This is a genomic window from Rothia sp. ND6WE1A, from assembly GCF_001683935.1.
Lineage (GTDB): Bacteria > Actinomycetota > Actinomycetes > Actinomycetales > Micrococcaceae > Rothia > Rothia amarae.
Map to the genome: position 1 here is coordinate 1 of NZ_LXTU01000027.1, position 57,671 is coordinate 57,671.

Annotated in this window: 54 protein-coding genes, 1 tRNA gene, 1 pseudogene and 1 riboswitch (1 of these 57 running past the window's edge); of the genes and pseudogenes, 18 read left to right on the plus strand and 38 right to left on the minus strand. The window is 51.6% G+C overall.

Features of this window, described 5'->3' with window-relative positions:
- Both A7E48_RS11090 and A7E48_RS02855 read left to right on the plus strand, forming a co-directional pair.
- A pseudogene (locus A7E48_RS11090) lies at positions 1 to 744 on the plus strand (hypothetical protein); the annotation flags it as partial.
- Between the two features lie 727 nt (positions 745 to 1,471).
- A complete protein-coding gene (locus tag A7E48_RS02855) occupies positions 1,472 to 1,711 on the plus strand; it encodes a hypothetical protein (protein WP_068169179.1) in 240 nt (79 codons plus the stop codon).
- Positions 1,712 to 1,781: 70 nt separating this feature from the next.
- On the opposite strand, the gene A7E48_RS02860 is transcribed toward A7E48_RS02855, so the two are convergent.
- From A7E48_RS02860 to pcrA, 8 genes are all read right to left on the minus strand, one after another.
- Entirely contained in the window at positions 1,782 to 3,041 is a 1,260-nt protein-coding gene (locus tag A7E48_RS02860) for a dicarboxylate/amino acid:cation symporter (RefSeq protein ID WP_068169180.1), read from the minus strand.
- Positions 3,042 to 3,226: 185 nt separating this feature from the next.
- Positions 3,227 to 4,144, minus strand: coding sequence for a succinate--CoA ligase subunit alpha (sucD, locus tag A7E48_RS02865; RefSeq protein ID WP_068169183.1), 918 nt, complete (start codon positions 4,142 to 4,144; stop codon positions 3,227 to 3,229).
- Between the two features lie 39 nt (positions 4,145 to 4,183).
- Complete coding sequence (sucC, locus tag A7E48_RS02870) at positions 4,184 to 5,350, minus strand: ADP-forming succinate--CoA ligase subunit beta (protein ID WP_068169186.1); 1,167 nt, start codon at positions 5,348 to 5,350, stop codon at positions 4,184 to 4,186.
- Positions 5,351 to 5,649: 299 nt separating this feature from the next.
- On the minus strand, positions 5,650 to 6,528 hold the full coding sequence (locus A7E48_RS02875; RefSeq protein ID WP_068169189.1) for a CAP domain-containing protein: 879 nt from the start codon (positions 6,526 to 6,528) through the stop codon (positions 5,650 to 5,652).
- A 166-nt stretch (positions 6,529 to 6,694) separates the two neighbouring features.
- Positions 6,695 to 7,345 carry a sarcosine oxidase subunit gamma family protein gene (locus tag A7E48_RS02880; RefSeq protein ID WP_068169192.1) on the minus strand — a complete coding sequence of 217 codons (651 nt, stop codon included), beginning with the start codon at positions 7,343 to 7,345 and terminating at the stop codon, positions 6,695 to 6,697.
- An 81-nt stretch (positions 7,346 to 7,426) separates the two neighbouring features.
- Positions 7,427 to 8,020 carry a CAP domain-containing protein gene (locus A7E48_RS02885; protein WP_068169195.1) on the minus strand — a complete coding sequence of 198 codons (594 nt, stop codon included), beginning with the start codon at positions 8,018 to 8,020 and terminating at the stop codon, positions 7,427 to 7,429.
- 23 nt (positions 8,021 to 8,043) lie between these two features.
- Positions 8,044 to 8,670, minus strand: coding sequence for a CAP domain-containing protein (locus A7E48_RS02890; protein ID WP_158004389.1), 627 nt, complete (start codon positions 8,668 to 8,670; stop codon positions 8,044 to 8,046).
- Positions 8,671 to 8,777: 107 nt separating this feature from the next.
- Positions 8,778 to 11,342: a DNA helicase PcrA gene (gene pcrA / locus A7E48_RS02895; protein ID WP_369796754.1), complete on the minus strand. Its 2,565-nt coding sequence runs from the start codon at positions 11,340 to 11,342 to the stop codon at positions 8,778 to 8,780.
- A 343-nt stretch (positions 11,343 to 11,685) separates the two neighbouring features.
- On the opposite strand from pcrA, the gene A7E48_RS02900 reads away from it, so the two are divergent.
- Positions 11,686 to 12,366: a hypothetical protein gene (locus tag A7E48_RS02900; RefSeq protein ID WP_068169205.1), complete on the plus strand. Its 681-nt coding sequence runs from the start codon at positions 11,686 to 11,688 to the stop codon at positions 12,364 to 12,366.
- 67 nt (positions 12,367 to 12,433) lie between these two features.
- Here the strand turns inward: A7E48_RS02900 and A7E48_RS02905 are convergent, their stop codons facing one another.
- Both A7E48_RS02905 and A7E48_RS02910 read right to left on the minus strand, forming a co-directional pair.
- Positions 12,434 to 15,712, minus strand: coding sequence for a type ISP restriction/modification enzyme (locus A7E48_RS02905; RefSeq protein WP_068169208.1), 3,279 nt, complete (start codon positions 15,710 to 15,712; stop codon positions 12,434 to 12,436).
- Between the two features lie 187 nt (positions 15,713 to 15,899).
- A tRNA-Arg gene (locus tag A7E48_RS02910) sits at positions 15,900 to 15,972 on the minus strand.
- A gap of 92 nt (positions 15,973 to 16,064) precedes the next feature.
- On the opposite strand from A7E48_RS02910, the gene A7E48_RS02915 reads away from it, so the two are divergent.
- Positions 16,065 to 17,036, plus strand: a complete 972-nt coding sequence (locus A7E48_RS02915) for a DUF4031 domain-containing protein (RefSeq protein WP_068169209.1) — start codon at positions 16,065 to 16,067, stop codon at positions 17,034 to 17,036.
- Here A7E48_RS02915 and A7E48_RS10725 read toward each other — a convergent pair.
- From A7E48_RS10725 to A7E48_RS02930, 3 genes are all read right to left on the minus strand, one after another.
- Positions 16,972 to 17,202: a hypothetical protein gene (locus A7E48_RS10725; protein ID WP_083147156.1), complete on the minus strand. Its 231-nt coding sequence runs from the start codon at positions 17,200 to 17,202 to the stop codon at positions 16,972 to 16,974. The two genes, A7E48_RS02915 and A7E48_RS10725, sit on opposite strands and share 65 nt — an antisense overlap.
- Positions 17,203 to 17,470: 268 nt before the next feature.
- The gene (locus A7E48_RS02925) at positions 17,471 to 18,088 is read right to left on the minus strand and encodes a C40 family peptidase (RefSeq protein WP_083147157.1); all 618 of its coding nucleotides are present in this window, start codon (positions 18,086 to 18,088) and stop codon (positions 17,471 to 17,473) included.
- Positions 18,089 to 18,092: 4 nt separating this feature from the next.
- Positions 18,093 to 18,241: riboswitch (cyclic di-AMP (ydaO/yuaA leader) on the minus strand.
- A gap of 417 nt (positions 18,242 to 18,658) precedes the next feature.
- Positions 18,659 to 19,351 carry a metal-dependent transcriptional regulator gene (locus A7E48_RS02930; protein ID WP_068169214.1) on the minus strand — a complete coding sequence of 231 codons (693 nt, stop codon included), beginning with the start codon at positions 19,349 to 19,351 and terminating at the stop codon, positions 18,659 to 18,661.
- A gap of 185 nt (positions 19,352 to 19,536) precedes the next feature.
- On the opposite strand from A7E48_RS02930, the gene serC reads away from it, so the two are divergent.
- The gene (gene serC / locus A7E48_RS02935; protein WP_141669358.1) at positions 19,537 to 20,715 is read left to right on the plus strand and encodes a phosphoserine transaminase; all 1,179 of its coding nucleotides are present in this window, start codon (positions 19,537 to 19,539) and stop codon (positions 20,713 to 20,715) included.
- Between the two features lie 21 nt (positions 20,716 to 20,736).
- Here serC and A7E48_RS10730 read toward each other — a convergent pair whose 3' ends face one another.
- A complete protein-coding gene (locus tag A7E48_RS10730; protein WP_083147158.1) occupies positions 20,737 to 21,366 on the minus strand; it encodes a DUF3027 domain-containing protein in 630 nt (209 codons plus the stop codon).
- 107 nt (positions 21,367 to 21,473) lie between these two features.
- On the opposite strand from A7E48_RS10730, the gene A7E48_RS02945 reads away from it, so the two are divergent.
- The 4 genes from A7E48_RS02945 to A7E48_RS02960 all read left to right on the plus strand — a co-directional run bounded on the left by A7E48_RS02945 (position 21,474) and on the right by A7E48_RS02960 (position 24,565).
- Positions 21,474 to 21,710 (plus strand): hypothetical protein, encoded by a 237-nt coding sequence (locus A7E48_RS02945; protein WP_068169217.1) that lies wholly within the window; start codon positions 21,474 to 21,476, stop codon positions 21,708 to 21,710.
- Between the two features lie 108 nt (positions 21,711 to 21,818).
- A complete protein-coding gene (locus A7E48_RS02950; RefSeq protein WP_369796753.1) occupies positions 21,819 to 22,523 on the plus strand; it encodes a response regulator transcription factor in 705 nt (234 codons plus the stop codon).
- Positions 22,524 to 22,586: 63 nt separating this feature from the next.
- The gene (locus tag A7E48_RS02955; protein ID WP_068169221.1) at positions 22,587 to 24,068 is read left to right on the plus strand and encodes a cell wall metabolism sensor histidine kinase WalK; all 1,482 of its coding nucleotides are present in this window, start codon (positions 22,587 to 22,589) and stop codon (positions 24,066 to 24,068) included.
- A gap of 206 nt (positions 24,069 to 24,274) precedes the next feature.
- Positions 24,275 to 24,565: a WXG100 family type VII secretion target gene (locus A7E48_RS02960; RefSeq protein WP_068169223.1), complete on the plus strand. Its 291-nt coding sequence runs from the start codon at positions 24,275 to 24,277 to the stop codon at positions 24,563 to 24,565.
- Positions 24,566 to 24,612: 47 nt separating this feature from the next.
- Here the strand turns inward: A7E48_RS02960 and A7E48_RS02965 are convergent, their stop codons facing one another.
- Positions 24,613 to 25,518, minus strand: a complete 906-nt coding sequence (locus A7E48_RS02965; RefSeq protein WP_068169228.1) for an RNase H family protein — start codon at positions 25,516 to 25,518, stop codon at positions 24,613 to 24,615.
- A gap of 99 nt (positions 25,519 to 25,617) precedes the next feature.
- Between A7E48_RS02965 and A7E48_RS02970 the strand changes: the two genes are divergently transcribed.
- A complete protein-coding gene (locus tag A7E48_RS02970) occupies positions 25,618 to 26,415 on the plus strand; it encodes a 4'-phosphopantetheinyl transferase superfamily protein (RefSeq protein WP_068169232.1) in 798 nt (265 codons plus the stop codon).
- Here the strand turns inward: A7E48_RS02970 and A7E48_RS02975 are convergent.
- Complete coding sequence (locus A7E48_RS02975; RefSeq protein ID WP_233125950.1) at positions 26,412 to 27,326, minus strand: isochorismate synthase MenF; 915 nt, start codon at positions 27,324 to 27,326, stop codon at positions 26,412 to 26,414. The two genes, A7E48_RS02970 and A7E48_RS02975, sit on opposite strands and share 4 nt — an antisense overlap.
- A gap of 281 nt (positions 27,327 to 27,607) precedes the next feature.
- On the opposite strand from A7E48_RS02975, the gene A7E48_RS02980 reads away from it, so the two are divergent.
- Positions 27,608 to 28,105 (plus strand): DinB family protein, encoded by a 498-nt coding sequence (locus tag A7E48_RS02980; RefSeq protein WP_068169239.1) that lies wholly within the window; start codon positions 27,608 to 27,610, stop codon positions 28,103 to 28,105.
- Between the two features lie 49 nt (positions 28,106 to 28,154).
- Here A7E48_RS02980 and A7E48_RS02985 read toward each other — a convergent pair whose 3' ends face one another.
- Complete coding sequence (locus tag A7E48_RS02985; protein WP_068169241.1) at positions 28,155 to 28,748, minus strand: TetR/AcrR family transcriptional regulator; 594 nt, start codon at positions 28,746 to 28,748, stop codon at positions 28,155 to 28,157.
- 155 nt (positions 28,749 to 28,903) lie between these two features.
- On the opposite strand from A7E48_RS02985, the gene A7E48_RS02990 reads away from it, so the two are divergent.
- Entirely contained in the window at positions 28,904 to 29,548 is a 645-nt protein-coding gene (locus A7E48_RS02990) for a GNAT family N-acetyltransferase (protein ID WP_068169244.1), read from the plus strand.
- Here A7E48_RS02990 and rlmC read toward each other — a convergent pair.
- The 6 genes from rlmC to A7E48_RS03020 form a co-directional block, all read right to left on the minus strand.
- The gene (gene rlmC, locus A7E48_RS02995; RefSeq protein WP_068169248.1) at positions 29,545 to 30,687 is read right to left on the minus strand and encodes a 23S rRNA (uracil(747)-C(5))-methyltransferase RlmC; all 1,143 of its coding nucleotides are present in this window, start codon (positions 30,685 to 30,687) and stop codon (positions 29,545 to 29,547) included. The two genes, A7E48_RS02990 and rlmC, sit on opposite strands and share 4 nt — an antisense overlap.
- Positions 30,688 to 30,769: 82 nt before the next feature.
- On the minus strand, positions 30,770 to 31,900 hold the full coding sequence (locus A7E48_RS03000) for an SGNH/GDSL hydrolase family protein (RefSeq protein WP_068169250.1): 1,131 nt from the start codon (positions 31,898 to 31,900) through the stop codon (positions 30,770 to 30,772).
- A 137-nt stretch (positions 31,901 to 32,037) separates the two neighbouring features.
- Positions 32,038 to 32,760 carry an MFS transporter gene (locus tag A7E48_RS03005; protein WP_068169255.1) on the minus strand — a complete coding sequence of 241 codons (723 nt, stop codon included), beginning with the start codon at positions 32,758 to 32,760 and terminating at the stop codon, positions 32,038 to 32,040.
- Between the two features lie 171 nt (positions 32,761 to 32,931).
- Positions 32,932 to 34,560 (minus strand): chaperonin GroEL, encoded by a 1,629-nt coding sequence (gene groL / locus A7E48_RS03010; RefSeq protein ID WP_068169257.1) that lies wholly within the window; start codon positions 34,558 to 34,560, stop codon positions 32,932 to 32,934.
- A 285-nt stretch (positions 34,561 to 34,845) separates the two neighbouring features.
- Complete coding sequence (locus A7E48_RS03015) at positions 34,846 to 35,472, minus strand: LytR C-terminal domain-containing protein (protein ID WP_068169261.1); 627 nt, start codon at positions 35,470 to 35,472, stop codon at positions 34,846 to 34,848.
- 50 nt (positions 35,473 to 35,522) lie between these two features.
- Positions 35,523 to 35,810 (minus strand): DUF3263 domain-containing protein, encoded by a 288-nt coding sequence (locus A7E48_RS03020; protein ID WP_233125952.1) that lies wholly within the window; start codon positions 35,808 to 35,810, stop codon positions 35,523 to 35,525.
- 50 nt (positions 35,811 to 35,860) lie between these two features.
- Between A7E48_RS03020 and A7E48_RS03025 the strand changes: the two genes are divergently transcribed.
- On the plus strand, positions 35,861 to 36,541 hold the full coding sequence (locus A7E48_RS03025; protein WP_068169264.1) for a uracil-DNA glycosylase: 681 nt from the start codon (positions 35,861 to 35,863) through the stop codon (positions 36,539 to 36,541).
- Here A7E48_RS03025 and A7E48_RS03030 read toward each other — a convergent pair.
- The 11 genes from A7E48_RS03030 to A7E48_RS11300 form a co-directional block, all read right to left on the minus strand.
- A complete protein-coding gene (locus A7E48_RS03030) occupies positions 36,519 to 38,519 on the minus strand; it encodes a threonine/serine exporter ThrE family protein (protein WP_141669359.1) in 2,001 nt (666 codons plus the stop codon). The two genes, A7E48_RS03025 and A7E48_RS03030, sit on opposite strands and share 23 nt — an antisense overlap.
- A 45-nt stretch (positions 38,520 to 38,564) precedes the next feature.
- Positions 38,565 to 40,364, minus strand: coding sequence for a threonine/serine exporter ThrE family protein (locus tag A7E48_RS03035; protein WP_068169271.1), 1,800 nt, complete (start codon positions 40,362 to 40,364; stop codon positions 38,565 to 38,567).
- Positions 40,365 to 40,408: 44 nt separating this feature from the next.
- Positions 40,409 to 41,509: a peptidoglycan bridge formation glycyltransferase FemA/FemB family protein gene (locus tag A7E48_RS03040; protein ID WP_068169331.1), complete on the minus strand. Its 1,101-nt coding sequence runs from the start codon at positions 41,507 to 41,509 to the stop codon at positions 40,409 to 40,411.
- A 212-nt stretch (positions 41,510 to 41,721) separates the two neighbouring features.
- Positions 41,722 to 42,000 carry an HPr family phosphocarrier protein gene (locus A7E48_RS03045; RefSeq protein ID WP_068169273.1) on the minus strand — a complete coding sequence of 93 codons (279 nt, stop codon included), beginning with the start codon at positions 41,998 to 42,000 and terminating at the stop codon, positions 41,722 to 41,724.
- A 104-nt stretch (positions 42,001 to 42,104) separates the two neighbouring features.
- Positions 42,105 to 43,802, minus strand: a complete 1,698-nt coding sequence (gene ptsP, locus A7E48_RS03050; RefSeq protein WP_068169275.1) for a phosphoenolpyruvate--protein phosphotransferase — start codon at positions 43,800 to 43,802, stop codon at positions 42,105 to 42,107.
- A gap of 64 nt (positions 43,803 to 43,866) precedes the next feature.
- Entirely contained in the window at positions 43,867 to 45,912 is a 2,046-nt protein-coding gene (locus tag A7E48_RS03055) for a fructose-specific PTS transporter subunit EIIC (RefSeq protein WP_068169278.1), read from the minus strand.
- Positions 45,913 to 46,014: 102 nt separating this feature from the next.
- A complete protein-coding gene (locus A7E48_RS03060) occupies positions 46,015 to 46,977 on the minus strand; it encodes a 1-phosphofructokinase family hexose kinase (RefSeq protein WP_068169281.1) in 963 nt (320 codons plus the stop codon).
- On the minus strand, positions 46,974 to 47,765 hold the full coding sequence (locus A7E48_RS03065) for a DeoR/GlpR family DNA-binding transcription regulator (RefSeq protein WP_068169283.1): 792 nt from the start codon (positions 47,763 to 47,765) through the stop codon (positions 46,974 to 46,976). The genes A7E48_RS03060 and A7E48_RS03065 overlap by 4 nt, the downstream gene beginning before the upstream one ends.
- Before the next feature lie 115 nt (positions 47,766 to 47,880).
- Positions 47,881 to 48,381, minus strand: a complete 501-nt coding sequence (locus A7E48_RS03070) for a VanZ family protein (protein WP_083147160.1) — start codon at positions 48,379 to 48,381, stop codon at positions 47,881 to 47,883.
- The gene (locus A7E48_RS11295) at positions 48,381 to 48,977 is read right to left on the minus strand and encodes a histidine phosphatase family protein (protein WP_233125955.1); all 597 of its coding nucleotides are present in this window, start codon (positions 48,975 to 48,977) and stop codon (positions 48,381 to 48,383) included. The genes A7E48_RS03070 and A7E48_RS11295 overlap by 1 nt, the downstream gene beginning before the upstream one ends.
- Positions 48,978 to 49,016: 39 nt before the next feature.
- Positions 49,017 to 49,661: a histidine phosphatase family protein gene (locus tag A7E48_RS11300; protein WP_233125957.1), complete on the minus strand. Its 645-nt coding sequence runs from the start codon at positions 49,659 to 49,661 to the stop codon at positions 49,017 to 49,019.
- A gap of 113 nt (positions 49,662 to 49,774) precedes the next feature.
- Here A7E48_RS11300 and A7E48_RS03080 point away from each other — a divergent pair, with 113 nt between their 5' ends.
- Positions 49,775 to 50,494 carry an HAD family phosphatase gene (locus tag A7E48_RS03080; protein ID WP_068169288.1) on the plus strand — a complete coding sequence of 240 codons (720 nt, stop codon included), beginning with the start codon at positions 49,775 to 49,777 and terminating at the stop codon, positions 50,492 to 50,494.
- A 2-nt stretch (positions 50,495 to 50,496) separates the two neighbouring features.
- The gene (locus A7E48_RS03085) at positions 50,497 to 51,201 is read left to right on the plus strand and encodes a hypothetical protein (protein WP_068169292.1); all 705 of its coding nucleotides are present in this window, start codon (positions 50,497 to 50,499) and stop codon (positions 51,199 to 51,201) included.
- A gap of 308 nt (positions 51,202 to 51,509) precedes the next feature.
- Here A7E48_RS03085 and A7E48_RS03090 read toward each other — a convergent pair whose 3' ends face one another.
- The 4 genes from A7E48_RS03090 to A7E48_RS03105 form a co-directional block, all read right to left on the minus strand.
- The gene (locus tag A7E48_RS03090) at positions 51,510 to 52,214 is read right to left on the minus strand and encodes a methionine ABC transporter permease (RefSeq protein WP_083147161.1); all 705 of its coding nucleotides are present in this window, start codon (positions 52,212 to 52,214) and stop codon (positions 51,510 to 51,512) included.
- Entirely contained in the window at positions 52,211 to 53,269 is a 1,059-nt protein-coding gene (locus tag A7E48_RS03095; protein ID WP_198924117.1) for a methionine ABC transporter ATP-binding protein, read from the minus strand. Before A7E48_RS03095 ends, A7E48_RS03090 begins: the two co-directional genes overlap by 4 nt.
- Positions 53,270 to 53,386: 117 nt before the next feature.
- On the minus strand, positions 53,387 to 54,253 hold the full coding sequence (locus A7E48_RS03100; protein WP_068169295.1) for a MetQ/NlpA family ABC transporter substrate-binding protein: 867 nt from the start codon (positions 54,251 to 54,253) through the stop codon (positions 53,387 to 53,389).
- A 290-nt stretch (positions 54,254 to 54,543) separates the two neighbouring features.
- Positions 54,544 to 56,265 (minus strand): long-chain-fatty-acid--CoA ligase, encoded by a 1,722-nt coding sequence (locus A7E48_RS03105; RefSeq protein ID WP_068169298.1) that lies wholly within the window; start codon positions 56,263 to 56,265, stop codon positions 54,544 to 54,546.
- An 88-nt stretch (positions 56,266 to 56,353) separates the two neighbouring features.
- Between A7E48_RS03105 and A7E48_RS11095 the strand changes: the two genes are divergently transcribed.
- The 3 genes in view from A7E48_RS11095 to A7E48_RS03115 are tightly spaced (at most 33 nt apart) and all read left to right on the plus strand, a layout consistent with a single transcriptional unit that may run on beyond the window.
- Positions 56,354 to 56,500, plus strand: a complete 147-nt coding sequence (locus tag A7E48_RS11095; RefSeq protein ID WP_158004390.1) for a hypothetical protein — start codon at positions 56,354 to 56,356, stop codon at positions 56,498 to 56,500.
- A 1-nt stretch (position 56,501) separates the two neighbouring features.
- A complete protein-coding gene (locus tag A7E48_RS11465) occupies positions 56,502 to 57,110 on the plus strand; it encodes a sugar O-acetyltransferase (RefSeq protein WP_304441047.1) in 609 nt (202 codons plus the stop codon).
- 33 nt (positions 57,111 to 57,143) lie between these two features.
- Positions 57,144 to 57,671, plus strand: the 5' portion of a protein-coding gene (locus A7E48_RS03115; RefSeq protein ID WP_068169301.1) for a hypothetical protein. 501 nt of this gene lie beyond the right edge of the window; the window shows 528 of its 1,029 coding nt (coding positions 1-528); it begins with the start codon at positions 57,144 to 57,146; the stop codon falls past the right edge of the window.

Genomic DNA, 57,671 nt, shown 5'->3' on the forward strand with positions numbered 1-57,671 from the left:
CTTATGTCCCCCTCCCTTACTCGTCGCCAGGTTGCCAAAGGCGCTGTCTGGGCAACTCCCGTTGTTGTTGCTACCGCTGCGGTTCCTGCCTATGCGGGCTCACGCACCTGCAACCTTGATGTACTTGGTGCTGGTAGAACTTCCTTTGATTACGGCGAACGAAATATTGACCAGGCTACTAATCGTACCGATGGATACGTGAACATTGATGACGGGCGTCTTAGAGTTATCGGGCTAAATGACGGAGAAACGGTAACTTCAATTAGCTACTCTATTCAAGTTGAGGTCGCCAATGCTTCCCGTACGGCAGGCATTGATCAGGGCTACGATGACCCCAATACCAGCACAGTTGAGGTCAACGACTCCGGTTTAGGAGATGGCTGGCAACTGGACGGCGGAGAACAGAGTCAGACCATAAGCACCACGCTGAAGGATGGTTCCTCCAGGGAGTACGACATGTGGACAGTCTGGTTCTCAAACAACAGCAATCCCGGTACTTACTCAACCGATCAAAATGGGTGCAATGTATTTGATTCCACTAATGTTGTGACCCGTAATGGCGGTTTTTCCATTCATTACCCCGATTTTGTTGGCTATACAGGGAATGCACAGCAAATCGTGGTCAACCAGGTCACGCGATTCACCATCCTTACTTCCCAAAACCGACGCATCACCTATTATGGCTACCTTTTTGATAACTCCACTACCAACGGAACCGTCACTAGAACCACGACAGTTATGTAATTAGAGAAGAATCAAACATAATTCCATTGTTTTATGAATGATGCTTAAACCACTCATTTTTCTTTTGTTTTCTTGACATGGGGTTTAAGAAAACACAATATAGAAATAACGTCGCCTAAAAATCGGTGCTTCATTCGAAAGAATGAAGCACCGATTTTTTATCCCTCTTTTGTCTAATATACCCATAACACCCCACAACGTAGGTTTAATCATGCACCCAGTTCTTGAGGAAATAGAGATTCCTCAGATCTGAAGACTTTTCTTCCATAACGGTGAGTACGTTATGGGACGCGATCTTGCGCTTCACCCAAATAGGGGAAAATTATTATGAGCATTAATCGTCAAGGGCACCGCATGAGCAGCACCCGTCGTCATCGCATCTGCATCTGCATCTGCATCTGTACCTGCATACGCAGCTTCCCAAAAGCAAGCAGTATTTCTTGGGCAGATTTTGGGTCACCAAGACCACTCTTCACCCGTGAAGCCTAATGCGGCACCACTAAGGCGTACTACGGCACCATTGACTTCAATACCGTTGCCGGAGCTAACGGAAACCCTGCGGGCTTCGCCGTTATGGCAGGCCCGGTACAAACACCACTGAAGTCACCACTGTGAATCTTTCACGCTTCGTCTTGAAGGTTGCCTTCCCGCCGGAGTAATCTCCTCGTTCACCGTAACTTCAGAGTCCCACACCGTCTCCTCGCCAACCCGAGCAACTATCGACGGCGTGGTATCAGACGCCTTTACTTTCACCTTCACCGGTACCAAAACTGGAAAGAGCCTTGCCGAAGGATTGCCCGCTCCCTCACGGGCAGGTAGCATTCTACAGACCGTTGTAAACTTCAACCCCAGCGTATGGGCGTCTCTCTTCGATCACTACTACGTGCAGTTCTCGGAAACTTTCACGACCGCTAACGGATATTCAGAAGACTTCACTTCAGGGTGGATTTATACTCAGGTGAAATAAAACATCACCCCATATAAATAACCCGGGAGCAACTCGTGGTTGCTCCCGGGTTATTTATTTTAAGCTGGCTTTATCCTTCTTTGATTTTCTCGATATAAGCATCTGGATCAAAAGGCACATAATCCTCGCTGGGAGCTTTGCGGCTATCGCGCTCGTCCAACTTGCTACCTAAGATTCGATCCACCACAAGGGCAATAGCGCCGTCACCCGTGACGTTCGTAGCAGTACCAAAGGAATCGAGTGCTATATAGGTGGCGATCATCAACGCCACCTGCTGCTCGCTAAACCCAAGCATGGACTGCAAAATGCCCACCGCTGCCATAATGCCGCCACCAGGTACACCAGGAGCTGCAACCATCACTACGCCGAGCATAAAGATAAAACCAATCCACTGCCCCGTCGTCAACCCAATATTCTGAGTAAAAGCAATCGCCATCGCAAAAGCAGTAATCTTTGAAGTCGAGCCTGCCAAGTGGATAGTGGCGCACAGAGGAATAACGAAGTTAGCGATGGGATGGCGCACACCATTCTTCAAAGTTTGACGCAAGGTAACCGGAATAGTTGCCGCCGAAGACGAGGTTCCTAACGCCGTCAGGTAAGCGTCCTTCATGTTCCACAGTGCTTTAACGGGATTTACCCTCGCTACCGCACCGGCAACTCCAAACTGCGTACCCAAAATAACAACTTCAAGAATAAGAAGAACCACTACTACCGTAAGCAAAGTAGAGATAACCTGAGCTGCTTCACCAGACTGCGTAAGGTTCAAAAAGATACCAAAGATATGAAGAGGCAACAGCGGAATAACCACCCGCGAAATCAGCGCTGTAATAATTTCGCGAAACTCCAAGAAACCACGGCGTAATACGCCGCGAGGCATAATGGACAGACCAATACCTATGACAAAAGAGAGCACGAGCGCCGTCATCACTTCAAAAGGGGCAGCGATCTCGATGGTGAAGTATCCAGAAGCTGCAGCCAACGATTCTTCAGAAGCCTTCACATCTGAGAAAGTTCCCGGATTCAATAAACTCGGAAAAAGCCATGCGCACACAATATAGGTGAGCACACCAGAAAAGATGGTAGAAGCATAAGCTAGAGCGGCTGTGAGCCCAAGCCATTTTCCTGCTCCTCGCCCCAAATCACCAATCGCAGGTATAACCAGGCCAACGATAATCAGCGGCACCGCGAAGTTGAGAAACTGCGAAAAGATATCGTTATACGTGTAAAAAACACGCGAAAGACCGGTGGGGAAAAACTGCCCGCAGACCAAACCTAAGATAATCGCCACAATAACCCAGGGCAAAATCCCATATTTTTTGAGAGCACTCATAAAAAATCAATCGTTCGGAAACATGTAATTATCAAATTTTGTCACATTCCCGGTTGCGCCGGGAATTTAGGGTCGGGTATGTTCAAATACTGGTTCAGCCAAAGCCTTGCGCATAAAGAAAATCCCCGGGCTCATTCTTAGAGAACGAGCCCGGGGATTTTCTAAAATCTAAACTGATTTAGAGGCTACTTGCCTGTCATCAGTTCGCGCATGAGCTGAGCAGCCTCAGAAGGAGTTTTACCAACCTTCACGCCTGCAGCTTCAAGAGCTTCTTTCTTAGCCTGTGCTGTACCAGAAGAACCGGAAACAATCGCACCAGCGTGGCCCATGGTCTTACCCTCAGGAGCGGTGAATCCAGCTACATAGCCAACAACAGGCTTGGTGACGTTTGCCTTGATGAACTCAGCTGCGCGCTCTTCAGCGTCGCCGCCAATTTCACCAATCATGACGATGCCTTCGGTCTCTGGATCAGCTTCGAAAGCTTCTAGCGCGTCAATGTGAGTGGTACCGATGATGGGGTCGCCGCCGATGCCAATCGCGGTGGTGAAACCGAGATCGCGCAGTTCGTACATCATCTGGTAGGTGAGGGTACCCGACTTGGAAACCAAGCCCAGCTTGCCCTTACCGGTGATGTTACCAGGGGTGATACCAACATTGGACTGCTCGGGGCTGATGATGCCGGGGCAGTTAGGTCCGATAATGCGGGTAATCTGCTTACCGTTTGCATCGGTCTTGGACTTAGCATGTGCCCAGAACTCAGCTGAATCCTGTACGGGAACACCTTCGGTAATGACGACGACGAGGGGAACCTCAGCGTCGATTGCCTCGATAACGGCATCCTTGGTGAATGCCGGGGGAACGAAAACGATCGAAACGTTCGCGCCGGTCTTCTCAACAGCTTCAGAAACTGAACCGAAAACGTCGAGCTCTACTTCGTTGCCCTCTTTGTTGGTGTGGGTAACGGTAGTGCCAGCCTTGCGTGCATTGACGCCGCCCACAATGTTAGTTCCGTATGCGAGCATACGAGCGGTGTGCTTTGAGCCTTCGCCGCCGGTGATGCCCTGAACGATGACCTTGGAGTCCTTGTTCAAAAAGATAGACATATCTATATACCTTCTAAATTCTAAAAATTATCGGCGAATTTACGCGTTGTGAGCGAGCTCAGCAGCCTTGTCAGCACCGGAGTCCATGGTGTCTGCCTGGTGCACGAGGGGGTGGTTAGCGTCGTTAAGGATCTTGCGACCTTCTTCAACGTTGTTGCCATCTAGGCGTACTACGAGAGGCTTGGTAGCCTTGTCGCCGAGAATCTCCAGAGCCTTCACGATACCGTTTGCTACGGCGTCACATGCGGTGATGCCACCGAAAACGTTAACGAATACAGACTTAACCTGCTCGTCGTTGAGAATGACGTCGAGGCCGTTAGCCATGACCTCAGCGGATGCGCCACCGCCAATATCGAGGAAGTTAGCGGGTTTTACGTTGCCGTGGTTCTCGCCAGCGTATGCAACGACGTCGAGGGTAGACATAACCAAGCCTGCGCCGTTACCGATGATGCCGACTTCGCCGTCCAGCTTCACGTAGTTGAGGTCGTTTTCTTTTGCCTTAGCTTCCAGGGGGTTCTCTGCTGACTTGTCAACGAGAGCCTCGTGGTCCTTCTGGCGGAAATCAGCGTTGTCGTCCAAGGAAATCTTGCCGTCGAGAGCAAGGATCTTGCCGTCGCCGGTCTTCACCAAGGGGTTAACCTCAACGAGAGTTGCGTCTTCTTTGTCAAAGACCTCACCAAGAGTTACGAGAACTTCGGCAACCTGATCCTTGATATCTGCAGCGAAACCAGCTGCTTCAACGATTTCCTGAGCCTTTTCAGCGTCCAAGCCCTTAGCAGGATTGACCTCTACCTTAGCGAGCGCCTCGGGACGTTCCTTAGCGAGGGTTTCAATGTCCATGCCGCCCTCTACCGAGCACATTGCAAGGTAGGTGCGGTTGGAGCGGTCGAGCAGAATGGAGAAGTAGTATTCTTCCGCGATGTCTGCGCCCTGGGCAATCATCACACGGTTGACAGTGTGACCTTTGATGTCCATGCCCAGGATCTGCTGTGCGTATTCGAATGCTTCGTCTGCGGTCTTAGCAACCTTAACGCCACCGGCTTTGCCGCGGCCACCGACCTTTACCTGAGCCTTGACAACGGTGACGCCGCCAATCTTCTCAGCAGCTGCTTTTGCTTCTTCTGGAGTGGAGGCAACGATGCCCTGAAGTACGGGAACGCCGTGCTTCTCGAACAGATCGCGTGCCTGGTATTCAAACAGGTCCACTGGATTCCTTCTTCGTCGAAGTGTTGCTGACTGTTTCGGTGTCAGCTCTCTTACCTGAGAAGTCTGGTGCTGAGCCTCTCTGACTGAAGGTGTTTTTGTAAAAACGACCTTCAGTCAGAGAGGCAGACCACTAAACTTCTTTCGCTTGCAACTTTAGCGGAAATTAGGCGGTAGTGAGCAACTTTGCAGGTCTAACTCACGTTCTTGGCGAACATTAAGAAATTTTTATTCGAAATCTGTTGAGTTGCCCCCGCTCCCGGCTGGGAAAGCATCTAGAAATATTTCTAGATGCTTTCGTTTTAGAAGGATGTCCAACTTTGAGTGGCTTGGTTGGAGTACCAACCATAATCTGAGGCTGGGAATGAACCGCAGGGTGTGAAGTTATCCCATGCGGTGGGGGTCGTCCAGTTATCTGCGCCTACCCAGTTATCCCATGAATCGTGGTCAGTCCAGTTGGCGGGAATGCTCCATTCAGCAGGAATAGACCAATTTGCAGGAGTAGTCCAGGAATCGTCTGCTGGTACTTCCGGAGCTGGTGGAGTTACCGGCTTAGCGGGTGTACTAGGTTTTGCCGGAGTTACCGGCTTGGTCGGATTGACGGGCGCAGTCGGCGTAGTGGGCTGAGCAGGTGTATTCACGTTATCTGAAGCTGGTAAAACGCCCTCTGCATATCCCGCAAAATTCTGGGTGTAGTAAGGGGTGCCGTCTGCTCCGTAAGCAATACCAATACCGATATGAGTCGCTTTAGGATCGGTCATATTGCGGTAGTGTCCTGGAGAATTACGCCATCCAGTAGTTACCTGCCCAACCGAGTACCCCGCAGCCACATTTTCTGAAGCGGTGATCCACCCCTGGGGAAATTTACTCGCAAAGTTATCGCAGTGCGCCATATATCCCTGCGCTGCCTGCTGCTGAGAGCACCCCTGAGCCACGCTATTCAAGACATTGCTTAGTTTGAGAGGAGGAAGACCAGCTTCTGCTCGCACGCGATTTGTCTCTTTGAGAATCTGTGCCCTAGCAGCTACAACATCTGAAGTTGCAAAGGTTGACGCCGAGGAGAGAACCGCTGGTTTTTCTTCGATAGAAGAAGCTTCTTGAGCGTTGGCGACGCTCAAGGAACCTACACCTACTAAAATAGCTGGGGCAACGGCGAGGCCGCGAAGCAGTGAAGATGACATGTCATCTCTCTTTCAAAGTAGTCGATCGTTGACGAGTTACCTTTGAAGTCTAGAGAGGACTCACACTTCGAATAAAGCTCCATTTGTGCTGGTCAGACGCTACAAATGCTTCTAGTCGTCCCTAAAACTACACCTGCTGTTCGCTCAATATTTGCTCTGTGGCGCTTTATGCGTCTTTAACTTCCTCAATCGCGTCGAAGACTGACACCACCACGCCCGGGGTATGAGAGTTGCGGGGAACCATAAGATATTGGTGCTCACCAATACGCCACAGCATTACTTCTGATTCTCCGACGTTACAACGCCAAGCGCTGCCCTCTCCAAAGAATTTAGGAGCGTTTTCTTCAAAACTCACAGTTCGGGCGAGAACTTCTGCGATGTCGGAACCGGCAAGTTCAAGCACCGACCGGTTGAACGAGACGTCTAGAACTAACCCGGGATCTTTGCCCAGGGCGCTATTGAGCGCGCGTCCCAGCTTTGCAGGATCTACCTGGCTGACCACCAAAAAAGTATCTTCATGCACCCATAGGCACGCAACAACTTTGCGGGTACCAAAGAAAATTTCCTGGGCCTTTTTATCACCGGATACTTTGCCGGGAGCTTTGGGTAGCTCAGCACCCAAAACTTTCTGCATACGGCGCGCAGCCTCAGAATAAGGGTCTACTTCAATACGCATCAAAGTCAAAGAAGGGACTTCTTGAATCTGGAGATTGTTATCGCTCAGACGATCCATGTCTTCGGCAAATTCAGACGCGGTGGAAGGAGCAATTCCTTCTTCAAGATCTGTATGCGGGAGAGGAACGGAGGTTGTTGTCATATCAATATGACGGTTTTACCCCTCCGTTCCTCACGCTAAATATTTAGTTTTTCATCGGAAAGATTGCGCTATCGGCTGTGCTTACATAGGGAACATAGTCGGTGGCAATTCTTCGTCCTCAGCCGAGGTAGTTGCACCGGGGTAAGCAGCGTAGGTGATGACGATTTGAACATTGGATTTATCCAGAGGATCAACCGGTCGAAGAGCAAACCCTACGTGGGTGTACTTGGGATCAAGAATTTTTGCCCGCTCGCTGGTCCGCTTCATCAACTTATTATCAACTGCATCGTATGCCGAAACGCCGAAAGAAGTTGATTGTGAAGCGCTCTTCCAACCTTTGAGCATAGAAGGTGAATTGAAGTTGTAGCAGGAGTATTCCAACCCGGAAGCTGCACGAAGGTTCAAACACTCACTTGAGACAGAATTCAACGAATTGCTGTACTTTAGAGCGGGCAAGCCTGCGGCTTCACGTTGTGCATTGATTTGGCTCAACATAGCCATTTGACCGTTGATGGTGTCGCGGTAATCCCATTCGGGGTTCCACCACATCGGTGAGATAGCGATATCGCTATCCTTCTCGATCTGGATGGGAGCGGCTTGAGCGGATGCTGCACCGAAAACGCCCAGTGCAATGCTGCCCATGGCAAAGGTTGTAGCAATTTTGGATAGTTTCATAGTTTTTCCTCAAACAGTAGTCGTTATCCAGCCCAAGAAGTACGGGGGAGATTGGAGTCATCTTGCGGGAATACTGTGTTCTCGGAGTAAGAAGCAAAAGTGATTACAAAGCGTTTATCTCCCGGGGCAAGATAACCCATGCTGGAACCTACGTGGGTGAGATTAGGGTCGAGAATCTTTGCACGCCCTGAGGGAGTTGCCATTAGCTGAGGGACGACCTCATCAATCTGAGCTGCACGAACCACAGATTGACCTGCCCCCTTGTACCCCTGCACCATAGGCGAAGTGAAGTTATAGCAAGGGCGATCTAGCTGGTAAGGACTCTGAAAAATCTGACCCAGGCAGTTATTGGACGTCCACGACAAAGTGTTGCTGTATGTAACGGGCTTGAGTCCGTGCTGAGCTCTTACCTGATTGATATCTTCATAGATTCCGATTCGTGCGTGGGCAACATCCCAGATAGTCATGGGTATGGGTTCAGTAGGTGCAAAAGAGCCCTGGGATGCAGGAGCTGAAGGAGTTCCTGTAAAACCTCCGGTAAAAGCTGCCTGGGCAGGAGCAATACTCAAAACAGCAAGAGCGGCTCCAGAGAAAGCGACGGTGCATTTCTTGGCGAGAGACTTCATCACAATTCTTTCGATAGAGGTCAAAAGTGACCTTTTGTGGTTTAAATTTCAGTTATCCGTACAACTGATACTCATCACTCTAAAAAGAATTTTGCCTAGTCAACTTATACTTAAGTACAAATTTTTAGCTTCTATTCAATCTTCTTCAGGGGCGCATAGCGCAACAGAAGCCGCTTCACTTCACTCGCGAATTTCACCTTGGCAACCGTCTTATCCCCAGCACCTTCCACAGCAATGACGCTGCCTTCACCAAAGGTCGAGTGCTCAACCCGATCACCCACGTTCAGCAACGGAATTTCCTTCTTTTGCTGAACTCGAGCTGCGTTCTGACCGCGTGCGGCAGCTTTCAAGCCGTAAGCTGCCGAGCCGTTGACTGCACTGGTAGACGGCTCTGCCGAACGCCGTCGCTCCCCCGCGCCGCCAGCAGGCGAGTCAAAGCGCTGTAAGTAAACTGAGTTGCCCCAAGAGGGCCCAGTCGAAGCGCCAAATCCGCGATTACCAAAACCTCGGTCAGTGCCAGCACCACTCATCCGCGAACCCATCATGGTACCCAGGCGCTTCCATTCGATGAGTTCTTCAGGAATTTCTTCCAAGAAAGGGGATGGCGGGTTGAACTGGCTCTGTCCCCACATCGAACGGTTTTCCGCGCGAGTTAGGTACAGGCGTTCACGAGCGCGGGTCAAGCCCACGTACGCCAGGCGACGTTCCTCGCTCATTTCCCCCTCATCGGTCAGGGCGCGCTGATGGGGGAAAAGCCCGTGTTCCATACCGGTCAAGAAAACCACGGGGAATTCCAGACCCTTAGCGGTATGCAACGTCATCAGAGTAACTACGCCCTGCGAGCGCGCTTCTGCAACCTCAGCGGCGATTTGAGCGGCGGTGGGGCCTTCGCCGCCGTCGGTTGCCCGGGGTTTATTGGGGATCTGGTCAGCGTCGGCAACCAGCGCCACGTGCTCGAGGAATTCTTCAAGTGTGGAACCTGGATTTTCAGTTTCAAAATCGCGTACAGCATCGACTAACTCGGACAGGTTCTCTACGCGTGATTCGTCTTGGATATCATTTGACTCACGAAGCGCCTGCAGATAGCCGGTTTGCTCTAGCACAGCTTCGAGGCAGGTTGCAGCGGATTCTGTGGCCGCCAGCTGCGCTAAGTCATCGACCATTTGCACAAAAGCAACAATTTTCTTCTGAGCGGCGGCACCTAAACCAGGGACGTCATGAACGGCGCGCAACGCCGCCATGAAAGAAGTTCGCTGTTGTTGGGCGAAGTCTGCAACTTTACCTTCAGTGGTAGTGCCAATCCCTCGTTTGGGTTCGTTGAGAATACGACGTACGTTGACATCGTCGTCAGGATTCACCAGCATGCGCAGGTAGCTCAACGCGTCTTTAATTTCTTTTCGTTCGTAGAAGCGTGTTCCGCCGACCACCCGGTAGGGATGGCCCATGCGCATGAGCAAGTCTTCAATGGTTCGGGACTGCGCGTTAGTGCGGTAGAAAATCGCGATATCACCGGGGGCAACATCAAAATCATCGCGAAGTCGGTCAATCTCCTGGGCGATAAATCGCGCCTCAGCGTGCTCAGATTCGGCGACGTAGCCGGTAATCTTTGCACCGTCACCCGACGCCGTCCACAGCTTTTTAGGGCGGCGGTCCTTGTTACGCTCAATCACAGCGTTAGCTGCGCTCAAGATATTTTGGGTGGAACGGTAATTTTGTTCCAGCAAGATAGTGCGAGCGTTCTTGTAATCCGTCTCAAAATCAGTGATATTGCGAATATCAGCGCCACGGAAGGCGTAGATGGACTGATCTGAGTCACCCACTACCGTCAGTTCGGCAGGTTCAGCTGACGAAGGATACGGAGTCTGCTCGTTTGAATTTTTCGGGTTGGTACCGACCAGCTCTCGCACCAGCGCATACTGGGCGTGGTTGGTGTCCTGGTACTCATCCACCAGAATATGGCGGAAACGACGGCGGTAATACTCGGCTACCTGAGGGTAAGTACGGAGGAGGTGTACGGTTTGCCCAATGAGGTCATCAAAATCTAGCGAATTAGCTGCTTTGAGCCGCTCGGTATAACCCTTATAGACGTTATTAATCGCCATATCCCAGGGGTTGGAGGGATTCATATTCCGTGAGAAATCGTCAGCATCAACCAGTTCGTTCTTGAGCTGGCTAATCTTGTTCTGCAGAGCCTTAGGAGCAAACTTCTTAGGGTCAAGGTTCAATCCCTTAGCCACCAGGGTAATCAAGCGAAGCGAATCGGCGGAGTCATAAATCGAGAAAGTGGATTTCAAACCCAGCGCTTTTGCTTCGCGGCGGAGTACGCGCACACAAAAACTGTGGAACGTAGAAATCCACATTTGTTTAGCACGAGGGCCAATAAGCTCTTCGATGCGTTCTCGCATCTCAGCTGCCGCTTTATTGGTAAAGGTGATAGCCAGAATCTGCCCTTGATGCGCCCGTCCGGTCGCCAGCAGATAGGCAATACGATGGGTGAGCACACGGGTTTTACCTGAACCCGCGCCAGCAACAATCAGAAGTGGTGAGCCACCATGGATGACAGCTTCTTTTTGCTGCTCATTCAGTCCCTCAGTTAGATGCTCCGCGACTGGCGAGCCGTGATCCCATTCGGACATCGCCGCGGGTGCGTACATGTCATCCATGCCGTAGCCGCCCACCTGGTAGGCAGGGGGCATAAAGTCAGCTGTTGCAATATCGTCGGGGACGTCGAAGTTCGGCATGGGCTCTTCGGTGGGTTCCCACTCAGGTTCATCGTCTGCAAAGGGCTCGATGAAGTCAGGTTCGTCTGCGCTCCCCCCGCTCGCTGAATGGGGCAGGGCGGCATGGGTAGACGCCGCGTCTTCTGCCTGGGGCGACCGCGGGGGCATAAAGCTGTCTTCTTCATCAAATAGATAGTCCATCGCATACCCAGTTTAACCCGAACGTTTATTCGAAGAGCAAGACTTTCGCCGCAGACAAACACCTAAATGTTCCATAATGGTGAAGACAGAGTTTTATAGACGGAGTGGTGATTCTTGCATGGGTCTTTCAAAAGGTCAGAAAAAACGTCTCTATGGCAACAATATTGAAGCTAAAACAACGATTGCGCCGCCTGCTGAGACGGCGCACAAAGCCCGCACTCAGTCTGTACGCCATGATTCTGTTGAAGCTAACCCGGAATCCGGCAAATCCTTCATGTTCGCTGGCGTGGCTTTTGTGATTGCTGTTTTACTCATGCTTTATTACTATCTGTGGGTGTTGCCGGAGATGAGCGAGCGAGCAGGAACTACTATTTCGGAACTGAAATTCTGGTTTGATCAACAGCATGCATTAGCCGTAAACCAGGGGTTGGGGCGTGACATGCTGGTGCAATACCAGTACATCCATCGCTCCTCCGGGTTGATTTTCCCCTTGATTTTTGCTGGCGCGTGGGTAGCTATGATTTCTGCTTCGCAGTTTGCCAAAACTGTTTCGCGGCTGATGATGGCGGTGCCGGTTCTTTGGGCGCTTGTCTTTATTCTGGGCAATTTTGTTCTCGACGCCGCGCTGGCGAACCCGGCAACAGGCCCGGTAGGCGTAGCAGCTTTGTTGGTTGCTGTGCGCTGGGTTCTGTTTATTGCATGCTGGGCGCAGCTGGGCTGGATGGCTGTCCGACTAGTGCAGGGCAAGATTGATGCGTTCTCCCGCGGCGAGCTAAAGGGTCAGCAACCGATTCGGTAGGTGCGAAGCAGACTTCCTGATGAAGTAAAAAATATGGAGCCTCAGCGATAATCTGAGGCTCCATATTTTATGCCATTTTCGGTTTGCGGTCTTTTGGGGTTGGCCAGACAACCCCTTGTTCCTCTAATTTTTCACGCAAAAAGAGAGGGTTCGCTAGCACCTTAGTCAGTAGTTTCTTTTGTTGTTCTTCAAGATTGACTAAATGGGTTAGAACGCTGAGTAGCTCTGAGAACTCCCTTGACCACTCTCTTGGCCAGGTGCCCTGCACAATATCATTGAGAGGAGAAGTCTTCTTACCCAGTGGTTTCTTCAGCCTGTAGCCTGCCCATGAGCCGATAACGTTAACTCCACCGACTGTATACTCGAAAACTCGCTGGTCCACGTTCGACCAAATTGCTGTACCGAATTGGAGAGCATTTTCATATTCTTTTCCATCTTTGGTGAGCTTTACAAGCCAAGTCGGTTTCTTCTCTGGCATGGAGACCATGTTTTCCTGATAGACCGGCATGGAGTACTCCCCGGCTGTTTCTTTGAGGGAGCTAATTCCTTCTAAGGGCTCTCCGCGCTCGCCATAGGTGTGTAACCATACGATGTTTTTGCCTAGCGCAATCAGTTCTTCCCAGAGATCAGCGCGGGCGCTGAGAGGAATCCTGATTCCTGCTTCTTGAAGTTCTTCTTCGAAAGTCTCCACGTAGCCGGGGTGGGCGGTGAGCCCTGCCAGATAGTACAGAATGTCGGAATCAGTCAGTTCGAGACCTAAAAGTTCTGAGAGTTCAGAACTTAATTCGGGGACAATGTTGGGGCTACCATCAGGGTGGAAGAGAGGATGGGCACGCCCGCCTCGGTTATTGAACATATCCATATCTGGTATCAGCGCGCTCATCATTAAGCCCGGTCCAGCTTTAGGAAAATGTGCATGTTGTTCTACAACAAAAATCTGTTGAGCTGAACGGGCTGCCCAAAGATTAGGACGAGGTGTTGCAAGCACGCGACTATCAGCAATTATGTTCTGCCGGTCAAAGGATCGATAAGCAACCTGAACGACCTTAGAAATTGAACGGTCAATTTCATGGTCAAATACCTGGTTCAGGGGATTTTCTGTTCCTTGCTGAGTATCCGTACCAGGTAGGGGCTTCTTGCCCTTATAGAGCGAAGAGTCTCTAGTTTCTCTAAACTTCTCTTCCCTCAAAACTTTATCTGCTTCATCGGCTAATTCATTCCATCGGAATTCAAGTACATCTGGATGCGGAGCGTAGACCCACGTCTTATTGGGTTTGATTCCAGGACTCTGCCAGCAGAAAATATCGTGCATCGCCAGATAGCTATCCCACTCGCCCTCCGCCTTAGGCGAGAATTTATCATGCCATCCCGTTCGCACGTCCTGAAATAGTTCAGAATCCAACGTTAGCTCTTTGAACGCCGCGAATTTTTCTTCACGGGTACCTTCAAAGCTCACATATTTAATATCCGAGGGAACCTCAACACTGTTATTAGGCTCTCGTACAAAGAGAGCCACCGATACGGGGGTCTCGATGTTGAAAATGGCGTTCTTAGCTGGAGGCTGCTTACCTTCAGGAGTTAAGTTAATGATCCAGCCGCGGCTTGTATTACGCCGAATGTACTCGCGCATACCGGCGAACCCTGGACCACGCAAATATCCGTCCGCCGTGATAAAACAAACCACTCCGGCGTCAGATGTTTCTACAGACTCAAAGACTTTCCAAAAAGCCCAACGCCAAAAATAAACATACAGATTTTTGAGAACGTACTCGAGTCTTCCGTTACCTGCGCTCTTAAAATCTGCGAGAAGGGGCTGGCTTTCATCTCCCTGTTCAATCCAACCGCCCATTCCCTCCGCCTTATCTTTATATGGAGGGTTTCCTATACACACCTGAATAGGCGTATATTTCTTAATCCTGTTCGCTTTGATGCGCTGCTCAGCAATAAGTTGCAGACTGTAACTTAAGCGTGCGTTATCAGATTTCTTAGGGTTTTCAAGAGTGTCTGCCACAAAAAGATTGAGACCACCCGCAGGGATTGTTCCGCCAAGTTGCTCAAGAGTCTGAGACACTCTAAGCTCTGCCACGGAAAATGAACCTGACTGTAACTCAAAACCATAGAGATTTTCCGCTATATAGTTAATGCGATCTTTAACTTCTCCTGGCCCTAGCAAATCAGGGTTTTCAGCAACTGAACGCAATACCGAAAGAGGGTATGTACCTGTACCCATCGCAGGGTCAATGACCGCCACCCCATCAGAAGCTAGCCCCATCGGTTTGTTGAGATAAAGCCTCAATGCTTCATCCGTAATGCGAACCATAGAATCAACGACCTCTACCGGGGTGTAATAGCTACCCGTCTTCTTACGAAGTTCAGGATCGTACACATTGAGGAAGTGTTCGTAAAGATGCAGGTAAACATCTGTACTCCCTCGTGAAATAGACTCCCAGTCGACAGCGCTAAAGGTGCGAGTAATGATGGTAAGAGTCGTGTAAAGCTCGCTTTGCTCACTAATGTGCTCGGTCAATAGTCCTAGAGCATTCCCCAGCAAGCCGTGATTCTCTTGTAGTTCACGGGAAATGTTGTGAAGAGACTTAATATCAATATCTTTACCCTCAGTGAGCGCCAAAATGAGTGCAAAAATAATAGTTTGAGCAAATCCATCGGCAAATTCTTCATCGGTAGCTCGCGGATAAAGCACACTACGCCAATCTTCCTTCAGAGCAGGTAGGGGCAGTTTACGGGGAGCAATCTTCGGATTTTTAGCTAGCTTCCGCTGAAGCTTGAGCTGCTCAAGCACCTCGGCACGCAACAAAGCCGCCAACATGCCCATCTTGTTCACCAGGGCATCAGTTGTAGTTATGGGAACCGGGCTCCAATTGAGGAACTTCTGCAGCATACCCTTGAATCGGTTGAGCAACTCTGCGCTGTTACGACCTTTTCGGTGAATATTTACAATATCGATCAGTTCACCGTAATGCCAAAGTCTCCATTCGGTGCCATCCGTGTGTAAGAGGTTGGGAAGGTTTCTCAGTTTCTTCCATTGCTCTTTGTTATGCCCTGACTTGTATGTGTCTGGATCAAGCGAAACACCGGGTTTCTTCAGTTCTACGTGCCCTACTAGTAGACCATCAACTTGGACACCAAAATCAGGTCGAGCTGCGCCGTCTTCAATACGAGTTTCACGGATAACCACAATTTCTTGATTATCTATTTCGCTTCCAACGGCAACTAGTAAGTTAGCCACAGGAGTTGTCAACTGCGCCTCTGGCTCACCAATCTGTGAAGACAGGTTTTCGTTAACTGTTCGGATATAGGTGCTGACGAAGTCAGAAAACGGGCTCATCGGGTCCTCAGAGTGAAAGCGAAAATTTTAAGTTCTACTAAGATTATTCTCTACATCACATAGTAATGGGGTATTTCTCTCAGCTATATACAGCTAAATCGCGAAAAACGACCAACAAAGCTCCGCACTGATCAGCAATCACTGATCAGTTTGATGCTTTGGTGGTCGTTTTTAATGTTGTCGCTTGTGCCCCCGAATGGATTCGAACCATCGACACCCGCTTTAGGAGAGCGGTGCTCTATCCCCTGAGCTACGAGGGCTAGCTTTGCAAAGGATTTAGCCTTCAAAAAGACTCTCCTCAGTATAGCTACCCTTTCGGCGCAATCCCAACCGGTATGCCAGACTTGAATCCGTGACGATTTTGATTGACCCTCCCGCCTGGCCTGCTCATGGCACGGTCTTCTCGCATTTAGTTTCAGACACTTCTCTGGCTGAGCTCCACGCATTCGCCAGAGCTAATTCTCTTTCAGAACGAGCGTTCGATTTAGACCACTATGATGTCCCCGCAGAGATTTACGATCACCTCATCGAAGCAGGAGCAGTAGCGGTAGACGGCCGCGAATTGACGCGCAGGCTCATCCGCTCCGGGTTGCGGGTCCCCCTCAAAGAGCGTCCCCCAAAAATCAAAAATACGCTACTAGAGCGCTGGGATTCATTACTCCCCCACCATGAAGAACTCGGGGAGCACGTCCTCGAACAGTGGAGCACACCACCGCGGGCTTATCATAACAGCGCACATCTACTCGAAATGCTGAATGCTCTCGATACACTCTATTCCCCCGGCGCCCCACCCCGAACCGCTATACTCGCCGCGTGGTTTCACGACGTCGTCTACGACGGTAATCCCGGTCAGGATGAGCGAGCTTCCGCCGACTACGCTGCCGATACGTTAACGCCGCTGGTCAGCACTGGGGTAATTAATACCCAGGAGATTGAAAAAGTTACCGAGCTCATTAAGGCAACAATAACTCACGAGGTCTCACCCCAACTCCTAAGCACACTCTCCGCCAAGGATTTTGCTTTATTTCTCGACGCCGACATGGCGATTTTAGCTGCAGATTCAGCTCGCTACACCCGGTACGCCCAGGCTATCCGCTTCGAATACAGCCATTTCAGCGATGAGGATTTTAGAGCAGGTAGAAGCAAAGTTCTGAAAGGTCTTCTTGCCCGAGAATCCATCTATCTCTCTCCGCAGGGTCAGGCGCTATGGGAGCAAGACGCCCGCCGCAATATACATACAGAGCTTGAGCAGCTAGCAGCTACGGCCGAGAAGAATTCTTTTTCTTCTTATACAGTCCCCGGGCAATCAGAAGGCCCAGAATAATGCCGATGCCGCCGGTAATGGAAACCCACATCGCCGCATGTCCAGCGAACATCGCAACGATAAGACCGATAATAATTCCGGGTATCGCACCACCAACCATTCCAACCGCCATATAGGTGAATTCTTGATCAGATCCGCTGGTGGGGCTTTCAAATTGAGTAGGCATGTTTTCTATTCTAATAGGTTTAGTGTGCGTATAGTCTGGACGTTCGCCCAGCGCAACTGCCTGCCTACTGGAAAAGAAGGCATAAAAAATGCGGCCCTGCTGGTCGTACTGGGCCGCACTACCGATTCACTCGGTGGGTTGTTCTTTCAGTTAAAGAAAGAAAGTTTTGAGAACACTCACTACATTAGACCAGAATGAGAGTTCATGAAAAGGGAGCTGCCGCTGGGCGAGCTCCCCTTTCAAAGTTCTAGAAACTAAACCCTAAGGCTTAGAGTCCTGCAACGGTGTAGTAACCGTCTACGGGCATGAATCCGCCACCGTCAACCGAAGTCTTCAAGGTGCCCTGACCGGGGTTAAGAGCGGAGATCATTTCGCCGTTACCAACGTAGATACCAACGTGAGCGTAACCGTTAGTGAAAACGATGTCGCCGGGCTGGGGGTTAGAGGTAGGGGTCAGCTCGCCTGCCATTGCGTAGGTGTAGGAGGTAAGGTTGATGCCCTGCTGTGCGAATACGTAGGATACGAAGCCTGAGCAGTCCCAAGCCTTGTAGGACTCGCCGCCCCAAACGTAGGATCCACCGATACCATCGTATGCACCTGCAACGATAGCTGCGCGCTTACCTTCAAGATTCTGAGTCTTTGAATCCTGAGTCTTTACAGCAGCGGTGGTGTTCTCAACTGCCGCGCCGTTGGTGGAGTATGAGGTGGATGATGCGTAGTCAACAAGAGTAGGAGTGGAATCCACTGCTGCGGGGGTTGCTACTGCGAAAGCATTTGCGGGAGCTACAGAACCAATCAGTGCTGCACCAGCAACTGCTGCTACACCTGCGTTACGTGCAATGTTGTTCTTCTTAGCTGCCATGTGACGCGCGTTGCTCTTTGCCATTTGAATTTCCTCCGTTTGCCTCACGAGGTAAGCTGTCGGGTTCGAGTAGAAGGTTCACTCGGTTACATTTAGATCTGCAACTTCACCCCAAGGGCTCTTTATGAAAGAACCCAAAGATTGGGTCCCCCGCTTCTGCCAAAACATTTTCTATAAATTTTGTGACCTCGTTGAAACAGTGGCAGAACTAGGCGTTCTGTTTCGAGGGTGCCTTTCCGACCAGTGATTGGCACGAGAAAGACATTACACAGTCAAAACCGAATTGTCACGTTTTGGTTACGAAATTTTTTTGAGCTCCTTCAAAAACCCCAAATAATCCCACAAGTCTCCAAGTTACATATTACGTATTTTTTATCGCCAACCCCGCTAAAATACCGGAGATACACTGATAAAAGCACTCAGGAAAATCCCACATTCACACACAAAACCAACATCGTGAAGGTCTCGAAACGATATATTTTTTCCTAAAGGAGATAGCTCACATCATGCACTTTTGGAGGTTCTCACCTCAAAAATGCCCCTTTTAACGACCAAAGGTCACAAACGTATAACTTTCATCAGCAAGCTGACAATTTATCGCTTGACGACGACCGCCTGGGCAACATCAGCAGAGAGGTGAAGAGGGGCATCCTCACCATCAGCTTCTACCCGAACCTCTCCATCTGCAGCCGAAACGACCGAAACGGTAGCGCCATAGACGATGCCGGCGTCACCCAACTCCTTCAGCAACTCCATATCGGTCTGGATAGATTCAGGAAATCGAGTGACCGTAAAGCGATCTTCCGGGCCAGAATCTTGAGCTGCCACGGCCATACTCACAGTCCGCGCGTCATTTTGCTCGGACTCAGCGCCGAGTTCTTCTAAGCCGGGGATAGCGTTGCCATATGGAGAAAACTTTGGCTCATTGAGGATTTCAAGCAGACGGCGTTCCACCCGCTCACTCATGACATGCTCCCAGCGGCACGCTTCATCATGAATGTAAGCAATGTCCAAACCGATAACATCGGCAAGCAACCTTTCAGCCAAGCGGTGCTTGCGCATGACTTCTACGGCTTTTTTGCGCCCTTCAGCAGTGAGCTGTAGTGAACGATCCTCGGCAACTTCAACCAGCCCATGCTTTTCAATTCGAGCCACAGTTTGCGAAACAGTAGGACCAGAGTGATCAAGACGCTCGGCAATTCGAGCACGCATGGGAGTGACTCCCTCTTCTTCAAGCTCAAGAATAGTGCGCAGATACATCTCAGTTGTATCAATAAGATCAGTCATTATTTCCTCCGTCTCGGTTCAAGCCCTATTACTACTTGTACGTATAGGCTCTATATATTTTATGCCCTACTTCTGAATGCTGGGATTCGAGGTATCCACAACCGAGAAACCGAAGCACAATGTGAGAGGTTTCCGTAACACTTTTACTCCATAGTGTAGTCGAGGGCACAATAGGAGAAAACCACATGTTGAGTCATCTCCGCGATGGATTCAGCCGAGACATTGGAGTAATCGTGAATACATTCCCCCCAGTCCCCCAGGAACTTTTACCCCAGGACGGCAGATTTGGTGCCGGCCCTTCGAAGGTGCGCCCCGAGCAGGTGGAAGCAATTTCCCGAGCGGGGGTCCAGCTTTTGGGAACGTCTCACCGCCAAGCTCCGGTGAAGAATTTGGTGAAAGAAATTCAAGAGGGGCTCAGGGAATTTTTCGGACTCCCAGAGGGGTACGAAATTGTTCTGGGAAACGGTGGTGCCACTTCATTCTGGGACGCCGCTACGTTCGGGCTGGTTCGGCACCGTGCTGAGCACTTATCTTTTGGCGAGTTTGGTTCCAAGTTCGCCCAAGCAACCGCTAAGGCGCCCTTCCTTGAGGAGTCGCTGGTTATATCTGCAGAGCCCGGATCTAGGCCAACACTGGATGTTCAACCAGGAATTGATGTTTACGCCTGGCCTCAGAACGAAACCTCCACCGGAGTCTCTGCCCCGGTTCTTCGCCCCGCAGGAATCGACGACGACGCGCTAGTTATCATCGACGCAACCTCCGCCGCAGGCGGGTTAGCTGTTGATATCAGCCAAACCGACGTCTACTACTTTTCTCCCCAGAAGAACTTTGCCTCCGACGGTGGTCTCTGGTTAGCAGTATTCTCACCTGCAGCAATCGCTCGAGTTGAAGAAATTATTCAAAGCGGGCGCTGGATACCGGATTCTCTCAACCTGCACACGGCGATTGAGAACTCCCGTAAGAACCAGACCTACAACACTCCGGCGCTTTCCACCTTAGTCATGCTCGCTGAGCAGGTTCGCTGGCTCAATCAGCAAGGCGGGATCGCTTTCGCCGCACAACGTACCGCCGAATCGGCGTCCAGAGTGTATAGATGGGCAGAAGAATCAGCATATGCCGCACCCTTTGTGAAAAATCCAAAGCATCGCTCAAACGTTATCTGCACCGTTGATTTTGACGAGTCGATTGACGCTACTCGAATTTCTCAGACACTACGGCAAGCTGGCGTGGTCGATATTGAACCCTACCGAAAACTGGGAAAAAACCAGCTACGTATCGCTACTTTTACCGCGATTGAACCAGACGATGTCTCAGCTTTACTCCGCTGCATTGACTACGTAGTAGAAGACCTCACCGCAAAGTAGAAGCACATAAAAGAGGAAGCGCTAGTCGATTTCCTTAGACTCCACGAGGTCTTCTATCTCTTCAGTGATGATAGATTCCTCGTTGGGGTCTTCTTCTACACCCTCTTCAACATCTTCAATTTCGTCTTCTTCGCCCTCGAAATCGCCGTCAAGCTCAGCTTTTTCTGCCGCAGAAATATCTTTCATGCGCTCAGCCCAGGGGACCCAAGCAGGAGCCAACAGGGCATCATCGCCGGGCAGCAAGCCGACCTCGCACACCGTAGCGACTTTCGAGCGCGGCGCCCGAGAGAGAGTGGCAAACCAGAACCATCCGCGATAACCGGGCATAGTGCATTCAAAAAGATGAGTGGTGAGGCGCTCTTCTTCGCCCCTCATATGATGCACCGGACCAATTGCAGCGGAATCAGCGATTTCTTCGATTGCTCGCAGAGCAACATCCTTTGCTTCCGCCAGCTGGGGATCAATTTTCGATGTACGACGACGCTTCATCGGCACACCAAATACGGATTCACCTGCTGAGGCCGAAGCGTTTGCAGAGACAGCAAAAGCAGTTTGCGTACCCGCAGAAGACTCATTCGCAGTGGAAAGCTGACTCTGGGGCATAGTTTCAGTTTCTACAACAGATTCGTTGGTATTTACCGTTTCTGACATATCCCTATTAAAGCGTGAAACAGCAAGCGACGCTAAAACCGTCGGCCTTTTACAGCAAAGAGCACAACTATTCTTGTTCGGAGGATAAAGATTGATAGCTTAAAGGAATGAACGAGAAAACAACTTCGCCCCGCTTTGATGGGCCTGTCTGCGGTCTAGCCATCATAGGTGGTGTACTTGCGGCAATTTCTATCCTCGCCGGCGTCGCTATGTTGCTGATGACCTGGGCACAACTCAATCCGCCTTATGTTTTAACCTGGCTTACTATGATTCTGTTGCCCATCGCTTTTCTTCTGATGCTGACCTCGTTGATTCTTTTAATAGTGCGCCGCAAAACCACCTAACAGTTCAGGCTAAGAGCCTTCCGCTGGCCGCATCCCCTTCAGCTAACTCCAGGATTCTTCAGCTTTTAATTCAGCTAGTACACAGAATAGGTTGGCAAAATATCAGTTGTGAATACTAATCAGCCTGAAGCAAAGTTACTCGTTGTAGACGATGAGCCCAACATCCTCGAACTTCTCGCAACGTCCTTGCGGTTCGCAGGGTTTGAGGTCGTTACCGCAGCTAACGGTCGTGAAGCACTGGAGAAGGCAGAGACAGAAAACCCCGACCTTGCGGTTCTTGATGTCATGATGCCTGACCTCGACGGCTTCACTGTGGTTCGCAAACTCCGTAGCGCAGGTCGTCTCTTTCCCGTTCTCTTCTTGACGGCAAAAGATGACACCGAAGACAAAGTCACCGGTCTCACCGTCGGCGGTGATGACTACGTCACAAAGCCTTTTAGCCTGGACGAGGTAGTAGCCCGTATCCGCGCTGTGCTACGCCGCACCCAGCAGTCCGAGCTGGATGATTCCCGTCTGAGGGTAGGCGATTTGGTGTTGGATGACGACGCCCACGAAGTATTCCGTGGGGACCGCGAAATCGATCTCTCCCCCACCGAATTCAAGCTGTTGCGCTATCTGATGCTTAACCCCAACCGGGTACTTTCCAAAGCACAGATTCTCGATCACGTGTGGGAATACGACTTCAACGGCGATGCTTCCATTGTTGAGTCTTACATCTCTTACCTGCGCCGCAAGATTGATAACATGCCGGATCAGACACCGCTTATCCACACCAAACGCGGTGTGGGTTATCTCTTACGCACCTCAAAGTAAAAAGTTCCTTTCGAACTTCTAGCGACTTTCCGTGAGTTCGGATCACCATATCAATGGAGTAACGTGACCAGGATTCGTCAAAAAATTGGCCAGCTGGGGGCGCTTTCATTGCGCACTCAGCTGGTTCTTTTAACAGCTTTTCTCTTAGCTTTAGCTATTTCTGTAACGTCGTTAGTGGCGATTTCTGCTCTACGCGGGCAAATGGTTCAGCAGTTGGACGAGGAGATGAAGTCCAACGCTCAGATGCTGACCGACTATATGGTCGATGGCAATCAGCTTCCTACCACCGGTCCTCTGATGCGGTTTCAGGCTTATTTACTAGATTCTGACGGCAAAGTAGTCAATTCAATCACCAGTATTTCCAACAACAATGTTGCCCCCAATATCAGTGGTTGGGACGCTGCGAAAGTAGATAAGTATTCCGCCAAGGCGTTCACGGTGGATTCTACGGACAGCACCTCGCAATGGCGCATTATGCCGTTCAATGCTGATGGCACCGACTATTCGGTTATTATTGCCACTCCTCTGAACCAGACCAACGCGGTCGTTGCTCTCGTTGCTATCCTCACCCTCGCTTTTGGTTTGGCGACTCTCTTTGCCTCTATCGCTATGAGTTGGGTGATGGTCACGCGTGCCTTTGAGCCTCTTGCACGAGTGGAGCAGACTGCGGCGCGAATTGCCGCCGGCGATCTCTCTCAGCGCATGGATAAGTACAACCCATACACTGAGATTGGTAGGCTGTCTTCTTCTCTCAATACGATGCTCTCGCATATTGAAAAAGCCTTTGAAGTTCAGAAAAACTCCGAAGTCAAAATGCGCCGTTTTGTAGGCGATGCGTCCCATGAACTCCGCACTCCCCTGGTATCTATTCGCGGTTATTCAGAGCTGTACCGCCAAGGAGCGCTGCAAACTGATGAGGCAGTGGCTACCGCAATGAGCCGTATTGAAGCAGAGTCAAAACGCATGGGTCAGCTGATTGAAGATTTGCTGACCTTAGCGCGAATCGATGAGCGCCGGGAAGCTGAAAACAAGCCTCTCGATTTGCTCAATATAGCCATCGATGCCGCCCAAGACGCGTTCGCCACCGCTCCTGACCGTGAGGTTGTAGTAGTTGGCTTACAAGACGATGAAGAACCAGGCTCGGCACCGATTGTGGGTGATGAGTCGCGCATCCGCCAGGTGATAGCTAATCTCATGACCAATGCCATTCGTTATACCCCCGCTGGAACTCCACTGGAAATTGCGGTGGGTAGCGATGTTTCTGAAAGTGGTCAGCAAATCTCCCGCATTCAGGTTCGCGACCACGGCCCTGGCATTCACGGGGACGAAAAACAAAAAGTGTTTGAACGCTTCTACCGCGCCGACTCATCGCGCACCCGAGAGACAGGCGGAACGGGTCTAGGGCTGTCCATCGTGGCAGGAATCGTGCAGCAACATGAAGGCACAGTTGAGGTATTAGAGACGCCCGGCGGCGGAGCTACGTTCTCCCTGGATTTCCCGTTGCAGACTGAGGTTCCCTCTTCTACCGGTTCGCTTCGCGCCTAAGCTCTTTTCTTCATCTCGGTTTAGAAACCGGGTACCAGAGGTCTGTGGATAACTTTTCTACCCCGGCTTTCTGGGGCGGGTTATCCACAGATTTTTTATTTCTCGGTCACACTCGCCATTTTCTTCTAGCGTAGAAAATATGAACAGCACTTAGCTGTTCACCTTCATATTGATTGCTTCTACGGCCTACTTCAAGGAGAAAACTCATGGCACAGTTCGTTGTCGATTCAGAAATTATTGCGTCCAAGAGCGCTACTGCTCGCGCCCAGGTAGAGAGTATTGCCTCAGAGGTCAATGCACTCACTGCTTCTCTTCAAGATCTTGAAGGTTCGTGGACGGGCGCGGCGTCCGTCAATTTCCAGGGCGTACTGAGTAATTGGCGAGCAACTCAGAGTCAGGTGGAAGAATCAATCGCACAGATCAATCAGGCTCTCTCGCGTGCAGGTGTGAACTACGCAGATACCGAAAGTGCAAACGCTGCAATGTTCGTAGGCTAGCCAAGAGGAGAAGGAGAGACGAGGCGGGTTCTCGTCTCTCCTTTTACCTACCGTGCCGGTGGGATTGCAGTTTCCTGTCGAAATTCCAGGCGCCACTCTCCTCCTGTGCGTTTCCACAGGCTAGTGCGCATCACGTTCGCGCGAGGGGTCTGCACCGTTGAAAGAATATGGGCAGCATCGGGGCCCAAGCTCTGGGTGGCAATAATTTCGGGCTCCTCCACGCTTTGAAAGGCATTGAGACGAAACTGAATAACTGTATCTCGATTAATGATTTTCCCCGCCGGAGTTACCCAGGTGAAGTCTTCGCTAAGGATTCTCCGTACTGTCGATTCATCAGAAAAAACGCCTTCTTCCCAGAGATTTTTTTCTGAGTCAACAGCCGCGGCGCAAGAACTATCTGCCATCGTAGATGGAGCGTTCTCGACAACATGAGATAGAGACGGGGAAACTGCCTCTGATGTTTTCTTCTCCACCGGCTCACCAAGAGTGAACCCGGGTCCCTGCGCCGGAGTTTTGCCGTCTCGATACGCTGTTGCGGCAGCGCGTGCTCGCTCGTCGGCGGCTTCATTCATGGGATGTCCAGCGTGACCTTTGACCCACTCAAAAGTGCACTTTCGTCCTACCAAAGCAGCATCTAACTCTTTGAAGAGATCTAGGTTGAGAACAGGTTTGCCGTCAGCCTTCTTCCACCCTTTTTTCTTCCATCCGTGCCTCCATTTGGTCAGTGAGTCAATGGTGTACTTCGAATCGCAGAGGATTTTCAAGGGGCGGTCGGCAACGTGGTCGGTGGATTTGAGCAGTTCTAGCACAGCCTTTAGCTCGCCCATGTTGTTCGTTCCGTATTTCCACCCGCCTGCTCCCCAGCATTCGTCGTTGACATACCATGCCCACCCTGCAGGACCTGGGTTGCCCAGGGCAGAGCCGTCTGCAGCAGCGATAATTTCGGAAGTCATTATTAACCTACTTTAAAGTGTTTGCGCTGAGATCGGCAAAGTGCTCAGCGAAAGATTTCTATCAGTGATTCAGAGGTGAGAGCCGATACTATAACAACTATGAGTTCTGATTCAGCTACTACGGCCCACCTCTTTGCGGTTCCCACCAGCATACTGCGTTCAGGGCACGGGATTACTTGGCTTTCGTATGTAGGGTTAGCTGAACAGATGCAAGCAGCCGAATTCCGTCAAGCAGATGATGCGTTACATTTTGCAGCACAGCACTCGCTGATGAGAGTTATTGCCGCTACAGCTTTAGGTGTGCGCCCTACGCAAGCGGCAGAAATTCCCGTTCACCGCTCGTGCCTTTTGTGTACGGCAGATGGAGAACACGGAAAGCCTCGTATAGAGGGTATTAATTTTAATATGGCGCGCACTCCCGGTCTAGCGGTGGGGGTTTTCATCGCTGAAGATATGGCGCTCGAAGACGCCACCCAATTGGGAGTGGACGTCGAGCGGTTGCGCGGTAGTTTTTTTGATACTTACGATCGGATTTCGCTCACTCAAGAGGAAACGGCAGCACTTAAAGGGGAGCCTCAAGAAACCGCGCAGATGATTCGGTTGATGCTCTGGACCGGCAAGCAAGCGGTACTCAAAGCAGTCGGCGCAGGTTTACCGGCAGGCTTAAACAGTGTGCGCTGTTCCATGGACGATTTTCCCCGTTCGATAGATGAAGTCTCGGGTTTCACTACTACGGCTGTTTTTCAGCGGGGCGAAGCAGAAAACAAGCTATTTTATCTCACCTGGTTGGTACAGGGAGAATATTTTATTGCAGTGGCTTTGGACCGTCCCCAGCCTGTATCTCTCCACGCAGTTACTACCCCTGTGGAAATAAAGCGAGTGTTAGAACCTCGTTAGAGAGCGATGGCGGTGGTATCGATTCCTAGTGCTTTGCCAAAAGAGCCAAGCTTGTTAGCGGTTTCAGCATGCTCACTTTCAGGTGTTGACCCCTTAACGATTCCTGCTCCAGCAAAAAGCGTAGCCTGAGTTTCGCTGACTTCGGCGCATCGAAGTACAAGTGCCCATTCGCCGTTGCCCTGCGCGTCCATCCAGCCCACCAGGCCACCGAAGAAACCGCGATTGAAATTTTCTAGTTGCTGGATGAGGTCGAGAGCAGACTCTGTTGGAAATCCGCAAATTGCCGGGGTGGGGTGGATAGCGCGTGCCCCGTCCAAGGAGCTCATGCCCGGGCGTAATTTTCCCCAAATTTTAGTTCCCAAGTGCCACAATTGCGGGGTAGCCATCAGCGAAGGAACGGCAGGTACGTGAAGTTCTTCGGTGAGAGATTCTAGCCGGTGACGGATATCGTCGACCACCGTAGCGTGCTCTGCCCGGTCTTTAGCGGAACGGAGAAGTGCCTCCCCGAGCTGAGCGTCATCAGTGCTTCCTGCAAGGGCAGTGCGGGAGACTGTGCCCGCGAGAGGGTGAGTTGTGAATGCCCCGTCTTCGCTGTGAAAGACAAGCTCGGGGGAAGCCCCCATAAGGTAGCGATCGCTCCCGGGGAGCTTAGCGGAGAAAACGAATGCGCGGGGCTGCTGAGCTAGAAGATTAGTGTAAACCGTCTCGGGGTCCAGTGTTTGCCCCTCATACTTAGCATGTAGTAAGCGGGCTAGCACTACTTTGTCCAATTCACCGTCGTTGAGCTTTTGGACGGCGGTTGCCACCGCCTGTCTGTAGCCGGGGTTATCTATACCCTCCAGCAAAGAGGGCTGAGGCAACTTATGCACGGGGCGCTGGGGCGTAGGTGTTTTCTCCCACCGTTCTGGCACCACGAGGTAAGGCTGTGCCTGCGGGTCGAAAGGTACAAGCCCGACGACGCCGGTTCCTTGACGTTGCGCGACCTCTAAGGCGTTCTCTTCGCGTACGCGAAAAAGCTCACCGGAGACGGTGAGCGTACGGCCGTTTCGAGTAAATAGAAACTCAGAGAAGTCGGGGGTGTGCAGGATCTTCTTCTTTCGTCAACGCTAGGTTCAAAGCGTTATTTTACTCTTGAATTATTCTTGCTCAAAGATAAAGTGAAAGTATCTCTACTTACATCAAGGAGAAAACAGTGAATCTAGCAGATTTATTAGCCGATGCTATCTCCCGTCCTACAGCAGCAATTACCCGCGCGTTAGAAGGTCTCTCAGCCGAACAGTTGAATGCGCACCCCGCAGGGCACGATAATTCGATTGCATGGCTGGTTTGGCATATTGGCAGAGAGATTGATGTGCAGGTAGAGCATCTTGGGGGTCAGGAAGTCTGGAAAACCCAGGGGTTCCGCGAACGCTTTAACCTCGGTGAGATCGGTGATTCAGTGGGCTACGGCCATAGCTCCGAAGAGGCCCGTTCGCTCGTCATTGAAGATAAAGAGCTACTGGTGGAGTACGTCAAGGCGGCCGAAGCTGCTTACGTAGATTATGTAAGCAGTCTTTCGCCCGAAGATTTGGATGAGGTCATTGATACTCGCTGGGATCCGCCGGTAACCCGCGGTGCGCGGCTGGTATCCATGATTGACGACGCTGCCCAGCACGCAGGTCAGGTAGCCTACGCTGCCGGGCAGCTGTAAATCGTTCGTTGTTTTTGTTGAGCGTTGCTCACTACGATTTCATTCTTATTTAGACGAAGAGGCTAAACATGAAGCGGTCGTAGTGGGCATCGATCTTGGCAAGGGTGGATCCGATTTTCTCGGGGGACTCCCGGTAATCGTCTTCTGCCCAGGCGCTGATAACTGCCAGGCAACCTTGGATGTGGTATTTGGCGAGGAACTTAATGTTTTCTTCTGTTTTAAGGTTCTTAACTTCTTGCCAGAAGATATCGAGGTACATCTCTTCAACGATTTCGCCCAGCTTTTGGTAGAAGACGCGTGCGTTAGCTTCCACTAAAAACATGCGAAGAACTTCTTTATTTTCATAGACAAAAGCAATGAGTTTTCCGAAGATTTCATCGGAATTCATATTTTTGCCTAGAACTGGATCGGGAGCGAAAATTTGCTCTATTTCGTAAAAAGTATTTTCTTGGATCTGTTCAAAAAGTTCGTCGATGTCGGTGTAATGAGAGTAAAAAGTGGCTCGGTGAATATCCGCTTTTTCCGCAAGTTCACTGACTGTGATGGATGAAAGATTTTTTTCTCGCATTATTTCCGCGAGGGCTAGATACAAAGCATTCTGTGTTTTTCGAACACGGCGATCCGCATGATTGCGAGCTCTCAAAGAGTTCTCCCTTGCTAACTATTTAAGGGACATATTACCCCTTTTCTGTTGCTTATTCCACGGGCTCAACCGCAAATGTTTATTGCATTAATGAAACAAATTTTTCTACTCTGACTAGTAGATACCTTTTATTCATCTTATTCCGAGAAAACTTTATGAACAGCATCACACCCGATACTCGCCTCGATATCGCCCAACTCATTTATCAAACTCACATGAGTAAAGTACATCATCTGTGGCTACATTCCTCGGATTCACAAGCATGTGTAGCCCTTATCGCAGAAGGAATCAGCGAAGATAATCTTCTTCTGGTAACTCGACAAGGAAAACTCGTTGGCGTAGCGCTCTTTGAGACCCAGGATTTCCCCCACGCCTTGAACTTCACTTTCCGGTTTTTTACTCGACATTTTGGCGTCTTTTCAAGTTTCCGAAAATGGCTTGCTTTTATTTGCTACAAAAGAGTGGAGATTAAGCTGACACCGGAGACATTCCACATTGAGGCACTCGTCGTCTCCCCAGATTTTCAGGGGCAGGGCATTGGCAGTCAAATGGTTCGCGACGCCTCGCAACTAGCGGGTGAGCTAGGAAAGACTCAGTTGGTCGTCGAGTTACCCGAGCACTACCAGAAGATGCTGGCTTTCTACCACCAACTTGGTTTTGTCACCAAGAGCAAAGAAAAAGTTAAATGGCCGATTCTGAGCCGCTTCGCTCGTCGGGCAGATGCGTCCTCCTACTACGTTCTCGAAAAAGACCTACTCAAAGATGATCCGGTCTGTAGAAACGCAGTGCCTTCTTCCTAACGGGGCTCTACGTCGCGCTGAAGTAGCGTAATAACCTCATAATGAGAGGTCTGGGGAAACATATCTAAGACCCTCGCCGCGCGCAAACAGTAAGAAGGCATACGCTCCATGTCACGAGCAAGGGAGCGGGCGTTGCAGCTGGAATAAATGACCGTTTGGATGGAGGAACTTTCAATCCAGTCGGTCAACTCCTTACCGATGCCCCTCCTCGGCGGATTCACAACGAGGACGTCGGGGTAGTCGTCTCTGGTACTGAGAGCGAATGCCGTGGCGTCCTCAGCATGAAAATTAATAGTACGTATGCCAAGATCCTGGGCGGTTCGCCGTCCGCTCTCAATAGCCTCCGCGCTCAGTTCTACTCCGGTGACCTGAGCAGTTGATGCGAGCGCAGCATGTAGCCCAAATCCGCCCACGCCACAGTAAAGATCCCACACGCTTGCAGGTCGAACTTCCTCAATCCATTCTTGTCCCTGCTGATAGAGGGCATTGGCAATCGCCGTATTGGTCTGAAAGAAACTTTGCGGACGAAGGTGGAGGGTGAGCTGATCTAGCTGCATGGGCAAAGTCTGCTGCTCCGTCAGAATAATCTCTTCGGCTCCTTCAACCAGCGCCACAGGATCACGGAGAAGATTCACAGTCACTACTTTGAGCCCTGCAATTTCCTGTTGAAGCCACGGAATTTCAGCACGGATGGCCACGAGTAACTTTTTGGAACGTACCACAAAGCGAATCATGGACTCACCGGAGGATGACACTGTGACCAGTATATTTTTTAGCTCACCTTTGCGGGTGGCAATGTTGTAAGGCGTTAGTTTCGCCCGCGTAATAAGTTCTCGTAAGACCGGCATCATGGCAGAAATCGTTGGGTCATATAGACCGCAACCCGAGAGGTCAATGCCCTGACCGTCCCGTGTCACGATACCTAAGGTGGGATTGAGCACACTTCCTGCAATCACAATTTTTGCTTTATTTCGAAATTTGCTCTCCTCCGACGATTGAGGAGTCAACCAGTTTACTGAGTCATCTGGATGAAGAAGCGCGCGGGCGTCGTCGTCTTTTGCCTGAAGCTGCTGGCCGTAGGGCACGCCCATAGCTGAACAGGAGCGGCACAGGTGGGCATCAAAATAAGAGCATTGCATAGCGCACCCCATCCTACCCGAAAGGGGTGGGGACGACGGCGCCGTGCAATGCTCTTCAAGCCAGATATGGAACCGCTATTTATTACTGTCCGATAGCGTGACGAATTGCCCACTTCATCTGGTAAGAGACTTTCTGTGCACCCGTTTCGTTCAAAATGTTGCTATCACTCTGCATATAAGGCTTGAGGTTATAACGAGTAACCCAGCCACTGGTATCTACGAAGCTTGCGCCCTCTTCAGTAACTGCCTGCTTCATCTGAGCATTGAAAGTGTTAATCTCTGTCTCATCGTCAGCGGTCAGTACACCGTGGAAGACGATATGAGAATTAGGGTAAACCTGGTGTAGCTGCTGCGCCACAAATCGTGCGTTCTCCAGCGTATCTTCCCGGTCTGCTTTGCTAGTTGCATCCAGCTGAGTAGTTTCCACATTCACAACCCAAGGGGTTCCTTCAGGAAGCGCAATCAGATGTTTTTCCATCAAAGACGCCAGATTATTGAATGAAGGGAAAGATGCCAGAGAAGTCTCAATATATCCCGCGTCGTGAGGTTCGTATCCTGCGTCTTTGAGACCCGTAGAGACTAAATCTGCGTGGCTGGAGAACGGACCATCAATAGTAATTGAGTCAGACCAGCTGAGACCCTTACCTGAAAAATTCTCAGCATAGTCCATCACGCGGTTCTTGACAGGATCGAATCGAAGATAGAACCGGTGATCATTCATACCGTTATCAAAAACAGTAGTGATTCCAGAGCCTGGATGAGCGGGGTCTTTCGACAAATCCATGCGGTACTCAACGGGAAGGCCAATGCGGAAAATCTCGCGGCTAAAATCACTGTTCTGGGGATTGGTCCAGAATTCATAGACTTCATCGCTCATCGGATGTACCGCACCGGTGTCCATGGAGTACACCAGCCAGCCCTTTTCAAAGTGCTGGGTGAACAGATAAGTGCTCAGGCGATAAACGTTCGTTACGCCGGGTTCCTGTGCAGTACCCGCACCGTCTGCTTTACCCATGCCGTTTTCTTCAGCGAACTTTTTCAGGGCAACGCAGGACTGATCTGTCTGGTGCTCAGCTTTTGGCCCATTAATGATGCAGGTATCAGAGACAGGATCGCCAGTAGTACCTGTGGTAGTTGCGTATGCGGGTACCGAAGCTCCAACCAGTGCCAAAGTTGCAGCACCACCTAAAAGGGAGCGGAATGAGTTTTTCAAGATTGTCTCCAGTTGTAGATAAGCGAAATGTGAGGTGCGATTACATGAAAGTGTAACCGTATCGAGATAATTCAAAACCCGTTTCGCCTAGCAAACCCCAAGAAGTAGTCTAAAGTTCTGAAAAAATTGAGGGTGAGTCAGCGATCGGCGGAAGTGGGACCCGTTTTGGCGTAGCGAGCGGACTTTTCTACCCCCGAGATTCCGATCAGAACACAGCAGAACCAGATGGCTCCCGCAGGCCCTAAAGGTGCTGCTACAGCACCGGCAATAAGCGGAATACAGACCTGCCCCAAACGATTTCCAGTGAGTCGCACCGCCAGCGCAGGCGAACGCCAGCTGACCGGCACCTCTTTGATAATCATGGTCATGGTTAGCGGCTGGGCGATTCCTACAAAGAAACCACCGACCACCATAGATAGAACAGAAATCCAGAGATTCTCTAAGGTCAATGGAACCAGCGCAATCACGATGGCGCTCACCAGTAACGACGCACGCACCGGCCAGAGCATGAGCGGTATAGAAATCAGTGCAAACGCCGCGCCCACCCACAGCGAAATATTAATAAGGTGCATTCGCTCGTCGCCGCTGCTGTTGCCTAGAATCAGCCCGCCCAAAAGCGGCCCCAGGAGCTGACCGGCGGAAATTCCCGCAGTCTGCCACCCAAACCCTTTGTCCAGCGTCGCGTCAGTAGAGTACCGAGGCACCGAAGCTTGCGAGGCAATCACAAATATAAGATGCCCAAAACCTAATAAGACACTGGCTAGTCCCACACCGATAATGCTGGGCGCCAGCGCCATGACAGCTGCGCCTGCGCATACAGCGCCGTTTGCAAAAGAAACGCAAAAGTCACCAGAGTCCATAACCAGGCTTGCGGTCTAGATGGTGTTGCACTCGATTGCACCGGTACGTTACCCCCATAAAATTTGCGCAATATTCCGGCTTTGAGTGTACACCCGGCTATAGACCCCACCTTTAACGAAAGAAACCAGCGAGAAAAACTCGCTGGTCTCTTCTTGCCGAGAATAACTCGATTACATCATTCCGCCCATGCCGGGATCCATACCTGCAGCGGGGTTAGCGCCGGCAGGCTCAGGCTTGTCAGCAACAACAGCCTCGGTGGTCAAGAACAGACCAGCGATGGAAGCTGCGTTCTGCAGAGCCGAACGGGTTACCTTCACAGGATCGTTGATGCCTGCAGCCATGAGGTCTTCGTACTCGCCGGTAGCAGCGTTCAAACCGTTACCTGCAGGCAGACCGCGAACCTTATCAACAACAACGCCGGGCTCAAGACCAGCGTTCTGAGCAATCTGCTTCAAAGGAGCGTCGATAGCAACCTTGACGATGTTTGCGCCAGTTGCCTCGTCGCCGGTCAGCTCGAGAGAATCAAGAGCCTTCACACCAGCCTGAATCAAAGCAACGCCACCGCCGGCTACGATGCCCTCTTCAACAGCTGCCTTTGCGTTACGAACGGCGTCCTCAATACGGTGCTTGCGTTCCTTGAGTTCAACCTCAGTTGCAGCACCTGCCTTAAGAACTGCGACGCCGCCAGCCAGCTTAGCCAAACGCTCCTGGAGCTTCTCACGGTCGTAATCAGAATCAGAGTTCGCGATTTCGCCGCGAATCTGAGCTACACGACCCTCGATAGCAGCCTGATCGCCTGCACCTTCGATGATGGTGGTTTCGTCCTTAGTCACAACAACCTTGCGGGCGGTACCCAGCAAATCGATGGTTGCCTGATCCAAAGACAGACCAACTTCTTCGGTAATAACCTGGCCACCGGTGAGGATAGCGATATCAGCCATCTGAGCCTTGCGGCGGTCACCGAAGCCGGGAGCCTTTACAGCAACCGACTTGATGGAACCGCGCATCTTATTGAGCACGAGCAGTGCAAGTGCTTCGCCCTCGATGTCCTCAGCAACAATCAACAGGGGCTTGCCCGACTGCATGACCTTCTCAAGAACAGGAACAAGATCCTTCACGTTGGAAATCTTGGAGTTCACAATCAAGATGTAGGGATCTTCAAGAACTGCTTCCTGGCGGTCAGGATCGGTGACGAAGTAACCGGAAAGAAAGCCCTTGTCGAAGCGCATACCCTCGGTGAGTTCGAGTTCAAGACCGAAGGTGTTGGACTCCTCAACGGTAATCACGCCTTCTTTACCGACCTTCTCCATTGCCTCAGCAATGAGCTTACCGATTTCCTTATCGCCAGCGGAGATGGATGCGGTTGCTGCGATCTCTTCTTCAGTTTCAACTTCCTTAGCGGAAGAAAGAAGCTCAGCGGTAACAGCCTCTACAGCCTTTTCAATACCGCGCTTGAGGGAAAGAGGATCAGCACCAGCTGCCACGTTACGCAGACCCTCGCGAACGAGTGCCTGAGCCAAAACAGTTGCGGTGGTGGTGCCGTCGCCAGCGACGTCGTCAGTCTTCTTAGCAACTTCCTTGACGAGCTCTGCGCCAATCTTCTCGTAAGGATCTTCGAGTTCGATTTCCTTAGCGATAGATACACCGTCGTTGGTGATGGTGGGAGCGCCCCATGCCTTCTCCAAAACAACGTTGCGACCGCGAGGGCCAAGGGTTACCTTCACGGCGTCTGCAAGGGTGTTGAGACCCTTTTCCAGACCGCGGCGTGCTTCTTCATCAAATGCAATAAGCTTTGCCATTTTTACTTAATCCCTCCTGGACTAAGAGAATTCTTACCTCTCTCAGCGGTGCCCGCGACGGACGACGCCCCGTACTCGCGCTCTTCACGAGCCAGTTGCGCCTCACCTACTGAAAGCAAAATTATTTCCCAAGGAAACTGCTACACCTAGCACTACGATTTAGCAGTTAGACTCCTCGAGTGCTAATTCAATCTTGACACTTGAAGCGAGCGAGCGCAAACATTCGCGGCCCCTACCCCTGCTTAATCGCCGTGAGCGCACAGGGCTTCCCCTGCCTCCCCAGCACTAGGGCGCCGGAGCCTCGCTTGCAGTTGCCGACGCCGTGGCGGTTTCCTGAGCAGCCACATTTTCTTGAAAGCTTCCTTCGGGGATTCCAGCAAAATCTGGTCCCAAAACTACCGAAATATCGGCAGGCGCGTCCTTTTGTTCCTCAAAGTAAGAGAAACCCAAACCATCTGCCACGGTGTTAGCTTCTGCAATGAACCCGTTGGCGTAGTAAACCATGGAATAGGGGATGCTCTCGCCCTTCCAGTTCGATGTAGCCGTGACGTTATAGCCAGCTTTTTTCATTTCGCGTTCAACTTCAGAAGCTGCACCGGGATAGGTGCCCGCGTTATAGATTTTCACGTTTATTTCTGAAGGGTCTTTAGGCGTTTGTTGGCTTTCGTTGGAGCTCTCCGAGGCAGGGTCGCTCACTGCCGCCGAAACGTTATTGGGAGCATCGGGGGCAAGCGTACGCGGCTGCACCACGAACATCACAGCGCCGAGAAGAAGCCCTAAAATACCCACGCATAGTATGGCAATCGTTCCCCCACGGGAAGTGGATTGATCGATTTGTTGCCCGCGGTAGGCTCCACGGCGGGCTGAGTCTTCGGGAACGTCATCGAATTCGTCACGGGGGTATGAGTTCACTGGGAATCTTTCGTTGTCAATCTTGCTACTCTCTAGGGTACACAGCAGGTCTAGGAGTCGCGGTGCTCACGCAGACGGCGGGTGAGTGCGGGCTCGATACGGATAGCGCGGGGGTCATCAATGAGTACATTAAGTTTCTGATAATAAGCAATAGGCCCCAGGTTAAGTTCTGCCAGAATAGCCTGTTCTTTGGCACCGGGGTATTTCCACCGTCGTTTCTCTAACGCCAGGATGGACCGTTCGGTGTCAGTCAGTTCCGCCCCTGCTTGATTTTCATCGCTCAATGACGCGCCAAGATCTTCCATATGCTCTGCACCCTCCCCTCGGTTAGTATTCATAGCCTAATCTTAAAACAGATTAATTTTTCATGTGCCCCTAAGGAGTAACCATGCCCGCTCAACCGCTCGATCAAATTATGGCAGCAGACTGGGCAGAAGCTTTAGCTCCGGTCGAATCCAATATTCGCGCTATGGGAAATTTTCTTCGCGAAGAACATCTAGCGCAACGGGTCACGCTACCCCCTGCACAAGATATTTTCAATGCTTTTCAAGCACCGCTAGCCGACGTGAAGGTTTTAATCATCGGTCAGGATCCTTACCCCACTCCGGGTCACGCTATGGGGCTCTCTTTTTCCGTGCATCCAGAAGTACGCCCGCTCCCTCGCTCGCTCCAAAATATCTATAAAGAACTTCATGCTGATTTGGGAATTACGCCTCCTGCCCACGGCGATCTTTCGGCGTGGAGCGAGCAGGGTGTCATGTTGATGAACCGCGTTCTTTCGGTAGAAGCTGGAAAAGCCGGCTCGCACCGTAACCTGGGCTGGGAAAAAATCACTACCCGCGCCATCGAAGCTCTTGCTGAGCGCGGCACACCTCTGGTTGGGCTATTGTGGGGGCGCGACGCTCGTAATTGCCGGCAAATGCTAGCGAACTACCCTTGCGTGGAGTCGGCGCATCCTTCTCCACTTTCCGCCTCGCGAGGGTTCTTTGGTTCTCGTCCGTTCTCTAAAGTGAATGAGTTATTGGTACAGCAGGGAGCGCAACCTATTAATTGGGCGCTACCTCTTTAGTTGCCCGAACTACTTTGTCCAAAAGATAGTGCACCATGTAAGACCCTAAAACCACTCCCGATGCCATCGCGATAATCGTAGAAAAAGCACCCACCAGATTCGACATGCCAGCAATAGGGCTGGGGTCAATCACCACTGAATACAGCCCGCGGAAAATCGATAGACCGGGAAGCAAGAAGAGGAAACCCGGCACATAAAACGAAATTTGTGGCGCATGAGTTTTGAAGGCGATGTAAGCACTCAACGCGCCAACAACGAACGCGGCAAAAGCAGTATTGAAAGTGTTGGGCGCCGTATGGGTTAATGCGGAGAACCCGTAGTAAATCATCTGTCCGGCACCAAAAACTATTAGAACCCATAGCATGTTAGCCACGGTTCCCTGAGATACTGCAACCGCTGCCATAGAACCTACCCCTAATGCGGCCAGGGAAAGCCATATCGGAGGCGGATCAAAAACTGCCTGTTGAACATCCAATGTTGCCGCATCGAAGTAACTCATCACCGTGAGCGCCATGGCGATGCCCACGACTAGCCCCAGAAAATCAAGAGCAGTGGTCACGAACTTTCCCGCAGCCGTCAACGGATAGCCGGTGAGAGCGTCTTGTGCAGAAGACACCATGGTGGAGGTAGGTAAGAGTAGCAACAGCCCTCCAGCCACAACGTGGGGACTTGAGACGTAAAACCCCACATTTTGAGCTAAAGACCCTTGGCTACCCACCCACAAAGCGCCTGCAGTGATGATTCCGGAGCCGATTGCCATCATGAAGAAGCTGGGCAAACTCATTTTGGAGGCAATACTCATACCGGTAACAGCCACCACCGCAATTACCACCGCGGCCAAGGCAGCTCGCCAGCTACCACCCAAGCCCAACGTAAAACCGCCAATCGTCAAGAGCTCTGCGCAGTTAATTACCAGAGGAGAGTATAGCTTTCTCGAACGGTTAATTTCCTTTAACCGCCGTTCCGCTTGATGACGGGAAAGCCCCTTCTCGGTGATGCTGTGAATCAGACCGTAAATTGCCGTTAGGGAAGAATAGTTTTCCGAACGAGTACGCACCACACGCACTACCGTGTGGCTAAATCTCTCTCGCGTTCCGTTAGCTTCCACAGCGATTTGTGCAGTATCCGTATGCTCGGGATCAGACACATAGTTGACGATGACGGACTGGTTAGTCACGTTCACCTCAACATTATCCAAACCATAGGAAGCACAGATAGCCACGATAGCTGAATCAACATCTCGGGTGTCTGCGCCGAAGTGGAACATAGTTTCCGCTAATCGGACGGTGAAGTTAAGTACCTCGCGGGCTTGTTCTTTTTCTTGAACGTACTGCTCGTGGCGTTTATGGGCTGAAAGAGTAAATTGGCGCTGAGCTACACTGGCAACTCCGCGGAGGGGTTGAGTGAAGTTTTGTTGGGAGCTAACAAACGAGCGCAGCGATTGCCCGAGGCGAGAGCGGTTTCCCGCTTGCTTGGGTTTATATTCCGGTAGCGGAATACTCGCTGTCTGAGGAGATGCCGAGGGGTAGACTGTCGGCTGCAAGGATGTAGTGGCAGAGTCTAAGGATGGCGTCCCAAACGCATTCTGCGACGTCTCTGCAGATGCAGATGACCTAGCAGGCGCGCCAGAGAATTTCGCGCGAAGCGCCGGATCAGCAATCTGATCAGGTGTAATAGCAGGGAAAGCGCTCGTGTATATTGAGCGCGAACGCCCCTGTGCTACCGTTGCCTCCTGCAGTACCGGCGAAGAACCAGAATGGTCTTCCGCTGAATCCATTGAAAAGGCGGTGGACTCAGAACTCTCTTCTTCGCTTTGCTGGACGAAGGCGGCTGGAACTTGGGCAGAATCTGGAGTAAGCCCACCGGGAAGAGTTGCCGGTGCACCAAATGCACTTGCGGCAGGGGTTTCATCGGAGAAACTGTCAAAAGCTGAAGGGTACCCCGTGGGCTGTAGTCCCTGCTTGTTTGGAGTGCTCATGAACCCCTTTCCCTTTTTCTGCACAATTTTTCTGCACCATGCGAGCTAGTGTTTTTTGACCGCCATCATCATGGTGGTCAGCGGCATGGTTTCTAGCATCTCAGATTTCATAAATTTTTGCAGAAGATACTGCATAATGAAACCGCCCAAAACCACGCCGGCAGCCATACCAAAAATAATGGTAACGGCTGTTAGCAAGCTGGGAAGACCTGCCCCCTGGTTGCCCTGAACGGTAAAGAGATAAAGACCGCGAAACATTGAAAGACCGGGGAGCAGAAAGGTTAGGGAAGGCACATAGAACATGGATGCCGGCGCCTGAAGTTTAAAAGCAAGATAGGTGCTCATCATGCCTACTACTACCGCGCCTAAAATCGCATAAGCGCGCCCTGCGCCCTCCCCCAAAACCGCCACGTAGACGTTAGTGAGGCAAATTCCGCACGTCGAAATCAGCACAATCCACAGCAGCGCTTGACGGCGGGCGTAGTAAATGACGCCGATAGAAACCGAGGCAAGCACCATAAAAATAAGGTTCTTGAAACTATTGAGCGGATGAAATATAGCCTCTTGAATCTGCAAAGTACCCAGCCCAAACACTTGCAAGAGAGCTACCGCAGAAGAAAGACCTATGCCTATTCCCAACAGGGAGAGTCCTGCGGAAACAAACTTTCCCGCCGCAGTCAAAGGAAAACCCGTTAGCGCGTCTTGCACCGTAGAAATCATGCGGGAGGTAGGTAGCAGCATGAACATTCCCGCAGCCACAATAAACTGGGCTTCAACATGCACACCGATTTTAGCCAACACAGATTGCTCGTCTGTCAGGTATAGTCCCATCAATATAACTAGCAATGAGCCCACCAGCATGTTAAAGAACTCCGGCACCTTCATTCGGTCTATCAGCGTATTAATCTGATGAACCAGAGAAAATGTAATTCCAGAAATAAGCGCTGCGGGTGCAGAGCCACCAATACCTACTGTCAACGACGCCGCAGTCATAACGTGCGCTAAAGTCATCACTAACGGCGAATAGGGCTTACGGGCTTTCACCAGATAATTAAGTCGTTTCTGAGCTCGTGAGCAGCTCAGTTTGCGTTGCGTAATGTTGCCAATGAGCCAGTAAATATCTTCCAACTCTGCATAGTTTTCAGACCACGAACGCACCACACGCATCACGGTGTAGGCAATACGCTCGTTCTCGATGGCTGCTGTATCACTCTCCCCGGGTGAATCAGGCGTCACCAGACCGATAGCGCGAGTCTTATCGTTGACTACGTCAACATCAGAAACATAATTGATAATCACCGACTGGCTGGTGATGTCCACTTCGACGTCGTCCAACCCATAAGCAGAGCAGACCGAAACCACCGCCGAATCGACGTCAATCGTATCTGCGCCACAGTGGAACATCGCCTCTGCCAACCGCAATGCAAAGTTGAGTATCTGGTGGATTTCCTCTTTTTCACGGATACGCTGATCCCGGTTCTGCTCTGCGATATGTGCAGAAAACTGTTTTTGAGAAAGACGAGCGACTCCTCGCACCGGTTGCTTCAGCGCTATATCCGCCTTCACCAGGGATTTCAGAGAAGAGCGCACGCCCTTCGGAGAACGAGAAACGCCAACCGGCTGCACGGCGGGGGCAGTCTCTGGCGATGCCGAAGGATAGGACGGCGGTAATATGCCGGTGCTCTCCACCGGGGCTTCCCCGTTGTCACTCAGAGAAAGAAAGTTCACCGATGGTTCGGAATCTTGTGGCGTGAGAGGAAGGGCAGAAGTTCCAAGCGCCGCCTCTGCAGGCTCAAAAGCAGATGCGGAGGGGTACTGCTGAGGCAACTCTGAAGAATTACTCAAGCAATACACCTCCGCATCAACGAAGCTCCCTAGCGGGAGAGTTTTTAGTAGAAAGGCTGACCGGTCTTGCGTACCCAGAGTCCGCGCTGAACCTTCTCAGCGAAACGAGTCCACAGCTCATACTTAGCCGGTGAAAGAACCTGATCCCATACACCAACGTAATCAATAACGTCCTTGGTAAAGGACGTTTTGAAGAGTCCCAGACCGTAGTAGTGGTGATCCTTGTTCTTCAACTCTGACTTAGGCGGAGTACCGCAGAAGTCGTAAGACTTAATATCAAAGTCCTTCTTCAAATCAGTCAAAGCGGTCCACTGAACCTGGTGGGAATCACCGTACTGTTTACGGCGGGGCTTAGAGCCGCCGTCCTTATAGGTTCCCTTATCGCCGTAGGCAATAACGTACGCACCGACCGAAGGTTCGCCGTCTTCGTAGGTGAAGTAGAGACGGCCCTGGCCCGCTTTTTCGAAGGTGGTCCAGAAGTCTTTGTAGTAGTCGTAGGAACGCAGGTTTACCTTGGCATTTCCCTGACCCACAGTGTCCATCAGAGCATACATTTTCTGCATGTTCTCTTCGGTCAGTTCCACGCGCTCGACTTCGCAACCTTCGCGCTTGGAACGACGCACAGCGTTGCGACCGCGGGAGCTCAGCGACTTCAGCACGTCTTCTTCGCTCTTGTCGGTATCAAGTACTGCGGTGGAGTCATTAGGCTGAATATTGAAAGCCTTCTTCAAACCGGTTTTCGCCAAGAAAGCAGAGTTCTGCTCACTATCAATCAAATCCGGCTCAATCTTAATCAGAAAGACGCCAAGCTTATTCGCTTCGATAAATTCCTTGTTCGCATCCATGAGGGCGGGAATCTCTTCAACGCTGTTCACGTCGGGTCCCTTAATCATGTACCACACCTTGCCTAGTGCAGGTACAGATTTTTCAAGGATGAGGTTATAGCTTTTGAAAGGTGTATCTTCCCCGTTAAGAACGGTAGTACCCTCGTAAACCATGTGCAGAGGCTTCCAGCCGTGCTTAGCCTTCACCGATGCGAAAGACGCCGACTGTAGCAGGTTACCGCCATTAGGGTTAGCGGTAACGTGGTCATCCCATGCACTGATTTCTTCATCGGTCGCAAAGCGTGCTGTAAATTCTCGCAAGAGCCTCAACTTCTTTTCCATGCGCGGAGATTGCCACGCTCTCAAACTTTTTGCTTCGGTGTCTAAGTCTAGCGAGGTCACCGCGATGAATACAGCACATGTTGCGTGAGTAATTGCTCAAGATACTTTGGCGCCCCCCACAGTAGGGTACGAAAAAGTCCCGCATCCCTTCGATGGGTTGCGGGACTTTTAAACCTTGTGAGGCTCAGTGATTACTCAGCGTCGTGATCGGTTTCGAGAATCTTGACCAAGGTGTCAAGAGCTTCTTCAGCGCCGTCGCCTTCTGCACGAAGTACAACTTTGTCGCCGTGCTTAGCACCGAGTGACATCAGTGAGAGGATTGAAGCTGCGTCCATAGCCTCGTCTGCGGGCTCGCCTTCAGCTGCAATGGTGACCTCAACGGGCAGGTCGCCAGCTGCTTCAGCGAAGATAGCTGCTGGGCGTGCGTGCAGGCCAACGCGGCTTGCAATGGTGGCGATACGTTCTGCCATGATTTTCTCCTTGAATAGAGTTCGGGAAGTTGTCTCTTCCACTATTGAGTCTAGTAGAGGTTCAGTTCCATTTGCGAAACCGAACCATCACAATTCGGTATATATTACAGTCCGAGTTCGTCCAAGATCGGTAGCTCTTCGCGAGCTGCTGTCTTAGCTTCTGCAGATGAAATCTGGGACAGAGCCTTCACTGCAATCTGCTGAGCCTTTTCCTTGGTGACGGTCTTGAGAACAGCAGATACTGCTGCAATCGCGCCGGCATTCATGGAGAGGGTGTCAACGCCCAAGCCCACTAAAACGACGGCAAGTGCGGGGTCAGCTGCTGCCTCGCCACATACCGAAACATATTTCTTGGTGCCGTGCAGTACAGATGCACGCTGAGCGCCTTCAACGGTCAGCTTAATCATCTTCAGCACTGCAGGCTGCCAAGGGTTATTCAGGTGCGCGAGATCGCCCAGAAGACGATCTGCTGCCATGGTGTACTGGGTGAGGTCATTGGTACCGATGGATACGAAATCTACTTCACCAAGAATTGCTTCAGCATTGACGGCAGCGGCAGGTGTTTCCACCATAACGCCCTTAGTCTGAATGCCAGCTTCATCAAGCATCTTGCTGAAGGTACGTGCTTCAGAGGTGGTAGAAATCATCGGAGCCATCACCCAGATGTCTGCTTCTGATCCCTCAGCAGCTTTGTTAATAGCTTCTAGCTGACGGTTCAAGACGCCGGGCACGGTCCAGTCGGTACGGAAACCACGCACGCCCAGTGCAGGGTTTTCTTCTTCCTTCACGTTCAAGAAGGGAAGGGGCTTATCAGCACCGGCATCGAGGGTACGAACCACAATGTGCTGACCGGGGAAAGCATCAAACACAGACTTGTAAGTCTCTGCCTGAGTTTCTACCGAAGGCTCAGAGTCGTTTCCGAGGAAGCCGAATTCGGTGCGCAGAAGACCAACGCCCTCTGCGCTTAAACCTGCAGCCTTTTCAGCTGATTTGCCGTCGCCCACGTTAGCATACAGAGGAATGGAAGTGCCATCCGACAAAACACCCTTGCCATCAAAAGCAGGGAGAGGCTGACGGTTAGCATACTTCTCAGCAGAGCTCTTCTGTCCTTCGGTAGGTTCGGTATCAACCAAACCTTCGTTGGAATCAACATAAACCAAGGTTCCATTAGCAATCTCGGTAACACCTTTAGCTGCAACGACAGCAGGCAGACCCAGCCCGCGAGCCAAAATCGCAGTGTGAGCCTGAGGACCCCCATCGGAAGTAATCAGAGCAATAACCTTTGAAGGATCCAAAGTAGCGGTATCAGCAGGAGCCAAATCAATAGCTGCCAGGATGAACGGTTCGCTAGCTACGGGAATGCCGGGAGCCTGCTGGCCGGTTAGCTCAGCAACGATGCGGGCACGCACGTCCTGAATATCAGTCACGCGCTCAGCCATGTAACCGCCGAGAGCTTCCATCTGCTTCATGAAGTCGCTAGCGGCCTCCCAGATAGCGCGCTCGGGAGCCATGCTCTGCTTCTCCACGAGCTTCTTTGCGCCCTTGAGCAACGCACGGTCAGTTGCCATCTGCGAGGTGGACTTCAGAACCGCTTTGCCGTCACGACCAGCATTTTCAGCACGCTCTAGAAGGTCAGCTTTAACCGACTCAGCTGCTGATTGAATACGGGCACTTGCCGACTCTACGGTCTCGCCCTCAGCAAGTTTCAAACCTGCTTTAGGCTCTTTGATTGGCTCTGGCATCTGAAGCACAGGGCCAATCACACGGCCAGCATAAACGCCAACGCCTTTATAAGTAGTCATATCCTTATGTTCCTTACTGTAGGAAGACTCAGAGTAATTGAATTGGTTGCAATACTACCGGTATTTAGGCAACAGCTTTAGCAGACTCTTCTTTTTTGCTCGTCATCATTTTGAGGACGATATAAATCACTGCGGTTACCGCAGTGCCGGCAAGAACTGCTACCAGGAACATGGGCCAGTTTTCCATCAAAGCAATAACCCAGATACCACCGTGAGGGGCGGGAGAAGCTACGCCTGCACCCATCGAGATAGCGCCAGCTACAGCAGCGCCGATGACTGAGGAAGGGATAACACGCAGCGGGTCAGCGGTTGCAAAAGGAATCGCACCTTCAGAGATGAAGGATGCACCGAGTAACCAGGCTGCCTTGCCGTTTTCGCGTTCAGGCTGGCTAAACAGGCGAGGACGCACGGTAGTTGCCAGCGCCATAGCCAGAGGGGGAACCATGCCGGAGATAATAACGGCTGCCATAATCTGCTGGTTAGCCAGTTCTCCCGATGCAAGACCGGCAGTTGCAAAGAGGTAGGCTGCCTTGTTCACAGGACCGCCCAAATCGAAGCCCATCATGGCACCCAGAACCAGACCAAGAAGTACAGCAGAAGCACCGGACATGGACATCAGCCAGTCCTGCAAACCGTTCATAATCCAAGCGATAGGACCGCCCAGAACGAAGAACATGAGCCCGGCTGCAAAAAGAGTTGCTATCAGCGGAGTGATAACCACCGGCATCATTGAACCAAGCCAGCGTGGAAGCTTGGGCAAAGAAAGCCAGTAGGCGCACAAACCAGCAAGCAAACCTGCAACGATACCGCCGAGGAAGCCGCCGCCCACCAGGAGAGCAACTGAACCGGCGATAAAACCGGGAGCAATACCTGGGCGTTGTGCCAAACCGTAAGCAATATAAGCAGCGAGTGCAGGAACCATCAGTCCCAGACCGTAACCACCGATGGTGTGCAATGCTGCACCAATGTAGAGGCTCAGCGGAGTATCGCCGAGGTTCCACAGGGACGCGTCCTTCAGAATCGCAGCGGGGTCAACCTCACCCAAGTTCGGTACGGTAATCGCTTCGAGCATGAAACCCAGCGCCACGATGATACCGCCAGCGGCAACGAAGGGGATCATGTAAGAAACGCCGGACATCAGCGCCTGGTATATACGAGTGCCCCAGGGCTTGCCAGCATCCGAAGTAGATTCTTCAGCGGAAGTACCGTGAGCTGCTGCTACGCGGCGTCCATTGGGAGTCGAAGCCTCCGTGAGAGCGTCCTCAATCATCTGTTTGGGATCGTCGATACCGCGTTTAACGGGACCTTCAACATAGGGCTTGCCAGCAAAACGCTCGCGACCGCGAACGGGCACATCTACAGCAAAGACAACGGCGTCAGCTTCTTCAATATCTGCGGCAGTGAGCTTGTCGCCACCGGAGGAACCCTGGGGCTCAACCTTGAAGTCGTATCCTAATTCTTCAGCGGCGTATTTGAGGCCGTCTGCAGCCATGTAGGTGTGTGCAATGCCGGTGGGGCAAGCAGTAATCGCTACGATTTTTTTGCGGGTAGAAGATGAGCTTTCCGTGGCAGCAACCGACGATGCCGCAGTAGCAGCAGCTGTAGCGCTCGTCTGAGCGGCAGGAGCAGACTCTGCGGTCTTTGGTGACCCGTCTGCGTTGACTCCCAAAGCGCCGTTGACGAGATCAACTACTTCCTGAGCACTCTTTGCCTCGCGCAGAGCCGCGGTGAAGGTCTTTTTCATCAGCGAACGCGCCATCGTGGAAAGAATTTTCAGATGCGCCTGATCTGCCCCATCGGGAGCAGCAATGAAGAAAATGAGGTCGGCGGGACCGTCTTTCGCTCCGAAATTAATCGGAGGATGCGGACGCGCCATCGCTAAAGTAGGTTCGGTAACTGCGGCTGAACGGCAGTGCGGAATCGCAATACCACCGGGAATACCGGTATCTGTTTTTGATTCGCGCGCTTTAGCATCCGCATAGAGAGTGTCGAAGTCAGTAGCTCGGCCAGCTTGCGTGACCATCTGGGCAAGACGGGAAATCACATCAAAGCGTGAATCGCCCAGATTTTCATCTAAGCTCACGAGATCTGCAGTAATGACAGCAGACATAGGTTCTCCTCAAATAAAAGGTACATTCGCAGTTCGTAAACCGCCCTCGAGCGGTCCCCTATCGTTGACGAACAAATGCACCGCATGTGCGATAGGCGAAATCTAGAGTGAAACCGGAGTGATAGTCACTTTATCCGGTGCGGTCTGGGCAAGGGTGGGCACCTGGGTACCTGCCAAAGACGCCGCAGCTGACCCGTGGGCAACAGCTTGTGCTAGGCATTCCTCCACGGATTTACCCTGCTCATGGGCAATGAGGTAGCCAGCCAGGGAGCAATCTCCGGCGCCAACGGTGCTTCGAACCTGCACCGGTTCGTGCTTAGCATGCCATGCGCCATCGCGGGTCACAAGTACCGCTCCTTCACCGCCAAGGGTAGCTAACACGGTATCAATTCCACGCTCTACTAGTTCCTTAGCTGTGCGTGCGGTGAGTTCGATATTCCCCTCAAGCTCTTCCCACTCATCGGGGCGTCCCACCAGTTCAGCGAGTTCTTCGGAGTTGGGCTTGATGAGGTTGGGCATTCCATCCTGCCCGTTCACGGCATCCCGCAAAGCGTGACCTGAGGTATCCACGGCAATCAAAGGAGCTTTTTCTCCCAATGCTTCGCGGATAGCACGACCTACCACCGAGTAGTAATCGCTCTGGACGCCGGGAGGCAGCGACCCTGCCAAAACCAGCCAGGAAGCGTCATGAGTTTCCTGAATAAGCAAGCGGGTAAGTTCCTGTTGAGCTGCCCCATTGAGAGGTTCACCCGGGGCGTTGAGCTTAGTGGTCGTTCCATCGGGCTCTACCACGGTGATGTTAGAGCGGATAGCCGCCCCAGTGGGCATGTTGGTATATTCAACGCCCTCTTCTTTCAACCCCATCAACACGGGGTCTTCGTTATCACCGGGCAAAACCGCCACGGTATCAAAGCCAGAAACCTTCAATGCGCGGGCGATATTGACGCCTTTACCACCAGAATCCTGGGCAGTTCGTTCAGCGCGCATCACGGTTCCCCGCTTCAGTTCTGAAGGGAGCTCCACCGTGCGATCTAAGCTGGGGTTAGCGGTTAGCGTGACAATCATACGATTACAACCTCTACATTGGATTCTTCAAGCGCAGCCGCGAGGTCTCCCTCGGGTGCCTTATCAGTGATTAATGTGTCGACGTCTTCCAAGCCGGCAAAACGAATCAGTGATTCCTTACCAAACTTTGCCGAATCGCACAGAAGAACTACACGACGCGCCGACTTAACAATCGCCGTCTTAACTATTGCCTCGCTCAAACCAGGAGTGCTTAGACCGAACTCTGCGTCCAATCCGTTCACGCCTATGAAAGCAATATCAGGGCGGATAGTGGAGAAATGTTCTGCGGTCTGAGCGCCGATGGCAGCCCACGTCATTTTTCGAACCTGTCCGCCCACTAGATCCAGAACAATACCCTCAGCTTCAGCTAACTTCACGGCGATGTGAAGCGCATGAGTAATAATGAGGCGATCTGCACCAGATTTGAGACTGAAGTTCTCCGAGGCAATTCGGTCAGCCAAAATTTCAATAGTGGTTCCAGCATCCAGCACCACAGCGCCCGCATCTGCATCAAGCAACAGCTCATAGGCTTGCATAGCAATGCGCTGTTTTTCAGGAGTGTTGAGGCTCTGGCGGAGAGCAATAGACGATTCAACTGATGTTGACTGCTCTACAGTGACGGCGCCGCCATGAACACGGCGTAGTTTGCCCTCTGCCTCAAGGGCAGCGAGGTCGCGTCGTACAGTTTCCATCGTCACTTCATAGCGGCGGGCCAATTCGGCACCGTTCACTCTTCGCGCGGATGCTACTAATTTAGCGATCTCGGCGCGGCGTTCCTCTGCGAACATAAAGAACATCACCTAACACAGTGGGGGATGGAATTGCATACAACCTTGCGCCTTGATTTTATGTGGGTTTATGTTGTTTCGTCAATGTAAATTGGCTTTTATCCCACGCAGTAATTTATAACGAAGCAGAATCTTTCAGCTTTTTAGAGCGGTAGATTCCCCACAGAATCGCAAGAGCAGCAGCCCATCCCAAGGTTCCGCCTAAGGTATTTGCCACAATATCCCACAGCGAACTGGTGCGCCCGGGCATCCATAATTGAGTGAACTCGATGCAGGCGGTAATAGCCAGCGCCAATAGAGGCACCCATCGTCGCGCGCGATTTCTCAGAAGTAGGGTCAAAAGAAAACCACCGGGAGTAAACATCAGCACATTAGAGAGCCACTCGACGGTTTTATACGAGAACCAAAGAGGTAGCCAGCCTTGATTGTGCCCCGTTCTCAAAAAGGTTTTCACCAACTCACCGCTGGGATTATCGTCCACGTGTACTGGCCAAAAGACGACTAAACCGACCGCCACAATATATACGCCCAGGAGCATGTACCCCGCCAGGCGCCACTTTTCATAACCGCCACGAGCCCGCAAAGGATTAGAAGTGAGATGAACAGGAGTAAACATTACTTCTTTCCAGTCAGCAAGGGTTCATTCTCTTCACTCCAGGCAAATAGACCCTCCAAAGGAATTTCTAAAGGCTGAGCATTGGGCACCGGAGTGGCCCATTCTTTACCGTGAGCAGCACTGAGCACCCGACGAATCAGCGAACCGTGGGATACCGCAATGATGCGCTGACCGGGATACTGGCGGACGACATCCTGCAAAGTCTTCACCCCGCGCACGTAGACCGAACGCTCGGATTCCACGCCCTCATAAAAAGCATCGGGTTCGGCCCGCGCCTCTACAGAAATGTCCAGTCCCTCGGCTTCCCCATAGTGCCGCTCAATGAGCCCCTCAAAAGTTTCAGAGACTTCTAGCCCCAGTTCCTTTCCCACAATCTGTGCTGTCTCCAACGCACGGGAAAGAGGAGACGCCACCAGCACCTCAAATCCCAGGTTGAGCTCTCGCAGACGCTGGCCAATTTCCACCGCCTGCGCACGTCCGACCTCATTGAGAGGGATATCCGAAGACCCCTGCATCAAATGTTGCTTATTCCAAGCGGTCTGACCGTGGCGGATAAGAGTAAGGGATCCTGAAAGGTCCAAATGCTCGGTAGTCATTGGTTCTCCTTTATCAATCAGTGGTTCGGGGAGGGAATATTAAATAGCTTGCGATGAGGGAGACTCTGTTGAAGAGAAGTCTGTAGAACGGTGTTCCAAAAGTTCTAGAGGCAACTCGGTGATAGCGCCGTTAACGGGAAGAACCATGTCTTCACCCGTAAGTTCCTCCATCACCTGGGCTATCCACAGACCGTGAGCCACGATAATTACGTTCTTTCCCCGGTGTTCAGATAGAGCAACGTTCAATGCTGCAATGCCTCGTTCCCGCAGATCTTCCAACGGCTCGATACCGTTAAAACGAGCTTCTAAATCACCCCATATTTCGGGGGTAACCACCACACCCTCAGCTTCACCGAACGAACGTTCCTGCATGCCATCGTAGGTTTTAGACACCTCTAGCCCTAGCGCATGAGCAATAATCTCACCCGTCTGAAAGGCACGCGATAAAGGGGATGTAAGCACTGCATCCCATCGAAAATCAGGCTGATTCTCTTGCTCTGCTGCGGCCAATGCCAGCAAGTTTTCAGCAGCTTCCCCAGCTTGTTCCCGACCGGTTTCGTTCAGAGGAATATCAACCTGACCCTGGAACCTATGCTCAAAATTCCAGTCCGTTTGTCCGTGCCGAATAAGCACTACTCGGGCAGTCTGATCAGTGGTCAAAGAAGCATTTTCGGTAGAAGTCATTCCCCTATTATCGCAAACCACTCCCTTCTCTTCCCAGGAGATTATCCCGAAGCAGGCTGAGATAACGCCCTCATTCCCCGGCAGCAACTATGCAATCGTGAAAGAATAGAACCATGTTTTCTTCTTCAGTTGATACCCAGTGGTTCCCCACCTGCGCCGTCTTCGATTGCGACGGCGTCCTTCTCGATTCTGAGACAGTGTGGGGTGACATCCAAGAAGAAATATTCGCAAAATATAGCGTGACCCCTACCGCTGAAATTCGCCAACGCCTGGTGGGGTCAGCGGCATCCGACCTAGTAGATGCCATCGTTGAACTGACCGATCTCTCCGCTGCCTCCGACGACGAAAAGCAACAATTTCGCGCCAAGGTTGAACATGACGTCCACGAGAGTGAAGCCAACATTATCGAGCGTGGAGTAACCACCATCCCCGGAGCCCTCGATCTCATCAAGAAACTTTCTGCAGTGATGCCCGTTGCCGTGGCATCCAACTCATCATCAGAGTTACTCACCCGTAAGCTCACGAAATTTGGCCACCGTGAGTTCCTCACCACTTGGGTAGGCGCCAATGACGTCGAGAGCCCCAAACCTGCCACCGATATGTACACCGAGGCAATCCGCCGGCTGGGCGGGGACCCCGCACGAACCTTTACCGTAGAAGATTCAGCCGCTGGCTCCCAAGCCGCACGGGACTCAGGTGCAGTTACTTTCATCTTTACCCACGACCAGGAGAACGCACCCGAGGGTCGCGGATACTTCGATTCATTTACTGACCCCCAGTTCCTCGCCACTATTGACACCTGGATAGACCAGCTCAAAGCACACCAGGAGTAACTATGTCAGAAGGACAGAACGGTTCGCCCCAATTCGGACTTCGCTTCGAAGACATGAGCGAAGAAGAGCTCGAACACTACCGGCAATTCTGGCAGGAACCAGAACCCCAAGCAGGCGAGCCCGGATACCGCCTCCCTGAGCAGGACGCCGTTCGGGCACGCACTCGTATGGCAACCGGTCTGAGCTTCACACTTCTCCTCTTCGGCGTACTCCTCGCTCTCATTTGCATGATTGCAGGAAACGAGTTGCTTGCTTTGACGTGTGGGGTTGTCGTTCTCGCCGGGCTGGGATTATTGATTGCGGTACGTCGCCGTCTTTTCCCTTCCCTCCGAGTTCATGGACAAGGCCCCTTACGTAAAAACAAGAAAGCCAAGTGGTTCTGGCTTCCCCATTCACTCGTCATTGCGGGAATTCTCTGCGCAATCGCCAGCTTCACCATCATCCCTGAACTGGATGCAGGTAAAGACCCGATTGTATTGCGCACACACGTCCTGATGCTCAACGAAATCACCATGCTGTGCTTGCTAACCGCCGCGCTTCTCTACGGACTGCTCTCACTCGCTATCTACACACCCGAAGATAGCGACGACTCCCTCGTTCGCCCCACCGACTACGCGCAACAACAACTCCAACGCGATATTGACCGCAATAAACGCCGCGACGATGACTTTTACGACTCCTCCTGGATAACCGGCAAAGACCGCTAAATAGTAATTAGCGAGACTTAATAAGCCTCAATCAATACAAAAAACCGCGCCGCTCTGAATAAACAGGACGGCGCGGTTTCTCATCTACACGCTCGGAACCGGCACGGCACTCGCTACGCTCGTAGCAACCAATTCGCTTGCCTCTTACCAGCCTCGTCACCTCAGCTGATTCCGCAAAATTTTATACTCCTCGCACGCTCGGAAAATTTTGCTTCATTCGCACGCTCGGAACCGGCACGGCACTCGCTACGCTCGTAGCAACCAATTCGCTTGCCTCTTAATTCCTCGCACGCTCGGAACCGGCAAGCTCATCGCCTCAGAACCTTGCGAGCCAGAACGTTACCAATGAGCTGAATCAGCTGAACCATCACAATAATCACAAGAACAACTGCCCAAGTAATCAAATCGTTGAAACGCTGATAGCCATCAACCAACGCGACCTTACCCAGACCGCCGCCGCCAACATAGCCAGCCATAGCCGACATATCGACCACACCAATAATCAAGAAGGTGTAACCCAAAATCAGCGGACCAAGAGCCTCGGGAATCATCACGGTAAACAAAATCCGTGACTTAGAAGCCCCCATAGCGCGAGCAGCCTCAATCACGCCCGGGTCAATAGAGACCATATTCTGCTCAACAATACGAGCAATAGCGAAAGTTGCAGCAAAACACATCGCAAAAATCGCCGCGTTAACACCCAAGCGAGTACCAACGACCATCGACGTCAACGGTCCCAAAGCCGCCAACAAAATGATGAAAGGAATGGGGCGAACAAAGTTCACCAATAGATTCAAGAAAATATTTACCGGGCGGTTCTGCAAAATGTTGCCCTGCCGCGTGGTGTACAAAAGCGCACCAATTACCAAGCCCAATAAGCCGGCAATCACCATGGTTACAGAAACCATGTAAACGGTGTCGAAAATGGCGGGAACAAGTTTATCGGGGATAAATTCGTTCCAATCCACGGTGTTCGCAGCAACTAGTTTGCCCGATGCAACATTTAAGCTCATGAGCGAACCTCCTTCACGGTGGTTACGGTGGCAAGTTCAGCCACTACGGCGTCCAAACTGGTGATATCGCCCAGCAATTCAAGGGTCAGATTGCCGTAGCTCTTGCCCTGAAGAGTTTCCAAGCCACCCTGCACGATATTGAAATGCACCCCACGGTTGCCCAGGTAAGAAAGTACCTTGCCGATTCCCGTATTACCTTCGGTGATTTCAATATTAACCAGATAACCACGGTGGCGGCGCTTCAACTCAGCCGCTTCAAAAGCGTTAGGAGCCTGCTTGACGGTGGTGGATACGAAACGGCGCGCAACGTCGGTCTGTGGATTCGAGAAAACGTCATAAACGTTGCCCATCTCCACGACTTTGCCCTTTTCCATCACTGCCACACGGTCAGCGATAGAGGAAACCACATCCATCTCGTGGGTAATAACAACCACGGTAATGCCCAGTTCGTCATTGACCTTCTTCAAAAGCCCCAAAACTTCCTGGGTAGTTTCAGGGTCAAGAGCTGAGGTGGACTCATCTGCCAGCAACAAGGACGGTGACGTCGCCAACGCACGGGCAATGCCTACACGCTGCTTCTGACCGCCCGAGAGCTGGTCAGGGTAATACTTCGCTCGATCTCCAAGACCGACGAATTCGAGCATCTCCTGAACACGAGCACGACGTTTAGCCTTATCCCAGCCCGCAACTTTCAAGGGAAATTCAATGTTGCCCGCGATGGTACGAGAATTCATCAGATTGAACTGCTGGAAGATCATGCCGATATTCTGGCGAGCTTCCCGTAGCGCCGATTCTTTCTGCCCGGAAATACGGTGCCCTGCCACAGTCAGAGTGCCTTCTGAGACGCTCTCTAGACCGTTAATGAGGCGAACCAAGGTCGATTTTCCCGCACCGGAATAACCGATGATGGCAAAGATTTCGCCCCGGCGGACGGTCAGCGACACGTTGTCAACGGCGGTGAGGTTCTCTTTACCGCTCTTGAAAACTTTGCTTACGTTCTCAATGACAACCATGTCTTCGCTGGCTTGGGGAGCCGGTGTTGAAGCTACGCTCATAAACACTCTTTCGCGTTGGTGTGGTGGATTTTGCTAGATAAACGGCATAAGAGCGATAACCATCCAGGGCGCTGTGAGAACAATGCCGCAGTAGTTACCGCTCTTTGCCATCAAAATTTATTGCTTGCGCAGTGATTCTTCTGCATCTGCAAGAGTTGAGCGGAGCTCAGAAACGTCGGTCTTTACCTCAACAGCAGTACCGGCGGTTTCCTCCTGAACAACTTCCTGAACCTCAGAGCTGTGGAAGAGCTCTACAACCTTTTTGTAGGTTTCGTTGTCTTTGTCTTCATCCTGAGAAACGAAGAGGTTGACGTAAGGCTTCGCGTAATCGTTGGAGGGATCATCCTGAGCCAAGGCGTCCTTGGGGTTCAGTCCGGCGTCCTTCAGGAAGTCGTTGTTGATGACCGAGCCATCTACGGATTCCATGGAAACCACGGTCTGAGTTGCGTCAACAGCGGTAACCTTCACCTTGGATTTGTCGGTGTCGACGTCGTCAATGGTGGGACGATCGGTATCAGATTTGAAGGTAACCAACTTGTTAGCTTCAAGGAGCTGCAAAGCACGGGCTTCGTTTACGGTGTCGTTAGGGATTGCAATTTCGCCACCCTGAGGAATCTGGTCCAAGGAATCGTGCTTCTTGGAGAACAGGGCCATGGGGTAGATAACGGTGGGACCAACAATGTTGAGATTATCGTCTGCGTTCACGTTGTAATCCGAGAGATAGGCGATGTGCTGGAACCAGTTCATATCGATATCACCGGACTTCAGCGCGGGGTTGGGCTGGGAGTAGTCAGTGAATTCTTGATACTCAATATCGATGCCGTCTTTCTCAGCAACTTCTTTGAGCTTGTCATTGACGGGATCGCGGCCAACGATGCCGATTTTTACGGTCTCAGAGTCGCCTGATGCCGAATCGCTGGAGCCGCATGCTGCAAGACCGAAAGCTAGGGGTACGAGAGCCAAAGTGGCAACAAATTTCTTCACGGCTATGAATCTTTCTGTTGGAATGTGTGAAGCGACCACGTCTGAAGCGAACGGCACGATGCACTGAAATGCTGTCGAAGTGGCGGTTCTTCAAGGTATCTAAAAGAACTTCTCTAATTCAAACACGTCTTAGGATGTGGTGCGATGTCTGAGGCTTTTTCTACTTTTTTTGACAGCACACTTCTTCACATCGTAACAAATCGTAATATAAATGAAGCCTCGAAAACACGCGGTTTTCGGGGCTTCATTTTTACGTCATAAACGATAAACAACCTGGTCAGAGCAAATATTTACTGCTCACCGTATTTCTCCTCCAGTTGCTTGCGCACTTCGCGTCGCAGGGTCTTTCCCAGCATAGAGCGCGGCAAATCCTCGACTTCAAAGACCTTGCGGGGAACCTTATAGCGAGTGAGACGACCATAGCAGTGCTCACGTAACTCTTCCTGGTCGATGGCATACCCCTCAGTGGGAATAACTGCTGCCACCACGGTTTCTCCCCCGCCCTTGCGAGGAAGACCCACCACGGCGGCGTCCTTGACCGAATCATGTTGGCGCAAAGCCGCTTCTACCTCAGAGGGAGACACGTTGAACCCCCCGGTAATAATTACTTCTTTAATGCGGTCAACCACATAAATAAAGAAATCTTCATCAACCTTCACGATATCCCCGGTGCGTAACCATCCTTCGGGAGTGATCGAGCTACGGGTCTCTTCTTCACGCTTCCAATATCCCTTGAAACGCTGGGGGCCCCGTACCCACAGTTCGCCTTCTTCCCCAAAGGGAACGTCCTCTAAGGTATCGGGATTCACAATTCGCAAATCGGTGGAGGGGAACGGGACGCCGATAGAACCCGCACGTCGTGTTGCGTTCAGCGGATTACACGCCACCAGGGGCGCGCATTCAGTGAGGCCGTAGCCCTCTACTAAGAAACCACCGACGGACTCTTCCCATTCGCTCACCAATTCAGGGGGAAGGTTCATTGCGCCAGAGACCGCATAGCGGATTCCCTTCAGCGAAATGTTGCGGCTTTCCGCCTCATCGAGAAGACGGCGGTACACAGGAGGCACGGCAGGCAAAATAGTTGGCATTACCTTTTTCATTGCCTTAAGCATCAAATCAACATCCACCGTGGGGAAGATGACAAGACGGGCCTGACAAACCATCGAGATGCTCAGCCCCAGAGTCATACCGTAAGCGTGGAAAAGCGGAAGCACAGAGTAAATAACCTCATCATCCCCCGGCTGAATCCACTCTTCGCCCATGCGGGCATTTGCCTCCAGGTTTCGATGCGTCAGCATCACACCCTTAGGTGAGCCAGTGGTGCCCGAGGTATAGAGCAGCAGGGCGAGATCGGAAGCAGTTGGACGGTGATGGTTCGCGTCCAACGGAGCAAATTTTAGAAGAGACTTCCACTGCTTTGTGCCGGGTGCGGACCCCTCTAGTTTTTCGCGAGATTGACGTGCAGACTTCAAGGGAAGCTTCAGCGCCGCTCGCATATGCATCGGCATCGCCTCAATCATGTTCACCGCAAAAATGGTTTGTGGGCGAACATCAGAAGGCAAAGCCGTAATGTTATCGGCGACCTTGTCCCACACAATCGCCACCTTGGCGCGGTGATCTTCGAACATATGGCGCAGTTCGGTGGAGGTATAGAGCGGATTATGCTCAACTACTACGCCGCCCAAACGCAACACAGCATAAAACGCCGCCACATGTTGCGGGCAGTTGGGCAAAATAATAGCTACACGGTCGCCCGCGTTGACGCCTGCCTGGCGCAAGCCCTCGGCGACCCTACGAACTTCTTCCCCCAGCTGGAAGTACGTCGTCGTTGCTCCAAAAAACTGGAGAGCAACTTTTTGCGGAACCTCTCGAACCGCTTTTTCCAGTAAGTAGACCATAGAAGTTTCGGCGAGATCTACGTTGTGAGCTGTCTTCTCGTTATAGTTCTTCGTCCAAGGGCGGTGTGCCAAAGGAAATGAATCACTGTGCTGGGTCTTTTCGGCTTCATACATACATAAGATTCTGCCATGAAGCATAGGGTTTGTTCATAAGCTGCTTTGTTGCCCCCATTTTCCCCCTTTTTCCTGCGATACTAGGGAGATGGCTAAGAAGAAACAGCCTCCGTATACCGAACAAGAAATACGCGAGGTCATGCACGAAATCATTAAAAGACTCATCATTGCTGGTCTCGTCCTCATTGCGGTGGGCCTTTTGATTATCGTGGCGCTGAAAATCTGGGGAGGATAACGTGGCGGAACGACAGTTTGATTTGATGATAGCCGGTAAGGCATATAAGCCTGACGCCGTGTGCGTGGCTCTCTACGAGAACGCCGCTCGGTTAGCTCACCGCTACACCGAGGTTTACTACAGCGGTTCCTCCGAGCGTCGCGAAATTCTCGAACAGCTCTTTGGTTCCATTGGCAAGGATGTTGAATTTCGCCCCACTATTCAGGTTGATTACGGCATCAACACTTTCATTGGCGATGGCTGCTTCTTCAACTACAACACCGTAATTTTGGACGTCGCACCCATAACTTTCGGCAAAGGGGTTTTGGCTGGCCCTAATTGCCAGTTTCTCACCCCCACGCATCCGCTGAATCCCGTAGACCGCAAGAACCTCTGGGAAGGTGGGCTTCCCATCACCGTGGAGGATAACGTCTGGTTCGGAGGAGGAGTGACCGTCCTTCCCGGCGTCACCATTGGAGAAAACTCAGTGATCGGTGCCGGGGCTGTGGTTACCCGCGACATTCCTGCGAATTCGGTCGCCGTGGGCAATCCTGCGAAAGTTATTAAAACGATTGACCCCAATGAGCGCCCCGCCAGCGGTCAATTTAACCCTGCCGAGCTCGGTCTATAACTCCCTCTCTGTTGGGCTTAGGAAAGTAAACTCATGTCTGAACCTTTTAACTATCGTTTTCAACGCGACAAAAAGCGTGCCGCCCGAGACCAGTCTGCGGAAGAATGGGATTCAGTTTTTTCTGACGAGAACCCCACCCGTGTTCTCTCGCCTCAGGAATCTCACGCCGATGACTACTCGGCCGGTTCCTATCGCTCAGAACCGCAAGACTTTGGCAACGATTTTGATGACCGAACCGAGGTTCTCAACAGCAACGACATCGAGAACCCTTCTACAGAAGACATCTCGGCAACGCGCAAGCGCCGAACTTCGCCCTCTAACGCAGCCACGTGGAGCGATGCAGATCGTACTGAGCCACTCTCCCCTGCAGATTATTCGACAGAAACCGCTTCTTATCCCGCCACCGAAGACACGCGAGTGCGCCCGGTAGCTGCTGAGCCGGCATATGCGCCCGCCCGCACTCGAAGTGCTGGGGCTTACGAAGACGAGATGCCCTTGAGAGGTATCTCTGAGGACGCCGCTAAAGCCCGCAATTCACGTATTCATTTCTTCCCAGCATTT

Bases quoted from the DNA above. Each gene is read 5' to 3' on its own strand.
- A7E48_RS03045 (WP_068169273.1), bottom strand. From the start codon at position 42,000: ATGGCAGAACGTATCGCCACCATTGCAAGCCGCGTTGGCCTGCACGCA.
- A7E48_RS03105 (WP_068169298.1), bottom strand. From the start codon at position 56,265: ATGTATGAAGCCGAAAAGACCCAGCACAGTGATTCATTTCCTTTGGCA.
- ptsP (WP_068169275.1), bottom strand. From the start codon at position 43,802: ATGACTACTTATAAAGGCGTTGGCGTTTATGCTGGCCGTGTGATTGGC.
- A7E48_RS03055 (WP_068169278.1), bottom strand. From the start codon at position 45,912: ATGTCTGCTGTCATTACTGCAGATCTCGTGAGCTTAGATGAAAATCTG.
- A7E48_RS02930 (WP_068169214.1), bottom strand. From the start codon at position 19,351: ATGACTGATCTTATTGATACAACTGAGATGTATCTGCGCACTATTCTT.
- A7E48_RS03020 (WP_233125952.1), bottom strand. From the start codon at position 35,810: ATGAATACTAACCGAGGGGAGGGTGCAGAGCATATGGAAGATCTTGGC.
- A7E48_RS02905 (WP_068169208.1), bottom strand. From the start codon at position 15,712: ATGAGCCCGTTTTCTGACTTCGTCAGCACCTATATCCGAACAGTTAAC.
- A7E48_RS02965 (WP_068169228.1), bottom strand. From the start codon at position 25,518: ATGACTTCCGAAATTATCGCTGCTGCAGACGGCTCTGCCCTGGGCAAC.
- A7E48_RS11095 (WP_158004390.1), top strand. From the start codon at position 56,354: ATGGCTAAGAAGAAACAGCCTCCGTATACCGAACAAGAAATACGCGAG.
- A7E48_RS11300 (WP_233125957.1), bottom strand. From the start codon at position 49,661: ATGACTTCTACCGAAAATGCTTCTTTGACCACTGATCAGACTGCCCGA.
- A7E48_RS03025 (WP_068169264.1), top strand. From the start codon at position 35,861: ATGCCCGCTCAACCGCTCGATCAAATTATGGCAGCAGACTGGGCAGAA.
- A7E48_RS02925 (WP_083147157.1), bottom strand. From the start codon at position 18,088: ATGGCAAAGAGCAACGCGCGTCACATGGCAGCTAAGAAGAACAACATT.
- A7E48_RS02885 (WP_068169195.1), bottom strand. From the start codon at position 8,020: ATGAAACTATCCAAAATTGCTACAACCTTTGCCATGGGCAGCATTGCA.
- A7E48_RS03060 (WP_068169281.1), bottom strand. From the start codon at position 46,977: ATGATTGTCACGCTAACCGCTAACCCCAGCTTAGATCGCACGGTGGAG.
- A7E48_RS03080 (WP_068169288.1), top strand. From the start codon at position 49,775: ATGTTTTCTTCTTCAGTTGATACCCAGTGGTTCCCCACCTGCGCCGTC.
- A7E48_RS02945 (WP_068169217.1), top strand. From the start codon at position 21,474: ATGAACGAGAAAACAACTTCGCCCCGCTTTGATGGGCCTGTCTGCGGT.
- groL (WP_068169257.1), bottom strand. From the start codon at position 34,560: ATGGCAAAGCTTATTGCATTTGATGAAGAAGCACGCCGCGGTCTGGAA.
- A7E48_RS03005 (WP_068169255.1), bottom strand. From the start codon at position 32,760: ATGGACTCTGGTGACTTTTGCGTTTCTTTTGCAAACGGCGCTGTATGC.
- A7E48_RS03030 (WP_141669359.1), bottom strand. From the start codon at position 38,519: ATGAGCACTCCAAACAAGCAGGGACTACAGCCCACGGGGTACCCTTCA.
- A7E48_RS03095 (WP_198924117.1), bottom strand. From the start codon at position 53,269: ATGAGCGTAGCTTCAACACCGGCTCCCCAAGCCAGCGAAGACATGGTT.
- A7E48_RS03065 (WP_068169283.1), bottom strand. From the start codon at position 47,765: ATGTTCGCAGAGGAACGCCGCGCCGAGATCGCTAAATTAGTAGCATCC.
- A7E48_RS03085 (WP_068169292.1), top strand. From the start codon at position 50,497: ATGTCAGAAGGACAGAACGGTTCGCCCCAATTCGGACTTCGCTTCGAA.
- A7E48_RS02990 (WP_068169244.1), top strand. From the start codon at position 28,904: ATGAACAGCATCACACCCGATACTCGCCTCGATATCGCCCAACTCATT.
- A7E48_RS02970 (WP_068169232.1), top strand. From the start codon at position 25,618: ATGAGTTCTGATTCAGCTACTACGGCCCACCTCTTTGCGGTTCCCACC.
- A7E48_RS02900 (WP_068169205.1), top strand. From the start codon at position 11,686: ATGGGTCTTTCAAAAGGTCAGAAAAAACGTCTCTATGGCAACAATATT.
- serC (WP_141669358.1), top strand. From the start codon at position 19,537: ATGTTGAGTCATCTCCGCGATGGATTCAGCCGAGACATTGGAGTAATC.
- rlmC (WP_068169248.1), bottom strand. From the start codon at position 30,687: ATGCAATGCTCTTATTTTGATGCCCACCTGTGCCGCTCCTGTTCAGCT.
- A7E48_RS02860 (WP_068169180.1), bottom strand. From the start codon at position 3,041: ATGAGTGCTCTCAAAAAATATGGGATTTTGCCCTGGGTTATTGTGGCG.
- A7E48_RS02880 (WP_068169192.1), bottom strand. From the start codon at position 7,345: ATGACAACAACCTCCGTTCCTCTCCCGCATACAGATCTTGAAGAAGGA.
- A7E48_RS10730 (WP_083147158.1), bottom strand. From the start codon at position 21,366: ATGTCAGAAACGGTAAATACCAACGAATCTGTTGTAGAAACTGAAACT.
- sucD (WP_068169183.1), bottom strand. From the start codon at position 4,144: ATGTCTATCTTTTTGAACAAGGACTCCAAGGTCATCGTTCAGGGCATC.
- A7E48_RS02875 (WP_068169189.1), bottom strand. From the start codon at position 6,528: ATGTCATCTTCACTGCTTCGCGGCCTCGCCGTTGCCCCAGCTATTTTA.
- A7E48_RS02960 (WP_068169223.1), top strand. From the start codon at position 24,275: ATGGCACAGTTCGTTGTCGATTCAGAAATTATTGCGTCCAAGAGCGCT.
- A7E48_RS03070 (WP_083147160.1), bottom strand. From the start codon at position 48,381: ATGTTTACTCCTGTTCATCTCACTTCTAATCCTTTGCGGGCTCGTGGC.
- A7E48_RS03090 (WP_083147161.1), bottom strand. From the start codon at position 52,214: ATGAGCTTAAATGTTGCATCGGGCAAACTAGTTGCTGCGAACACCGTG.
- A7E48_RS11295 (WP_233125955.1), bottom strand. From the start codon at position 48,977: ATGACTACCGAGCATTTGGACCTTTCAGGATCCCTTACTCTTATCCGC.
- A7E48_RS10725 (WP_083147156.1), bottom strand. From the start codon at position 17,202: ATGCCTACTCAATTTGAAAGCCCCACCAGCGGATCTGATCAAGAATTC.
- pcrA (WP_369796754.1), bottom strand. From the start codon at position 11,342: ATGCCCCCTGCCTACCAGGTGGGCGGCTACGGCATGGATGACATGTAC.